This window comes from Geomonas diazotrophica (assembly GCF_018919385.1).
GTDB classification, from domain to species: Bacteria; Desulfobacterota; Desulfuromonadia; order Geobacterales; family Geobacteraceae; genus Geomonas; species Geomonas diazotrophica.
In genome coordinates, this window is record NZ_JAHLMF010000022.1 from 1 (window position 1) to 48,367 (window position 48,367).

A 48,367-nucleotide genomic window follows, 5' to 3' on the forward strand; every position below is an offset into this window, starting at 1 on the left:
CCTTCCGAAATGGGAGGATTGAAGAAAGAGGACATCAACAGCGATTACATCAACGTCAAATGCTCCTTCGTTCTCGGCCAGGACAAGCAAACCCTGAAGACTGCATTCAGGAAGCGTCAAATCTTCATTACCAAGGCGCTGAGACAACGCCTCGACGTAATCCTGAACCGCTCCGAATCTCCTTACGTCTTCACTATGGAGAACGGCGCACGATTCAACAGCTCTCGGTTCTGCAAAGTATGGAAAAAGGCCGTTGACGCTGCCGGGATCACCTATGTCACTTCCTACTCGGCGCGACACTCCTTCGCAGCATGGAGCCTCCTGGTCGGGATCAACCCGCTAAGACTCGTCAAGCTAATGGGCCATGCTTCGAAACAGATGGTCTATGAGGTGTATGGGAATTACGTGGAAGGACTGGAAGAGGACGGGGAGAGAATCTTCGACTACCTGGGCCGCGACTTAGTGATACCCCAGAAAAGCAAATCCCCGATTCCGTTTGGGGACAGAACCGGGGACAGTTTCGAAAGGTTCACTCTAACTACCTGAACCTATTGTTGTTAAATGGAGCGGGAAACGGGATTCGAATCCACCCCACCCGTCCCGCCCCGGGACTCAGCCGATCCAGCAAACCGTATTGATTTTAACCACTTAAACTCAACCTTTCGGTCGTTTTTCGTTTGCAAACGTTCAGCCGGTGACAGCATCTACCAATGTTTTGGTCAAAGTTTAGTCAAAGATTTTCGAGAAGAAATATTTGATACAGGAAACACTTAGCGCGCTGTTTTTTTCAGGAGCGTCATCACCTGTTATGGTTACGGCATACGCAGGTCGGTGGGCTCCGCCTGATCCGATATGAGTGCTAGCGTTTTACGCGCCTCCTTCAGCATGCGCTGAGTGACTCTCTTTTGCAAGTGTACAAGCTGGCTTGCGGCCTCTGCTTCGAGAATAACGGGTTTTAGTAGTTCGTTCGCGGACTCGATGAATTCATCGCCTACCACATCTAATTGCCTGAAATATGATTCTCGAGCCTCATTGAACTGATCCCGAAGCACATTTTGGAATTCCTCCCTCTTATGCAGAATTTCCGTACCTTTTCTCCCGTCGCTGTCATAGAACCATTTGAATATCCCCGCGACAAGCATCGCCCCACCAACGTAAGGCGCAACAGGAATAATCAAAGGAAGAACAGCTGCCGTCCCGAGGCCATACACTGCAGCCCCGGATGCGATGGTAATTATCGTTCCAGTCGCCAATGTGGTGGTCGCGATGTTGTCACTGGTGTTCAACACCTGTGTCATGACTCGCATAGAGGGCATGAGCTTCGCAAAGTATGTATGGTGTTGGCGCTCAAGAATTGACGCGTTAACGATCTTCATATCCTGTCGAAAAAGTCGCAGGTCCTCTTTCATCAAAGACAGCCGCTTTTCGTGAGGCTGGACGAGACGATTGACGCGGCGCTCCAGCTCTTTTGCAAAGGTCGATTTGGCAATTTGTTTCCATGCGTCTGAAGCTTTCCAGTTATCTGTTTTCAGCCGGTTTGTCACTTCCAGTTCAAATTCGTTGCCGGCATCATGAATAACCTCTTCTAAGCTGTCGTTAAACATTTCCTTTTCCTGCTCGATGCGAGCAGCCACGAGCGCCAACCGCTGTGCAACCTGGCCATACAGCTCATCCGCCGTCTCAATGTATTTTTTTGCTACATGCTCAAGGGCTGCCGCGTCCAACATCCGCTGTTCAAACTGGCCCAACTGACGTGCCGTTTCCGCGCTCAACAACGATACCCGCGATTGGACGTCGCTCTGCTCAATCTTACCGTCAAGAAACCCAGAAACCATCCTAAATAATTCCGAATCACCAGTGAGGCGGAGACAGTTGTCAGTTGTGCTCAAAAATTTGGTGTCGCGCACCTTCCGAGCCGTTCTTGACAAGAGTGTCGAGAGCGATGTCCGGGATGCGCCATGATCCAGGTCGCTTATCTGGTGAGGAGTCAACTTGAGATTAATGGCCTTTGCCAGGTCTTGAGCAAGTGGCTTGCTTTTGTCACCCTGGAGCAGAAGGATCGGCAACGCAGTATCAAAAAGCACCTGGGGCAAATCCGGGAAGGCCTTAGCGGCATCTCCAAGCCTAGCAAAGGCAACTTTCGGATCGATACGGTTTTCAAGGTGGGTATAAACGATATGGGCGGACAAGGCCGGCCGCACGCTCTGGCCCGCTATCTGATTTAGTGCATCGTATTCTGCGAGGTTCACGGTCCCATCTGCAGTGGCTATAGCCGCGAGAGCGCGCAGGAGAGCTTCCTGTAAGCTGTTGCTGTTGTAAACATGGTTCTTAAGATTAGGCCGTGATGGAACCAATTCGTACTTTGTCCCTTGACTCTTGGTCTTTTTTCCGAACATTCGCCCTCCGCTCTCAGAATTAAAGAGTCAGTGTTTAAACTTCTTGGCCGTTACGACATCCCCCATGCAGTTTTGCTGATTGGAGAGGAGATTGGCTTTGCCGCCCTGCATCCTCCCTACTGGAAACGTACCCGGGACAAAGTGCAATCTTCTGTCTCGGTCGTGCGACCGCGTGCCTTAGGAATGGGCCCTCTCGTGTGTGTCAACCAACTCTATCGAAGACTCCATCCGTCACCGATTTCCTGGCGTCCTCAACCTAGTTCTCTTAACGTGCAGACTGGAGTCCACCTTCTAACCTGCTATCGCCATGCACCCAACAAGGGACACCGTAGCCAAATGTCGAACCTGCGCCCAAAACTCTCCGAGTCTCATCCCAGCCTACCCACCATGTCCCTTTGACCATTGTTTGTTTTGGGCGTCCGGATTATCCGATTACCCCTTCTTCTCGTTGCTGCTAACTGAAATAGAGAATGGTTTTCGGCTTATTCTGAATAAGTTTTTGGGAAACTTTAAAACTATGTCAACCTTTAAAAATATCTACCTTCGTCTCTAGGCATTTCCTCAGGCTTAAATCGTTGGATCCGATCTCAAACCAACTTCCGGGCTTCTGATAGAAATCCAGCCCACGACCGATTTTGATGACCCAGCCATTATCCAGGCGGATTTCACGGTCATGCAGGTTGGGGTTGAACTTCACCTCCAGCACAACGTCCATTTCCAGGAGACTCTGCTGCAGCTCTCCCAGTTTATCCTGGGTTTCATCCTGCTGAGCTTTGTTTTCGGAAGTCGTCACCAAGGTAATCTTTTTGACGGTTGGAGCCTTCAGAAGGGTCTCGCATAACCTTACGAGGTTCTGGATTTGGTGGATCACCCTGATATACGGATCCTCAATAACAACCTCTTTCACTCCCCTTAAATATTGCCCGATGATGGATTCATAACTATATCCAGTATCACCGTACAGGATGGTGAAATGCTGCTCCTTAAGGACTAATTCAGATGCCGGCGGCATTAGCGTTGTTTCTGGATTTACTGCATCTTCAGAAGGAGTTGTCCCGGAAAGGTTAGAAACGTCTTTGGCAGGCAGGTCTTTGATAATCGGCCCCTGCACCGCACCGGAGGCGTCAATGGCCCTGCGAGCCGGATGCTGGGTCGCAGGCGCGCTTTTCGATTCGGGACAGAAGACGACGATCTCTTCGCCCTTGCTGTTGATATACGAGAGATTGATCATCGCAAACTCGTCGTCGGTTTTTCGCTTGTTCATTTGCTCCTTGACGCGTCGACGGCACTCGACAGCATACGCCACATACTCTTCAAACTCCTCGTCGGATGGAAAATTAGACGGGTGCAGTATTTTCAGGAACGCACAGACTGTCTTTTTGATCCCTTTTTCATCGCGTCCTTCGATGGATTTCCCAAGCCGGATCCGCTTGGTAACCTCCTCATACCTGTTTGTGTGCTTGAAAATATAGTGAAAAGCTTCTGCGAGGTAATCGGTAATGAATCCATAACGACCGGTAAGAAATTCACTGCTGTTTTTCGGCATCTCCCACCCAGGAAGATAACAGGCAAACCGGTCCATCACAGCGAGGTCGAATCCCGGCGGCAAGGGTTGAAAGAGATCATAAACAGAGGAGTTGACAATTTGGTCGATGGAAAGGTCTATATTCCCGACAAAAGCGAGGCTGGCATCGGCAATGACTTCAACCCCCCGGGAGAAGCGACCGTTTGCCATGAAGTCCTTCATGATCTGGACAGTGTCAGGATCTTTGATTTTTATTCCACCGACTTCGTCAAATGCTACGGTATCCCAGAAGCCAACCAAGCCGACCTTGCCCCTGGCGTTATTGTAAAAAAGTGTTGATTTGGTCGCCTGGCCGCCACTGATCAGGGTTGAATACGGAGAAAACTCGCTGTAGAAATAGGATTTCCCTGTCCCGCGTGGTCCCAGTTCGATGAAATTGAAATTGGGCTCAACCAAGGAGGCCAAACGCGCAATGAAATGGAGCTTCACCCTCTTGCTGAGCTTTGCCGGCTCAAGCCCCACCGAGCGCAGAATGATATCCAACCACTCGTCGCGACTGAATTGGTTACGGCCCTCGCCGTAGCGGGTGTAGTCAAAGCGGCTTAGCTGGATCGGACGCAGGTCTTCCACATAAAACGCGTAGTCGTCATCTTCGATATCATTGTGGGCGATAACAACTTCTGCCCAGATGCCGCCCTCCAGAAGCCGGTCGTTATCCTTGTAATACTGCTGGCTGATTGCGATTCGCTGAGAATTGAAATTCTCAAGCGATGCCCAATGTCGCTTCTCTTTCTCTACGTAACGGACATGAACCTTATCGATGAAACGGTGCTTCCCCTTGGTGGCCACCCTTGATTGGGCCGCATTCGCCTCATCGGGGCGGACATAGTTGTCCTGGAGTGTTGAAAGCACGGCGTCCATGCCAGCATCTATTTCAGCCTGGTCATTACTGGCACAGTAGCGAGCCAGCAGAAATTCCAATACGAATGTCGGGACGTTAGTTCCCTTCTTGATCCGGTGCAATAGATCCTTACGGACAACCTTTCCGTCAAATATAGCGTTTAATTTCTGATCGAGAGTATCCATGTCGTCACACCGCATAGTCAGTTTCGAGTATCAAGTCGCTGTACGACTTGAGTGTTGAGGGATCAAGCGCTTTGACCGTGAACTTGCCCTCGAACCCATCAAGCATGCACAGCGTAATGGACTCCCGCTTGCCAGGTTTCAGGGTGATGGTTCGGGTTGCGGGGTTGACCGCACCTCCTGGCTTGGCTTCACCCACGACATTCCCCTTGACGTCCTGAGCTTCCAGTAATATTTCGAAATCAGAGTCCAGAGAGAAAAGCCCCTCGGCCAACGGGATAACTTCGACAACCGGTCGCAATGTCGTAATTCTCTTCGCGCCACCTTTATACGACAGCTCCACGCTGAATTGCCGTGCATTCTGCTTAGATGTGCTTTCCAGCTTCACCACCAGCACCGGAACAACTGCTTCAGCTAACGAGACACCCCCATGGAAATACAATAGCCCGCTCCGATAAGGGGCCATACTCCGAGGGGTAGCAAAACTTTTATAATCACCTCGAATGCCCGCTTTTTCGCATGGCAGAATAAGGCTGTTGCTGTCGCTGCCCCCTTGCCCCAGCATCGACCTGTAGTTGCTTACCGACCAACTTCCACCCGGCCTGGAACAGACATCTCCCGCTTCCGCCTGGGCATTGAGATAAAAACCGTGATCCGTGGCGATGACCACTTCATGAAATCCCTTATCGCGGAGCTTGTGTAAGGTAGCCCTGATCCGGCTGATGGTGTCGGGAATCAGCTTCAAGGTACTTTCCGGATTTGTCTCAAGAAAATCATCTATTTCCACGCTGCGGAGCACCAGCAAATCAACCGTAGAGGCGATATCGACTTTTTTGCTCCGGACGAAATCGTCAAGCCGCATCTCTGCAAATCGGTCACCAAGCCTGCTGCGAAGGAATCCCATGCGTTGAGAAACGGAACCGACTGGAGCCCCGTCAATCATCGGAACCAGGCTGTCACCTTCCTGGCAAAGGGCAAGCCCCACCGCAGCATTGGGTAGAAGACTCGCCATACCGACAATCGTCACGGTAGGAAGTTGAGCATACGCCGAATGCAGTTCCACTGGTCCGTCTTCCGAAAGCCGATTCTCCAAGGCAACGCCTAGTTCGTAGCGAAGAGCATCAACCATGAGATACGCTATCTTCCGCCCACGCTCCTGCAGTCGGGGAGCAATAAAACGATCAAACACTTCAGCGTTGCTCACACGCCCAGCAGGCGGCCATCCCTGGGTCTCCAGGTGCTTTATGAAAACCGTCTGTACCTTCTCACTCAGTTTTCTATAGCAAGATCGAGCGTAATGAACCACTTCCGATAGAGTGTCATCAAAGTCATGAAATGCGCTGATCACCTGCTCAAACTCACGCTGCTTGCGGTCAACATCACGCAAACTGCCGGCATAAAAATCCAGCAGCTCACTTTGTGAACGAACATGTTCCCCTAATTGCCGGTCGTAATCGCTGCAGACACCGACCAAACTGAGGGCCGCATCAACCAAGCCCCACTGGCTCTGGCTTTCGCCCTTCCCCAGCCAGACCGAGTTCTTTCTTCGCACAAGGATAGTGCGGACGCGATCCAAATCATCATTCATCAGAGAGGTAATGGCCTGCTTGAGAAGAGTCCTCTCCTCAAAAGGAAAGGTGTCCCGCTCTCCAAGATCCTCGATAGATGAGCAGGACGCAGGCAATTCCAAATCCCGCTCAATCTGCTCCGCCCGGTCAATATAGTACGACTGAGTGCGCAAATCGCTCCGCAACCGCTCGCAGATATATTCAACCATCGGTTCAGCAGCCTCGGCAGCACGGGGTACCGGCGCAAGGGATGCCGGCAACGCACCCGGCAGATCAAAGACAAACTCACTGAACAGGAGGAAACGCCAGACCTCTTCTGCAATGGCTGTCCATGACTTCGCACGAGTTTTCAATTCCAATCCCAAAGTTAACCGCAGAAAATCACGGGCTTCCTGGACCCAGGTGTCATCCCCCTTCAGAGAGTTCTCCTGGCTGCTGCTTGGTGCGAGCAGGGCAAAGAGAATATCGTTGGCTGAATCGACTTTCAAAAGAGCCCGCAGGTTCGGCCAGTTGACTCCGCCAGCGATGGCATCTATGACAGCGAACGAGGGGTTCGGGTTTTCTGTGAATACCCTTCGAATTTCTGTAGAATGGTCCGGCTTTGCTCGCAGACATATCTGCTCATACTCATCTCCTGCGCCGTCGGGAAATAATCCACCACACGCAGAGTAGAGGGCGAAAGGATCATGCTGTTTCTCCTCGTCAGTAATCGGCGCATGCACCGGGACATATACCAGCACACCTTCTTTTGTCGTGTTCGGGTTTCCGAATGACCGTAATTCGAGAAGCGCGGCACTCCGGCTTACCAATCCGCTTTCAGTGGCGTCAATTACCGTGAGTGTCTCTTTTGCCATTTCGAGACAAATGTCCCGATAGCGCAGATCAGGATCGTAGACAACCAGACACCCCTTCTGCCGCAAACGGGGAAGGAAAATATATGACTTGAGGAACTCACTAATACTCATAAGCTCGCCTCGATGGCTTCTGGTTGACCCTGATTCGCTGTTCTCTCATCCCTTCTCCATTGGAGTTATCGCTCATATTATAATGTCCGGTGTCCGCTTTTAAATTGCTCCGGCACCCTCCCGCAGTGATGTCAAGAATATCATAACAACCTATCCAGCCCCTCTGATTACAAATCACTCTCCTCATCTTCAATTACTGTCGCCTTCTTGCTCCGCTTTTTACTGGCTGAGGCGGGCGGTTCCACATACAGATCTTCAAGGTCATGGGCAATGGCGAGGGACTTGTCGGTCACGCACTTCTTCTTAACCCGGTCAGGCCAAATGCTATAGGCTAAATGTGCCCAGTCGTATTCCCCATTTTCCAGCTTTTCCCAGGTTTCCTTGAGGGTCTTCTTCCACTTGGGAAGCTGGAACAGCTTCCAGAGCGGCGCTGCGGTGATCTGCACACCGTCATTCTGGTTTGGCTTCCAGGGAAGTCTGGCGAGGCGGAGGAGCTCATCGCGGAATTCCTGCAATTCCATCTCAAGGTCCTGCAGCTTCTCCAGTCGCTTCTCCTCATCACGGCTGCGGCCGCTCCCTTTTTGCCGTACGCTGGCAAGCTCGGCGGCAACATCGGCAAGTTTCGGCTCGACGAATTCATTGACGCAGATATAGAGGGTTTGGTCGTTAAGGCGGTGATAGTAGAGCCAAAGTGTATAGGATCCGGATGGTGTGGAGAGAGGCCAATAGATCGGTGCTTGGCGGCGGCTTTTTGAGTAGCGCTTCAGGTGATCGGCAAAGAAGCCTGATGGTTTGGAAAAGTAATCACGAAGTGAGCGGACACCTAGGATTTCGCATGCCTCGTGTTCAATATCACCGGCCGTCTCTTTCCAGATGACCTCGATGGCTTCCCGAATGCGATTAGCGATATCCTCCATGTATCCTTCGTCATCCACCAAGATACCTGGCCAGGAAATACGAAGTGGGTAATCTACAGGTACATCCTGCGGCTCGGCAGGAAGACCTTGAGTGTTTTGAAGCATTCCAGAAGATACTGAAGGGAGTGATTCGAATGGATCAGGTTGCATGGGAAGGGATTTGATATCCGTTGCTAATAAAATATTCCATCGGCCAAAAATTGCGCCACAAACATAGGATAAAATGCGCTCTGCAGCACCGATTATTGTCTCTAATTCATCACCGATGGAGATATCATGATCTGAAGTATGAACATTTTCGCTATTGTAGTCTATGTTTCCAAAATTATATAAATTTGAAATGGCTATAGTAGCGATTTTTGACTTATTCCTTATATTCAGATTTGATTCATCGATTTCTAGCCTTAACAATTCACTACCGTTCTTAATACTTTCTCTAAATGCATGATGTATATGTGCGGTATAATAAATACATTCTTCATTATTTGAGTATAAATTAAGCTTTGCCTTAGTAGCTGTTATGCTAAAATCACATACTTTTTCCAGTGTTTCACAGTCGGGCTCGATCCAAGGTATTGACTTAACAATGCTTGGCATATATTGGTTAAAATTTGATTGCTGCTGAACAAATACACGAATAGGTTCTGAATTAAGCAATCCTGCAAGGTAATAGAGTGAAACATTTCCTGTAGCCTGTATAACAGGCCCTTTTATAGAAAATACAGATCCTGCAGGAAAGTGCCTAACGTTGAATCCCCTTGCACTTCTAATTGTATAGATCAATCCTGGAATATAGTAGCGGCTATAAGATTGCCGACTTTGTGCAATCTGTCCATTTGCGTTTTCGTTTACAGCAGCTAACTCTTTGCCGTTATCTGCTCTTTTTATGACAAGATGAATATTATCAAAAAATGTTTCATATTCACCACCTTTGCTAAAAAATTCCCAGCGCTTTTGTTGGCCTATAGAGGTTGGATGTACTTCCCACCAGCATCGCAAAAAACGAAAATTGTCAAATGTGTTAAGACCTGCTCTTACTATAGCTACATCTGGTTCAAGGACTTTTTTTGAGTCAACAGTAAAGCCATCTGACTTGTACAGAAATTGATGTTTGGCAAATGACGGTATTTTGGACTTCAATAAAAAATATGTCCGTTTATTATTCAAATCCAAATTATTACTATCAGTACAAGCCAGCAAATTATTGCACTTGCCTAATGCATCTTGAAGGTCAAAAAATTGAATGTATTTATTGTTAAAATCAGTAAAAACACTAGCCGCTACTTCTACCATAGCATTATCAAGCACATTCGATCCAAGATCTGCTATTATTGCACTATAACTAACTATTTTGTCGCGAAATTCTTGTAGAGTAACGGCATTCAAGAAAGAACGGGATGTTATTGCACCAATGATTCCTTTTGGACAATAAACTACTGCCTGTTCGATAAACGCGCAGTACATATCGATAAAACTAGCTGGGAACTCTTTTTTTAAAGCCTCAAAAGTTCGGTCTGTAGCCCTTCCAAACGGAGGGTTCATTAGGACAATATCATAGCGTTTTCTACAAACATCAATAAAAGCAAAGCCTCTCGCCGCATCCTCTGCAAACATTCTCCGTTGATACCCATGCTCCCCGGCTACCTCGGCATACTCCTGCAGCGCCCAATAAAGCTTTTCCTCTGCTCCATCCCAAAATCGCTCATCTGTGATGCCAGTAAAATCCAGCGGCAAGTCCACCTGCTCTGGCTTTGCGGGTGCTTCGCCAAACAACCCCATCTGTGTCAGCTTTGGCCCTGCCTTCCACTGCCTTTTGGCCTCAGCGATGATGTCGCGAATCTCTTCGTCAATCTTCAGAAGCGATCCAGCTTCGCCGGCAAGCTGCATCTTGTCAAAGACCTGCTCCACCAGATAGCCGAGGGCCGGCACCTCCAGGCTGGCAGTGAATTCCCTGAGCAGTTCCTTTTCCCCGGGCATCGGTTCGGCACAGACGATATTAGAGCGGGAAATTCGAGGACGGGCTGCTGGCTTAACCCCCTGGTTGTGCCAACTGCGTTGAGCGCGGAGCCAGAGAGACAGACCGGCGATCTGCGCGGCACGGGGATCGATATCGATGCCATGGATATTGTGCTCGATGATCAGGCGTGGAACATCCTGGAGAAACGATTCCTTGTCCTGATAAGACTCAGTAATCGGTTTAAGGCCATTCTCGCGCACAAAAGCCCCAGTTCCCAACCCAACTTCCCATCCCCATGCTTCAGCGTATATCTGTTCGTACAGGTCGAAGGCATACAGACCGAAATGCATGGAGCCGCAGGCCGGGTCAAGCATCCGCAGAGTGCGTGGGTCTTTCAGAGGACGGAACTGGATATGAGCCGGCTGTTTGAGTAGCTCTTCCTGGGACAGGTTTTGATCGCCGCCAGGCTGTTCGGGTGCCTTTTCACCGGCTTTGAGGAAAATCTCGGTAGGTCGCCGAACCAGATACCGGCATGACTCCTTCAGATCGGTTTTCCCTTGGGTCATCTCATACCAGATTCGCCCAAGGGTATTGTCGGTGAGAAACTCCACCACATAACGTGGCGTAAAGAACTGATTGCGGACGGCCAGTTCGCGGCTATTGCGGGGGGCTGCCGACTCGTCTCGCATTTTCTTCCGCTCTTCCTTGGAGTTGAAATATTGGTACACCCAGCCGATGGTTTCATCCTCGGCCCACAGGTGCGCCAACTCCTGGTCATTAAGCAGATTTAGAAGCTCCAGTAGAGCGGCTTCACGTGGGAAAAGACGCCCCTGGGGGGAGAAGCGGTCAAAGAGGACTTTCAGATCAAGAGCAAATTCATCGAAGATACTGAACACATAACAACGGTAAGTATCCCCGGTCTCACCCAGGCCCGGTCCGGCCAGTCGTTCGTACAGTTGGAACCCTTTGGACTGGTAGCCGTTGCCGACTGACTCGATCAGTATGCCCCGGGATTCGGCCATCCGTAATGCTGCCAGTCGGTTAAGGACAGTAAACGCCTGTTCACGGACGATCCGATCCAGCGCTTCCTTATTGCCGCCCGACGGGCTGGAGGCCATATAGTGGGCCAAGGTCTCACGCAGGATACGGGCGGTCTCCCGGCGGGAATCATCCAGATCTCCCAAGTTTTCCAAAGGAGTTACAGCTCCGGAATGGGGATCGAGGCCGTAGTCGTTCTGCAACTGGCGGGTAAACTCTTCGCTCAACAGCCCACGGGCATCACTGACGAATTTCTGCAGGCGGTTTCTGGTGGATTGATCAAAGGCCATGGCGGCTAGTTTCCTTTAAGGGTGATGGTGACCTCGATCTCCTGATAGAGCGGCATCTGCTCCTGCAGTTCTTTGAGCTGGCGGATCAGGTCGTTTAGCTGGTCGGTAGTTGTGACCATGGCAGGAAAATCAAGAGCCTTCTGAAGCTTGGTGGCCCCCTTCGGTTTTTCGCCTTCCAGGCGTTTCAGTTTCCGCTCCTGCCCTTCGCGCTGAATCCGCTCCCTCAGGCTCCCTACGGTGGTGGAGATTTCATAATCGCGACTCAGCAGCTGTTTGAGGCCGGCCATATCCAATGTTGCTGCCAGCGCCATATTCTCGATCTGGGCAATGACATTCTGCTGTTCTTCCTGAGTAAATTCTGACCATTCCGGCAGGCGCTGCAAATCTTCAACCCCACTGCGAATTCGTTCTTGCTGGGTGGTTGCCATCTGGCTGGCAGTATCGGCAACCCGGGAGCGGATGCCTGTCAGCGTTGTGGCAAGGTCAGCCGCATGTTTATGAAAATCATCCCGCCCCAGTCGTTGGCTGATCTGCTCTAGTTCATCCTTCAGGTCGTTGCGAAGTTCGCCGGGGATGCCATTGGCCGGCAGAGTGCGGATTTCGCGGCTATGATACTGGAGGTCACGGACCGTGTCTTCAAGCCCTTGCTCCAGAATCCGTTTCACTTCTCCTGCCCATTTAAGGTTGTCGAAAAGCACCGATTCCTCCCCCCCCAATCTTTGCGGAGCATCGGAAGCATCGGTGAAGATGAGGTCGGCGATATCCTTGGTGATGCTGCGCAGGCGGTCAGCGCCGGCAACACCCAGGGCGCTGAGTTTCTCGGCCAAAGGGGCATAGTCGCTCTGGAAACGGGGGAAGTGCTTGACGGCAGCCTTGCTGATCTCCTGCTCCAGCGGGATGATCGGCTCACCCAGCAGTTCGGCCAGGCGTTCGGCAGCCCTGGCCAGCATCTCGATCGGTGGCCGCTCATCACGCAGCGAAACACCGATCGGTTTGAAGCTGTTGTTGGTTTTGAGCGCTTCTATGGCGTGTTGGCCGGCTGCGGTAACCTCCCGACCTGAAACCTTGAGCTTGATTTCGCCGGCCACCAGCATGGCGGCGCAGACGTAGCGCAAGGTGTCCTGTGACCAGCCGAACGGCGCTTCGCTGAACCTATCCAGCAGCCGTCTCCCTTCGACAGAGCCGTTATGGTTGATGTAGTCGCGAATGCTGATCAGAGCCTTGTGCGAGGTGTTGATGGTCAGTGAACCTGCCACCGTCTGCACCAGGCCGAGCGGGTCAATCTGAGCAGTCACGCTGTTGAGGTTGGTACCGGCGGCCCGCAGGAATTTCTCGGCAATGGTTGTCTCTACCCGGACCGGAGCTTCGCCGTAGCGATCGAACACTTGTCCCGCAACATCCGCCATCATTTTTTTGGCAGCTTCAAGCACATCCTGGTCGAGACTGGACACGGCCGTTGCCTGGCCCCGGAATACAAACGAGCCAGGAGCAAGATTCCTCTTCACCTGCTGTTGCAGTTGCTGACTCAAGGTTGCAGCACGGTCAACCTGGCTGGCGCAGTAGTCTTTTACCTCCTGATCAGGATCGGTGCGATGGAGTTCCACGATCCGTTGGCAGCGATAAATCTCTGTAACCAGCGCATCGGTATCATGGCTCGTTCTGCCAAGCAGGAAGATGCTGTTTTGTCCCGGGCGTAGCCGAGATTCTTCCAGGAGCCTGGTGCTGGCAGTATCGAAATCAGCAGTATCGACCATCTCAACCAGGGTCTGTATGGTTTCCCGCTCTCCGGCGAGGCTCGACTCCAGTGAACCACTGCGCACCTTCAACCCCGAGGTGGCCGCCAGAGTGGTCATGACCCGGGCCGAAGGGAGAGGATTGAAGGTTTCCCGTAATGCTTCGTTGAAGATGCGGCGCGCTTCTATCGATCGGATCGGGATATTCCCCCGTTCCTGTTCGATGTCCCGCAGTTTCTCGCTCAAAAAACAAAGATGACCGTCTTTGCTCCCCAAGGGGACAATCGGGTCATTCAGCAGTTCATCTACAGCTTTCCGCACCTCTTCCGCCCGGGAGGAGGCATTGACAGCAGGATGAATCAGGCTGGTTAGGTTCTGCAGGGTGACCGGCATGTTGCCCAGAATCTGGAGGATTGCTACCGATTTTGCGATGTCCTGATGCAGCGGAGAGTCGGGAAAGCGGATGAATGCCTTTTGCGCGGCCTGCTGAATTGAGGGAAAGGCCCGGCGAATATCCTTGTCGAGGGCGTCGTACAAGGTAACTGTCGTCGCCAGCCAACCGACCGGTTGATCGGCAACCGGATTCTTGCCGTCTCCGCCTTCTACAAGGATATCTTGGATAACCTTGATGGCCGAACGCAGGCCGATGCCACCGGTGGATTTAGCAAGTGCACCAAGGAGATGCAGCAGGATGTCGAAATGGGCGGGAAGGAATGGGTAGAGGTTGATAAAGGTCTCTTTGCTGAAGTCGGCGTCGTAGTATTTAGCGTCCTGCAGCTTGGTGTTGTGGCGGAGCGCCTGGCCATGGGTGTCAAAAAGTTTACCCAGCTCATCGGCCCCGGCAGGCGATTTGCCGAGAAGACGGCGATAACAGATTTCTCGGATATCGCTAGATTCCAGATCGACCTGGATCGGGAAGCGGTCTTTGAGCTTGAAGAGTTGCGGCGAGTTGAGCGATGCACGGGGATCGTCCTCGGTAAGGGTCTGCTGTGCCGTGGCAATGATCCAGACCTTTCCGTCGCCAATACGCTTAAGGTTCTTTGCCAGGCCATCAAGATTGAGGATTAGGTTGTCCCGTGACGCCACATACTGGCCTACTTCGTCAACGATAAAAAGAACATGCTCTTTGCCGCTCTTCAGTCGAACGATATCCAGCATCTCTTTGACCCGCTGATCCTCGAACTGGAAAAAACCGTCGGTACTGGACGTGAAAGAGCTGGCAGAGGGGAAGAGCGCCGGATACATCTCGTGGGCTATTTGGGGGATGAGACCATCAACGGCAAGCGGGTCGTTTTGCAGATCTTTCCACGGCACTCCCGGCAACATCGCTGCAAGCTTGCCGATGAATTCATCCCCGCGGCCGTCGGATTCGATTCTGCGCTCCAGGGCGGCAACTTTCAGATTGCGGGAATAACCTGCCCACTGAAGCACCTTGTAATAGAGAACTGTCGAGACATCTTCCATGGTAGCGCCGGCGAGCATCTCGCTGGCAAGATCCAGCAATACAACGGCAGCCGGAAAGCGTTTGGATACCGATGTTAATAATGCCTTCACTTCCACGTTGTGCAGGCGGTCCTGGAGGTGCCTGATGAACGGGATACCGTCGATGATGGTAGCTCCGTCGAAAGACAACCCTAGGTACTTCGTAAAGGAACTTTTACCTGAGCCATAAAAGCCGGAAACCCAGACCCCGATCTCATTCTCTCCCCCGGCTTCCATGGCATGCTGCATTTTGTCGAGCAGCTTGCGGAACTGGGCTTCGATACTGTCAGTTACGACATACTCACTGATTTCAGATTTCAGGCGGTGCTCTTGCGATGCCCCGTAAGTAATGACTTTTTCGATGGTGCGGTGAATATTCTTACTTGGGTCGAACAGTGTGCGAATGGCCATGTCAGATTCCCCCAGAGGTAATGTTCATTTCAGCCGCCAACGTGGACGGAACGATAGTTCCCATCTTCCGGGTAGAACCCCAGGAACTTAAGACGGGTTTTGCCGGTACGGGTGCCAGGGTACAAAAAGACGGTCGGCACCTGAAATTTCCCCTGGAGATTGCTCTCAATTGCGCCAATGCGCATGTAGGGGTGCAGCGCTTCCAGGTCGGTCACCAGAAGCAGCCCGTTCTTGTTCCCTTCCATTGCCGAGAGCGCCTCTTCAAGCCGCTGCTGCAAAGCACCATTGGATATCAGGGCGTTGGCAAGCGACTGATTGGTCTTTGCCCAGTCATGGGGCGCCTTTTTGTCGGCAATGGCCCATAGCGGTCTGCGCGGATCGGAAGCCAAAATTTTTTCGATTTCTTCAGCAATAGAGAAGACCGCAACGTCCCAGCCTTCATTGTGGAGCTTTGCGACCCAAGCGGGTGTGTTCCGTTTCACCTCGACAATGTCAGAGGGATCGAAAATTAAATAATAGATCGGCTCGAAGCTGGCATGGCCCAATTCCCGGCCATGGCGAATTCGCTCCCTTAACTCATCGAAATCAGCCTTAAGCGAGGACATCGCACAGTTCCTCCATGGTCTTATGTTTCCAACTGATTCTGGTTACATCCCCTGCAGACTGCAGGATAAAATACCCTTTAAGCGCAAGGCGTTTGAACTCTTCCCGGACGTCATCAGCTTCAAGTCCGTATATCTGCCAGTCTTGGTGACTTAAGACAGCATTATCACCCATACCTGAGAAATGAAGTTCATGGGCCAAATAACAAGCCATGGGCAGAGATATCCGAAATGGGAGAATGCGACGAATCGTTTTCTGACCTCTTTCCAGGAGTCCATAGTCTGCACAACAACCTGTAAGATATCCCGCAACATTCTTGATCGTTTTCTCCGCCCAATGCTTTTGAACCTTGCCGTCAGCTATCGCTCGCCTTATGAAGCTCTCCGCATCAAGATTACTGATTTCAGTGTACCCGCTTCCATATCTCTCCCAATAGATCTGTCGAATGAAGTCATTCAGAATGGGGTTTGCACGACACGTGAAGAGCAGATAAAACTGAATGAGCTCGTTAGTCAGCAGGCGATTTTTAAGAATCTTCAAGTGGGTCGCTGGAATACCATCTCTAACCAAATAGCGAGGAGCAAAGCACCCATTCACTATATTCAATAACCGTCGAGCAGTGATTGACGGGAACCGGCCAGACAACAAAGCAGCCCCATGCAATGCAGAAGGACTCATCCCATGTTCCCAGAGGTCAAGCAAACTGCGGGTTTCTTCCAAAAGGCCAAGACCTGTCGAGAGCTGGATATTATACGCAGTTTCGTTTTTTTGGGTCATGAGACAAAGTAGGGATATGAGTATATGCCTTCGCTAAAAGCTGCGGCATAGCAACAGGAAATACTGCGAATTGCACCGGCAGTCATGATCTCCTGTGCATTGCCAAGTTTTACCGGGCCTTCGCTTGGGGGCGCATCTCCACCTGATATCTTTTCTAGTGCTGCCAAGGCAGAGTCTTTGTTTGCAAAAGACTCCAGCGGCAATGAATATCCACCATCACTGATGAGGGAATGTAAGTCATGCTCATATGCTTCGGGGAGACGAAAGAGGTGAAAAACGCTCCCTAACCCGATTCGCTCATCATGTAGCCGCCGAGCAGCCTCAAGGATCCCATGATATTGGGAGAGGAGAGTTGTTCTGGGGAACACTGGGGAAAGGAATAGACTCGAGGATGGTCCAATAAAGCTCGTTGGCCACCAATTATATTGGGATTTCTCACCGAGGAAGCCCACCAGCATCCTTACGGACAGAAGGTCTGGCACTGCACTATTTTTCAAGGGTCCTCCTGGCTACTAGGTTTAGGGGATGGCTATTGCAATGCGATATTGGTCATAATCCGCATCAGATAAAAACTCGTAATTACTAACAAAAATCGCTTGGAATTGCCATAGAAAAATCTTAACAATCTGCAGGGCACCTGAAGGTCAAGCGTCCTTGCAGGACGTGCATGCGTTTATGCGTTTATGCATTTCTTGTGTTCGCTGAGTTAGGAATCGGGTGAACTGACGCCCCCTCGTCCTCATAGATATCGCCTCGAACCAGCGGGGTCGCCCCCTCCGCTATCACACTGCAGAGCGTGGATCCGGCAAATCTATACACCAAGCTACAGATCGACCAGTTCAAATTCCGGCAGCCGGTTGAGATAACGTTTCATCGGGGATTATGCCTGGTCCTCCCTTGATGTTGAAGATATCCGCAGGGTCTGCCTGCAACCGGGTGTCGATTTCGAATTCGCCGTATTCTGTCAAAACTTCGAAAGGATTTTTCAGTATGAAAGATTCCCACTCATACTCAGGCTGTCCATTATCGAGTAGTCCAATCAAGTAGAACTTATCTTTCGCCTTCCCTGCCTCAATCAGCTCCTTGTTGGTCACTGAAATGTATCCGTTTTTGGCAAAGGTCTTGACCTCGACCATTACTTCAACGTCATCTTTCAAGCATAGAAAGTCAAATCCGCACCGATCAAGCCTGGTGTCTTTCTTAAGGACGAATCCTTCCCAACCTCCGTCTTCAACCATGCGGCGCTTCAGCTCAATTTCTCCCCTTAGCCCGCGCTGTTGTTGTTCCTGACTCACTTTATGTTCGGTGTTAGCAGCCGGTGCTCCTTGTTTATTAGAGCCTCCGTCCGACAGGCCGCTCCCCAAGACCTGATTCATTAGGTGACCGATTTTCTCTGCTGTTCCATTTTGATGTTTATTTTTAATACTTTCTGCGGCTGCATTGGAATCGATATTTGACTTGGCTTCGGGAATTATGACCTTTGCTTTCGGTGCTGGAGGAAGGGCCACAGCCTGCTCAGGCACGTAATCGCCAGACAGAAGCCCATTGACGGTATCCTGACTTTCCGCAGGGATTCCCAATTGGAGATGGAGATAATCCTGCATCGGCTTTAAATCTCCTTTGTTTCGACATTGCTGGAAACGAGAGGCTATCCTTGGGAAAAACCCGAGTGCTTCATCAGTAACCCTATCCATGAACACCTGAACCAGAACTTCACCCAAGGCATCCGCGTCTAAATCCTGGAAGGAGAGGTTCTCGCCACCCTCTACGATGAGACTGTAATGGTATTCTTCAGCAGCACCTGAAAGTTGCACCACCGACTTTTCAAGGTAATAATTCCGATAAGGTATAACACCGCCCAAGGATGGGTCACTCTTGAGGGTTACCGACACGGCCAAAACTTCTGAGGCTAGTACCTCAAATCTTTCATTCAGTCTGCGGATAAATCTATCAACGTCTTTTTCGCTTTTGTCGTAGTTTACTGCCAGGAGATAAGGAGCAAGATCGTTTACTATGATTTCCCGCAACCCCGGGGCCGGTCTGCAGGAGGCACGATCGACGAGTTCTTCAATAACGGTTTCTCCTGCGATCAGTGGGGTGACCGACAGCTTTTCGAAAAGATCCTTGTGTGGCCTGTCCACATCGATTAGTGGTAGTATCCCTACAAAAGCCTGTTCAGTCGCAGAACCGGGCTTGGCGTAATATACTCTCCCACACGCAAAGGAAGTGCCAGTGTTTGATTTGACAGCAACCTTCAGTTGGTCGGGCACTTGATAGCTGGCATCACTCTGGTTTAATCTGCGGTAGATCTCCTGGATGGCACCCCTGAGCAACCGCCAGAGCCCTTTCTCCGCAACGACCTCCCGCCCCCAATCCGAATCGAGCTTCTCGCCGATTTCCGCCAGTGCCTTGACGAGCGTTTCGGGGGCAACACTATCGACATTATAGAGAGCTTTGATCCCAAACTGCTCTAGTTTCGCCATTTCTGAGTAGGTGGAGGCGATTACATATGGAAATATGGCATCGCCGAGTTCCATACTTGTCTTGCCTTTGGAGATCAGCCTCGTCTCCGGAAACCGTGCGAAGCATTGGGAGGTGACCCGCGGCCCGGTGGACGAAGGGAGCCAGGGAACTGTGTCCATTTGCATCTTGATGTAATCCAATAAGGGAAAATCGTGGCTCGCTTTCTGTGCGGAAACGCCGCAATAGCCCTTGTCGGGCGCAGTAGTTACATGTGCATCCAGACCATCGACCAGTGATCTGAGACGACTGCTCCATGTCTCGTCGTCGGCCTCATATTCGCGGGCAGCCGTACGGCAGCACGACGTAAAACTCTCCAACAAGGTGAGTTGATGCAAGCTTTTAGCACCTGAGTGTGCCGAACAAATGTTGGAATGTTGTACATAGCTGTCCCAGAGCCCGTCCAACTTCAAGGTGGAAATAACGGCCAGGTTTTCGTCCTTTTGGCGATCTCCACAAAACGCTACCCGCCCAAACTTGGTCAACCCATTTGGAGCAAGGGGTATAGCCTCCTCGGTCACCCCCTTCGAATATCTTAGGTGCTTGGGAAGAGACGAGACACCCAGCTTTTCGAAGAAAGGTACCCAATTGGGCACGTTTTGACCTGATACACTCTCGAGTACCTCGAGAAAATCCTTTGCCACGCGCCTTACCCCCTCTACACCGTCGAGACAGGGGTTCTTTCCGGCAAAGCCCTCAGGCCAGTAGATAAGAAAGGCAGGAACCATCAGGTGCGAGGGAATAGGCTGATCTTTCTGCGGAATCGACATCGGCAGCGGCAGTCTCCCAACGACTTTCCAGTAGTCGTCTGAGGTGAATTCCCTGCGCGCTATATCGCTTATTTCCTTAAGAAAGGCCCATAGTTTAGCAAGGTGAGTAGCTGTAACAGGCAGGCTGCCGTCAAACAAGCTGTCGACAATGCTCCGAATCGCCCTCGGAATCAGATCATTAGCCTCGAACTTGGCGATGTTCAACCGGTCCGTGACCCACCTTTCCGTTGACTCGCGGCCTTCGGTAATTTTCTTAGACAAATCCATGTCCAGAAAAATTAGGACCTCTGAAAGACACTCGGGGACTTGTATGTTTTTTGCTGCCGTCGATGGGGGAAAGCATAAGACTGCCCCCGAGTCCCGCTGGACCTCCACGATGCCGCCGCTGTTGGCTTGGACCAGTTTTCTACCGAGAAATGAATCACTGGTGACTGCCGAAAAAGCTCCATGATTGGCGATGTAATCAAAAAGCCCGTACCACCAGGAAGGCGACTTTTGCGCATCAGGGACCAACTCTATCAAGTCCAAAAGTAATTTGGGTGCCATCTCAACTAGGCCGGCAAGCCGAAGGAATTTCCTAGTCTCAGCAGTGTCAACGAATGAGGACACGAAAAACCTTTGCGGGACTGCTTCTGGCAAATACGGGGTGAACAGGTCCTCCAGAAAAGCACCGCAATCCTCTGCGGGAGCCAGAAGTGCCTCCTCGGGCAAGGCCTTACCGGCAACATGGGGGATATACGCGGAGCGTCTTTTCTTGAGGGCCTCGGACAACTTATTGGTAAAGATCGCGGTGCTTCCACCGCTTGCCCCGGTTGGTGCCAGGGCGGAAAATACGTTCTTCGGGGAAAAATTCTTCAGAAGGTCAGTGAGGAAGTCCCCAGCAGCTTTCTGTGCGGCAAATCCAAGCAACCATTCATTGTACTTGCCATCCATTAGTCTTTTGCGGTCCGGGGTGACGTAAAAGTCCCCGTGAACCACAAAGCCAAAGCCAGTGTCCTCTTCCGTCGGGAAGTAAACATGGAACTTCGAATTGGAAGACGCTACTGGTTGACCGTTATCAACAAGGACGGACAACGTAACCGTCGCCTCCTTCATTACTTTGACTGCTTGGGGAGTCCCCGGAGCTAAGGCAACTTCCGTAGGTATGGGAGAGTTGAACCTGAGTTGATGAAAAAATGCGTCCGTGACCCGCCCCTCGTTTTGGCATTTGATAGCAAGATTGCCGACGACACAGGATTCAGGTTTTTTCTTGCATATTGATACCAGTTTAGCCTTATCTTCACATAGGGATACGGATAAGATGTTGCGCAGAAACGGAATCAACATGCTGACATCCGAAACTAAGAATCTTACTAATTCATGTTGCTCCTTTGATCCTGAAACAACTGGCATAGGGCCAAGTTCCTCTAAAACCCTTCTTTCTATTTCATCAGTTGCCGGGAACCAGAACATTGTAGTGAAATTTTCGCCATAATCACCCCTGATTATGCGATCGTAAATTACGGATCCAGCGCCGAGATTATTTTTTTTTGCCAGGCCGGGAATAAACATTATAGGACATATATTTTGCTGGGATTTTTTCCACTTTTCGTAATCTTCCCTGCATTCGGGTTTGCGCTTAAGAGTTTCCATTATGTGCCCCTGGTTCAGGCCCCAAGAAAACTTGACCGCAAAAAAACCTTTTGGATCAACCCTCACCAGATAGGGCGATGGTGTTATATCGAGAACAGACCTGAATCCCAAACCCTTGTGGCCAATACATTCATTTGGATCCTTATCGCTCCAACCGTCAGCAAGACTTATGAAGTTGTCGCCGGTGAACCATTTGCCGTCGTGAACGAAAGCCATCCCCTCCTTGCACAGAATGTACGCCGCGTGCTTTGCTCCTGCGTCGTCGGCATTTTGCAAGAGTTCGTAGGGGGCTCTTCCACGATAAGACTCACGCAGGTTCCGCTCGTTAACTGCCTTTTCACGAAAACGCTTCAAAGCGTCCTTCGTATGTCCAGGAGAATATTCCTCTTCTTTGATCTTTTCGAACAGTGGTAGGTCCAGAAGTTGGAACTGCTTTTGAAGAGATTTCAAGTTATCCGCAAAATTGTTCATACCAAATTCTCCGTCGACAAACGCCGGACTGTGTGCAGGATAAATCTGATGTCCCGCAGAGTTTAAGGGATGGGAAATTCCTGCTGCCACCTGCCATAGAGGGCAAAGTCACTCGGCCAATGGCCGTTAACGGAGAATTTCCCCCTCCTCTTGCCAGCTTGGTGAAATATCTCCCAGTCTAATTTGCACTTCGCACAATGGGCCTTGAACGATTTATCGGCTCTGGGTTTAAAATTGGCCTCCTCCCCACAGTACCGGCAGGTTGCGGTCAGGTTCACATCCCGGACACATTGCAAAAATTCCTGGCAGAGATCCATGTCCACTTGAAACCGGCTCAGCAGTTTTTCGACCTTATCCATTTCGACCGCAGGCACTGGAGCAACAACCGAGACCCTGTTCCCCCGCACCTCAAACATCCTCATTGGCTCCAACACTTGAAGAACCGGCGTCGGCATCATAAAAATGTCCCTGGCGTAATTGCCAAGAAGGGATTGCCACGTCCACGCGGTGAGAAGAGAGATGACCTTCTCCTGGATCAGTATATCAAGCGGTGAAAGGACCAAAGGGCGCCCACTGTCTCCGCCCCAGAGCAAAGGTGCCGGATCGCAGCTGGAGCGGTCACCTGTAAGAACAACGGGAATCCGGAGCTCGGTGCCCCGCCTCACCACGGCCGAGTTGTTTCCAAGGTATTCCAGTAACGGAACAAAGACCAAGCTGTCACCGTCTCTTTTGGAGACACGCCAGTTCCTTCCTTCGTTCACCAGCCTGATGCCGGCAGTTCCCTGGGGCGAGGCATCAACCTGCTGCAAGGAGCGCTCTAAAACGAGGCCGACGTAGTCGACATACGAGTTGAAAAGCTCACCAACTCCTTTCAGGTGTTGTTCGGGCTTTTCCTGGACCTCGATAGACTCTTCGCGATGTTGCTCCCAGAGCCGGACCAAGTGGCGATAGTGCTGATCGTGAGTCAATATGTTGGTAAGGTGAATCTGGTTGGGAACTTGCGCCGACCGCGGTATGGCCCGATAGAGGCCGCTTTGTTTAAGAACACGAACGCCCTGCAGAAGCTGGCGGAGCATTTCAACCGTCTTCTTGCTCAAATCGATTTGCGCGCTCGTCTGTTCCTCGTTGAATGTCTCCCCCCACATTGTGAACACGTCATGTGATAGACGGAAATGGGTCTCGGGCGCAGTCTGAAATTTTTGGGCCTCCAAAAAATTGTCCAACAACAGCTGCACATTCGCGAGACGCCTTACCAGGAAATATTCGAGGCGGTCCACCAATCGTGCAAACAGCTTGTTTTCATAGATACTGTAGTCATCCTCGCTGAAAAGGCCCAGGATCGCTTTCGGAACGATCCCGGCGATGGTCCTTTGCTGCCAGCAGGAGGTATCTGAGGCAAGGTGTCTTATGGCAGCAGGGGCGATACGCCGCGCGCGGCTAACAGGGGTGATGTCCTCTTGGTAAAGCATATCGAGCCTGGGTCTCCGAGCCAGCTCCATCAGATGCCCCTTGTCGAAAGTCTCGGAAAGCGTTTTTTCCAGTGGCCGCAGTTCCGATATGTTGGCAACTGCCTGTGGTAACAATGGCGATGGGAGCTTTCCCTTATTAGACTTACGGATTGCGGAAATACTCATGACTGCTTTGGAAACGAGCCCCAGGTTGGCCTCCGCTTCGGGATCGGGTTCCGTGGCAAAGAAGATCGCTTTGTGCTCATCGATGCGGCAGTCGGACGTCCCGTCCGAGAGGAGGACGTCACCCGCTTCGAGAAGTGAGTGACCGTTAAACACCGCACTCGTCGAAAGCTCGTAGCGGCCTGGCGCCACGACGCCCGGCAAGGCGACCAGTTGGCCGGTCAGTCTATCCCAGACCCTCACGCTCTCCGTCCCTTGCGTTTTTTGTCGCTTTCGAGCAGTTCCAAACACCGGGCCGGCTTTCCACCGATGTCTGACCAGAAAGCATTCAAAGCCCGCTCAACCTCAGTCAGATGGTTTGACTCAATGTCATAGCGGCCAGTAACCTTGCCAGAGCTGAACACCCTGGTAGCTAACAGGTGGTCAAAGGCCAGCCCCAGGGAACCTCCTGATGCGGCAACAACCGGGACAAAGCTCCGGGCCTGTTTGGCGAAGCGGTTCCCCCACTTGACATCAAAAACCGACCTCAGTGTGTTGGTAAGCTCGCACTTGGGCGAGTGCAACTTGGTCAGCACCTCTTCGACCTCCTGCCGGTGGGCGCTGCTCGCCTCCCTAAAGCGCTTCACCAGCGAATCATACGAGTAGATGCACGCCTGCTCCACCGGAGTCACCTCGAATTTCGGGCACTCCCGCAATTCCATGATGTGGGCCCGATCCTGGGTCTTCAGGGCGAATTCGTTGGTGGTCTCGTCGTGGTTTGCGGTTCCCATGAACCAGACGTTTTTAGGGACGCGGACTTTGCGCCCGTCGACCAGGCCCACCGGAGTTTCCGGAAGCTGTTCCTCGCGCAACTCGATCAGGCGTTCCTTTTCGTCGTTTTTTTCCAGCGCCGAGAGGAACTCCGCAAAGTACTGCTCCGGGCGGGAGAGATTCATCTCATCCAAGAGGACTATGTTGATGCGGTCCGCATAATTGGGGGTCTGGGCCTGATAGATGGCCTGCAGGCATTCCTTTTCGTAATACTTTTTCTCGAAAGAATTGTAGTGCCCGATCAAGTCGAACCTGTCCCGCCATCCGGCCTGCACGGCTATGTCGGCACAGTGTCCGCCGACCACCTTGGCGAGTGCCTTAACAATGCTCGTTTTCCCTGTGCCGCTCATTCCCTGCAGGATGTGCAGCTGGCTCATCGCCATCCCACCGATAAGGATGCGGATGTCGTCCATTTCGTAGTAGAGCGGAATACCGTCATAGGCCCCTGCGACGCGCATCCTGACTTCAGAGGCGAATTCCTTCAGATTGGGAACACGTTTGGTCTCAAACTTCGTCTGGCAGACAGGGTCGCTGTCCAGCTTGGCCAACTGGGGGAAGACGCGGGCAGAGTGCTGTGCGTTAGTCAGGGCGGTGACACGAGACTCGAGATCCTTAAGGTGAGCGGTCAACAGCTCCTTATGCCTGACCAGGGCGCGCTTCTCGCCTTCAAGACGCTCTTTGTCGAGGACGCTAACGCGGCTGGTATGCAGTTCCGCAAGTGCCTGCACACTGCTCATTTCAAGAGAGGCGACCTTCTCCCTGAGGGCATCCCGCTCGATACGCAGCCGCTCGTTTTCGGCTGCGAAATCAGTTTCCCCCAAGGTATCCAATTGTCGTTTCAGGTCTCGGCGTTCCTGCTTCAGATGGTCCAGTTCCTCGAGGAATTCGTCCACCGTCTTGCCGCAGAGGGCGCGCCTTAAATCCTCCAACTCTGCCAGCTCCTTATCACGGCCTGACAGTTCCTGGTACGCCCTGTCACGCTGTCCCTGAAATGTTGAGAGCTTCACCTGCAGTTTCTCAATCTCCGCCTGGAACTCGGACTCCAGCTCTCTTCTCACCTGTTCCTTTTCCTCGACAAGTTCCCGCCACCCCGTTTCTAGCCGCGACTTGTCGCGTCCGAGCTTCCGCTCTTTAATTTCGGACTCGGCCAGCCTCGCATTCAGCTCTTCTTCCCAAATTCGTAGTTCTTCGCGCCTTTTAGTTTGTTCCTCATTCAGTTTGGCCATCGCCTGGCTGCGCATCTCTTCCAACTCTGCACCAACTTGGAGTCGCCGCTCATCCAGTTTCGCAATCTGTTCCCGCCGTTCCTCAAGCGCTTCTTCATTTTGCCTAGCGAAGTTCTCCCGGGCGTTAAGCTCGCGGGCCTCCATGTCACGTTCCTTCTCCGTGACTTCCTTATCCCTATTGGCAAGGGCTCCCTGCTGCCGGGCCAGATCCTTCAGGTCCTTATCGAGCTCCTCCCGAATCTTTGCAACTTCATCCTGTTGGGTTTCATATTTTTTGCGAGCAGCGTCCCGCTTCCGGCCGGCCTCTTCGACACCTCTTACGAAGCTTTGCAGCTGGGACATGTAGTTCTGTAACGCCTCCACATCAGCGGGGCCAACCACAGCCAGCGGGTGAATAGATGCGGTTGGCAGTTCCGGAGCCTCTTCACCGAGGCTAACAGAAGCGTTAAGCACTGCTTCTTCGATCTTGGGGAAAAGGTTGGGGCTCTCTTTAACGACCTTGGGACTGTTCTGGCCGTTGCCATTGCCGCCATTGCCGTTATGGTTCTTATTCCTGTTTTTTTTCGCCATGGTCTAGTACAGCTCCTTGAATTTTAGTACCCATTCCATAATGAAATCCGACTGCGAAAGAGCTTCCTCCTTTAAAAGACGTCTTCCGGATGCATGCTGAGCCTTGTTTCGGACATTGGCCAACTCGATCAATCGTTCCAAATCGCGAATCTCTACCTCGACCAAATTCAGGGGGAACTCCACGTGTTCACTGCTCGACAGTAAGGCAGCGGCCATAAGTGCCTTCAGTGATTCACTGCCGGAGTTCCTGGCTTTTCTAATGTTATAAACCTGTTGCCCCGCCAAGCCGTCCGCGACCTTATTATTCACCATCGGAAGGTCAAGCGACATAAAGGTGGCCATCGCCTCGTCGCGCTTCCAGGAATCCTTCGGAAGGCGGTGTTTGGAGAAGACCGGCCCCTGGCCAATCATCCATTTAAAAGTGCCTTCTCCCAGTTTTTGGGCCTCTGACACCAGAGTGTCGAGCTGTTCTTCACTGGGCCTCTCCCTCATTGCCACCAGATTTTGGGCACGAAGGAAGGAGGGGAGGTAACGTGCCAGGGAAGGAACCCGGGGGGCCCAGGGATAATTGGAGAGAACTTCCCACATGACTTTCTCCTCCATCTCATCCAGAGTTTCTAGAGTAATCTCCTGAGCGGAGTCGGCACCGAGGACACGCGCCACCTTTTTGGCTAGCGGGGGAAGTTTGGGGGCAAGGTTTCTTACTCGCTCGCGCATCCAAGGCGCGGCCTTGCGCAACCCAAAGGGGTCACTTACCAGCCACGGTTTCTCTCCCCCCTTTTCCTTGTACAGCAAGCTCCAGAGGTACATCGGCACTGGGTTCTGGTCAATCAGCTCGATCCCGTGAATCTTGACCCGTTCAGCGGTTACCACATCCTCATCCGAGATCGCCCTCGAGTTGTCGTAGTCCCTTCGGTAGCGTTCGTAGGCATCGAAGAACTGTTTTTCTGAAAGTTTGGCCCTGGCGGCAGCCACCGCCGGAACATTGTAGGGGCAGTCGGTTTCCCCCTTGCCGCGATCCAGAAGGAAAACCGGGAACCCGCCTTTTTCGCCGCAAGGCTCGATCTCCGGAAGGGAGGAGGAAAACCTGGGGAGAAGCTCCCCAGTGATGGCATCCTGGAAGGCATATCCCACTAGTTGCTTGGCCTTTTCGAACTCGAGTGTATCCAGGACGTCAAGCCCCTTCGTTGTGATGCAGCCACGTCCATCCATGACCCCTTGAGGCATCAGTTGGGTTGCAACGATGAACGCTACCAGCTCCGGCGCCAGCCCAAGGAGTGCTCCCACCTCCTCCCGATCCGTGGTCCTCGCACGTGCCAGGCCAAGGATTGCCTTTTGAAAGAGGTTCAAACTGTTACGCGACGGCTCAGGGTAAAGGACCCGCCATACGTGGACTGGCCACAGTATGGAGTCGCCAAATCCGTGCGCCCCCCCACCGTATTCCGGAAAACGAAGGTACCGGTCAGCAAACACTGCCATAAGGACCTCGACAAAGGTTAAGAAATGCGCTCAGGGCTGGCACGGCTTCTTGCGCATCGGATCCGTCGGCCATCGCGATATCCCCTACGGCGACCAGCAACCGGCGCTGTCGGCTCATTGCCACGTTCATCCGGTTCGCAAGGCGCAGGAACCCGAAGCGGTTGTTCCAGGATGCTTCGGATCCTGGTGAAGTTACAGAAGGCTTACTCGATCGCACTATCGACAGGAGGACCACGTCAAACTCCTTGCCCTGGAAGGCGTCCACGGTTCCGATCCTTAGCTTCTCCGAACCGTCTTCGCTGTTGGCCAGCTCGGGTTTGATCCTGATCCCCTCGGATGATTCCTCAGTTAGCTCGTAGGATAGGAATTCGTGCATAAGGAGGTCACGTTGAGCGCTGTAAAAGGTAATCACACCGATGCTGAGGTCGGGTGCGGCCGCCATGAGACGCTTGACTTCTTTCCCGATTTTGCGCGCTTCGGCTTTGCGGCGCCTGCTTCCTCCGCTGCGTTCCTCACCTCCGTCGTCATGAGGCACATTCAGCCAAGCGCAGACCTTTCCTTCGTAACCAGGCAGGGAGTGAGCGAAATCTTCGGCAGGCCGGCCCGGGAGAAGGGGGGGTTCGTGCACCTTCTCATAGAAGTTTTGGCTGACGAATTGCCCCAGCACGGGATGCATGCGGTATTGGGTATCCAGCATCACCACGCGTGTCTTGCCATCGACCTCCTTCATGGAGCGAAGTTGAGTCACAAGGCGCTCGAAGAGGCTTTGCTTCATCGCGTCTTTTTGAGCTTTCTGCAAGTTGAGCCTCTCCCCAAGTTCCCCCTCGATTTCGGGGTCGAGCAAATGCGGTAACTGGAGATGGTCCCCGACCAGGATGATCCGTTTGCGGGCCATCGCCATCGGGATGATCAGATCCAGCGGGTTGGCTCGAGCAGCCTCGTCAATGATCACTGTGTCGAACTCAACCGAAGTGGCGCCGTCGGTCTTGGAAAGCTCCTTAAGAGACGCCATCTTGTCCGAGGCCGATTGCTGGCAGGTGGCCCCGACGATGCTGCAATACTCCCGGGCTGCATTCCTGACCTTGTCCGGCTCATGAACCAGGGCGTCACGGAAATCTGCAAGCACCGATGCAACACCCCGTCGCGAATTTCTGATCGGCTCTTCCAATGCGGTCACGATATCGTTTAGGACCCCGGCGAGTTCCTCGTCGATGAAACTCTTTATGGCCGGCGGACGATAATCCGGGAGTAGTGCGTCAAGCAGCGACTCCTTGAGACGGCGTAGGGCCTCCAGGGAATCGCTACCAGGAGCATCCGTCGTTTCCGATACAGCCTCCAGCAGCGACCACTGGTCCACGTCCAGGCTTATCCCGCGGCGCCTGAGCTCCTGAAGGCAGCGCCAGGCTCTGTCCGAGCCGTCATCAGCGAACCCCGAAGCGGTGGCCCTGAGGCTCCTTACAGCAAGCATCAGGGGGGCGGGAATAACCCTGTAGTTTCGTGTCTGGTCTCGCAGCACGTCAGCCCTTTGGAGATAGGCCTCCCACCTCTCCCGCAGGGGTATCGACAGCCTTAGCCCATATGGGCTCAGCCTCGCAAGTAACTCCGAGACTCTCGAGAGCCTTTCTGCCCGTTCAGACGGGGATAGATGGCTGACCCGCAGAATGGCAATTTCACGGTTCAATGTTCGCAAAATCGGCACGTGCGGTTCATCTGCCTCGATTTTCTGCAAGATTTCGCCCACATAGGTACTCTTTCGCGAGCACCACCCTTCGACCGGATCGTTAGCGTCCTCTGCCCGCCGGCCACGCTCCCCTACTTTGTAAGGAGGCAGCCCGAAAACCTCAGTTCGGGCCAGGGCGTTTTCCACCGCGTCATGTTGGAAACTGCTGATCAGCACCTCGTGTTGTAGTGACTGCCCCCGGAGTTCCTGGGCAAGTCGGCGCTGGATGGCAGCTATCACCTGGGTCTTGCCCGTCCCTGGAGGACCGACGATGATGGCAATATCAGGAGTATTCATGGCAACCGACACGGCCTCGTTCTGCTTTTCTGTCGGAGGACCGCGGAAGATTTCCCGTGCGTATTGGGTGATACCCGCGAACTTACGGCGAGGGAAGCCATCAACGACGACGGGAAAGGCGATCCCCTCAAGGATGTAGCGCAACTGCGGCAGCCGCTTGCCGCGGTCGATTTCCTGTTTAGCTCGCTCTCGGCGCTGCTGGACAGTCAGATGGCCCGTCAGTGACGCGTACAGGACCCCTTTTGCCGGCGGTGATGCCTGCCGGAATCTCTCGTCGACCCTGAGGACCACCGAATCGCGATCCAGCCGGACCTTGCCATGGATGCTTTTGGTGCGTGTTTTCATGTCGAGTGGGTCGACGTTGAGGTCGGGGGCCACCAACCAGGGAGGCGCCACCTCGCCGACCTCGAGTTCGAAATCATCGGTGGCTTCAAGCCCCCCCCACCGCTCCCGAAACGAGATCAACTCCTCCCTGGATTTGGGCGTGAAGCGCCATTCGAAATACTCATCTCCGGCTTGCTGTACCTCGCGGTACCGGAAGGTGCCCAAGCTGCGGGCCGACTTGAGCGCTTTTTGCCACTCCGTGCGGCCGTACTCCTTCCAAAGCTCCAGATAGCCGCCGTTGTTTTCGCGTAGGGCGCGTTCCAGTGCATGATGTGCAACCGGATCGAGCAGGAGTTTCGCATCGCTGGCATCGATGAATGCCAACTCCCCTTCCAGCAGACAGGGCACCATCCGCTGCCCTGTCTGCCGCGTGAGCTTGACCAGGCGGGGCGGAGCATCTTTGCGACGGGAGATTCTGCCACACCACTGGCGTCCCAGGATCTGAAAGTCGCCTTCGCCACTGCCATAGTGGCATGCGAAAATGCGTGGTGTTCCATCCACTCCGGCCGAGATAAATTCATCCGTCAGCCACTGCAGTGTGCGGTCCATGTCAACCGCAGGGATCTCATTTTTCAAACGGAGCAGTTCGACGACTCCCTCATCTACCCCGATCTTGAACTCGAGCTGGATCCGTGCCCCTACTTCCACGGCCTGCAGGTCGAATGTCCCTGACTTGTGCCGCCGGAGCACCCACTGTGTGTTGCCTCGGGTGACCATCCCCCTGATTCGTTCGGAACTGCTGTCATCCGGGCTGACGGGGCACACCTTCTTACCATGGTGCAGATAGTACCCTGTGCTGCTGAACGTGAGGGATACCTCGTTGACGTCGGCCCAAACCAGGTGAGACTGCAGGGCACCGTCAAGCGACCGGAAGGTGTAAAGGTCCGGGGCTAAGAAACGAAATTCGTTGAGATGCATTACTCACCTACCATTTAAAAGTCCAGGTCGGATGGCCGGAATCACGGCCGCCCAGGTGCAGTACCCACCGGCCCCCCCGCCTCGACTCGCTCTTCAACCTTTGAGGTCGCGTTATGGCAAAGGGGTCCCCACCGTCGACGCGGTTGATGGATACTTCGCACCCATCGCACGGAGTGACCTTAAGGCCGGTCCGAGTAAGTTCAATGCTCAGCAACGGATCGGACTGGGAGTAGAGGGAGGTCCCGACCGGAGAGCGTCTGAGCTCCAGTGGAGAGTCCAGGGAAAGAACGACGTAGTCGCCCGTCTTCACCCATACCCCCGGATCAAGCTCCTCATCGGGATCACGCAGTTCCGGCGCATAAAGCCTGTGCGTCAGAATGAGGTGGTTTTCGGGGGAGTTCCGGTGGTCACAAAACGGGCACTGTAGGGACTTCTCTGCGAAGAAGTGGTTGCCGCAGTCGGAAGCCTCGCACAAGACAGTCAGTGCGGATGCGGCCTCGAAGGCGGCTGCCCATGCTGCCATGCTCGGTCTTGCCCCTGGGGAGGCGAGACCTTCGCCGAAGCATTCGCTAAAAAGACTCCTCAGCCGGTCCGTCAGCACTATTTCACGAGGCAGCCCTGTACTCATCTCGTTACGGCGATCAGTCGGGTGATCTACCCATGGAAGCTCCCCCCGCAATGCAGCCTCCTCGACTTCCGGCCCCCCGTCGTTGACCATGTCACCCTTCAGGGGATGCGAAAGCGCCAGGAGGCGGAATGCGATGACGGCAAAGCTCCAGATATCGGTCAGGGTGTTCACACCGGATTCTTTGCGCAATATTTCCGGCGCTCCGTAGTCGGGAGTTATCATGGAATCCTTGACTGCTCGACTGCAGAAGCACAGATTGTCGCAATCGATCAGCCAGACCTCGGCGTGTTCACGAGCCTGAGAGACGAAAACATTGCTTGGAGCGAGATCCCCGAAGGCCAAGCCTCTGCCGTGAAGGTCGGCCAGCAACCGTGCCAGGCGCCCGAGCAAGGCTACCCGACGCTTGAGTCCTCCAGTCTCCAGGAAACCGGAGAGTTTTTCCGCCGGGTCCGCCCCTCCCAACATGCTGCATTCCGACAGATCGAGCAGCGCCGAAAGTGGTAGCAGCCCGTCCATAAGCTCCATGACATAGCCTGGCCTCGGCCGTTCCACGATCGCCACAGGCCGGGCGATGGACAGACCTTCGAGCGGCAGCCTCATGATCCAACGGATGTGGTTGATCCACTCGGCTCTCTGTGCCTCGGAAGTATGGGTGCTGATTTTCACCAAGACGTTGGTGCTCGTGGTTTTGTACACGACTCCTTGTCCGCCTTGGCCCAACTTTCCGGTCAACCGGTAAGGATGACCATGGCCGTCATGTACGATGAGATCCCTTGGTTTTTCATTTGTCGCAATATCAGAAACGGTATCAGTCATCTTCGTTTTCCCAAAAAACAGCTGCTATGGATTTGTCGTCTGAATGCCCGGGTGTTGGCCACTCGTGTAATTGGTGTGTCAGCCAGCGGCCCATTGCAGGGCTCCTTCGGCTAAAGGTTTGATTCCTAATTTCCTCAAAGAACTCCTCCAGCCTTCTGTGATCGATGTCCTCGCTGATGCCGTCGGTCATCATTATGATGCCGTCGCCAGGCTCCTCTAATGCGCACCGGTGCACCAGCCACTCCCCTCCAGTGAAAACTCCTGAAAGTGCAAGTGTCTGATTCGAGAAACCGCTGCGTTCCGGCGTGAGGTTAGTGAACCGGCCTTGTGAACGGCACAGTATCAAGCCGTCACCCAGTTGAGCCACGGTGGCGTTCCCTCCAGCGTCTACGTAGGAAAAAAGACACGTGGTCGCTGCCGCTTCGGCAGATTCTGCGGTTACCCTCCGGACCCAGTTGCGATGAACCGTTTCGCAAAGGGCGTCGTCACGCGGCGGGGGGCTCGTCGTGAAAGCCGCTTTTACCGCGCAGCATGCCTGACGCGCGCCGTTGGCGCTTTCGGACCGCGACCCCAACCCGTCACAGACCACCAGGAGCAATCCTGAAGCAAGTCGACGCACCATCGCAGCGTCTTGCTTGGGCACCCCACGGGTCCTGTTGTCTGGACCTGCCACGCTGGCACAGCAGGTCCTCATGCGATATCAAAATCCTGGTCGAAGTCGTCGTCAGGGGGGGGAGGTATGAATAGCGGTGCGGTTTCGTCTGGATTCTGCCGCTGAGAACGGGAGGAGATACTCATGGAGACTGCGCGGAAGAAGCGGTGAATATCGCGGGCTCGATGAGCCCTGAAAACAGGAGCTTCCTTGTCATTGATAAAATTATTGAGCATACCCTCGTCAGCGTCCCCCCCAATGGCCATTGCGAATCGGGTGGCCTTTTGGGAGCGCTCCGATGCGCAGAAGTCCTCGAATGCAGATTCCCAGGCATCGGTCGGGTAACCGTCAGAAACCAGTATTATTGCAGGCCGGCAAGACCTCGAAGGGATCAGGTCCTTATCCTCTACCATTTGACAGGCCAGGGTAAGTGCGGCTCCCATAGGCGTACCGCCGTCAGCCACAAAATCGCCGACGGGGGGGAGTTCGTGCACTGGCGTCAGGGGAAGGTGCACCCTTGCGTCTCCCCCAAAGGTGACGATGGCGACCTGGATTTCCGCCCGCAGACGGCTTTCCTTGGAGAACGTCTCCAGCATATCCCGCACGGCTGCGTTTAGAGCCGTGATCTTGCCTTCTTCCGCCATACTTCCACTGACATCCGCCAGCAGGATAACCGGTAACGGCTTCGGCTTTGCGAGTGCGAAATCTTTTAATGCCATTTCCTTTTAACTCCTTCAGTTGAAATTATTACGGTTGTATTACTGGAGCCAGTTCCGGATGGTCCGTTCGCTTACGGTGCAGATACTCTCTACCGGTACTCCGCGCGATTTCGCGATACGTCTGATTTCAGTAGCCAGGTATCTCCTCAGCTCGCCCTCGACCTCACCGCAGTCCAGCCTTTTCGACATTTCTATGCATTTGTCCAGTGGTTCCTGATTGGCGAAGGAGCGGGCAACCCCGATGGCGGGTGTTCCGGCGCTCCCTAGTGGCAACGCAGACCCGTTGATGGCAGCGAGCGCTTCTACAACGCACTCATCCATAGAAAGGCCATTCTCCACATCGCACCTGGCGGCCAGGAAATGGTAGGCAACTTGGTAAAGAGTGCGAAGGTTCCCCGGTAGAGGGTGTTCCTGCAAATGCTTCACGATGCGTTCGTGGTATTGCTTCCCGAGAGCGGCCATCCGATGGGGAATTCCCGCGCGTCTGGACGCATTATCGTAAACCTGTTCCCATATCCACGGAATGTCCTCTTTCAGCTGGCGTAAAGGCGGGAAACAAAGAACGAAAGTGCTGATACGGTCTAGAAAGTCGGGGTCCAGGCGGGTAACGAGAAGATCCCAAGAGAGATTTGTGGCGGTCAGCAGCCTGAAGTTGCTTTCCACCGGTTTGTTCTCCCCCAAAGGGTAGTAACGTTTTTCCTCGATCGCCTTTATCAACAGCCGCTGCACCTCACTGGAGACGTCACCGACTTCGTCAAGAAACAGTGTGTCGTTATTTGCCTTGGACAGCAGCCCTTCCTTCCCGAACTTGGCATCGGTAAAAGCTCCTTTTGCATGTCCAAACAATTCGGAACGCATCGTTTCAGGAGTGTACTGTCCGCACGCAACGGCCGGCCACTCCCCACCTTTCCCCGCATGGAAACTGCTATGGATTCTTATCCAACTGGCCAGCGTCGTTTTCCCCGTTCCGCGCTCCCCCAAGATGAGGATTGGCACATTCAGCTTCGCAAACCGCGCTGCCTTGTTGTAAAGGTCGATAAGGGGCCGTGAGCGGAACAGTCGCCTGTCCCACAGAATCCTCGATTCGGAAAACTCAACGTCAAGCGGTGCCTCCGAGACATATTTCTTGTAGAACGTCTCGATGCCAATCTCGACGTCGCAGATTATCCTCCCATCCTTCCGCTCCCCTGGCCGATAGCTCTTGACCAACCTGAACGGTTGTGGGATGAAGCCCGTTTCCGCCATGAGAACCCACACCGTGTGCATTGAAGGAGTGCCTGGGCTGATATGGATAATCAACTCTCTCCCGAGGAACTCCCGCCGCAAATCCGGCATTGTCTTTTCCAGAAACTTGAAGATGCTTTTATGGTCCGTCGGATCATCGGAATGCCAACAGCAGAATTGAACGCGAATACTTTGATCACGCTTTCTTATCTCATGTGCCGTTTCCTCTGCGGTACGTCTTTCGGCATCCCCACCGGTCGCACTCTGTCGGTACAGTAGCACTACATCGGTAACCGCACCACGTAAGGGCGACTTTTCGTCGTGCAGGAGCGTGAGTGTGGGGCCTGCAACTGCTTTCCCGTCAACCAGGCGATATGCCCTCGTCTCTCTCACCCTCTCGAAAGGGTCGTTGTTGAAGGCTATCCACGATATGAGAACTGCGTTTTTACGGTTCACTACTTCCTCTTACCAATTGTGAATGCTCGACTATGCCGCAAGGAGATATCCGGACCTTCGGAGCGCACAGGCCCTACTTTCCCACGGCTTCCGCGCCTTGGGCTTCAGCCCTCTCAGGTCATGGTTACGATAAACAGTGATGACTGTTTCGTCATGCGAGCACACAACGTGAATTCCATCACAGTTATCGATCCTGATACCACGCCCCCGCTGGTATTTAATCTCTCTCGTCCCAACTACATATATGACCGCCCCTCGAATCTCGACTCGACGGCCATATACAATGACGTTGTTTATGTCATTGGAGGAAATATGGCGGTTTCCCATTCGCTCCCTTGCGTGGTTGGTAAAGGAAAGGCGTTCAAAGTCAGTCGGCATAATGTCAGTCAGCATAAATCCTCCTAGTAATATGAATTACTAGAGTTATTGCCAACGACATGCCAGGCTTGATACAAAAACGGTAAACACCTAGTCTCATTGATTTTATAAGCTTTTAGAACTCCCTACCAGCAGGACTGCCCTAAAAAAACGGCAATTATCTTCCGAACCACCAGCACGAAATTTCCGAATTGTAAGTAGGGATTCCTCTGCATGAACCTTACGCCCCTATGAACTGGATTTGAATTGATTTTTCTACAAGACGGAGATCTTGGCTTTGCTACCTATACCAGCAAATCCCCCCCAGCCATTGTCCTACACCCGGCATACTTTCGTAGTGCAAACTGCATCTCATCCACAATTTTTCCCCTTAGCCACGCCGGTTCCAGAACCTCCACCTCGGAGCCGTGGCGCAGGATCTCCATCATGATCTCTGTGCTATGAGAGGCTTGTAGGGTCCTCTTCAGTGATCCGTCCTCCAACAATTCCTCAACCTGCCCTTCATGCCAGATTTCCCCTCGGACCCACCGTGTACGCTCAGGGGTGAACCGAAGCACAACATCAAAAGCATCATTGTTTTGGAAGATGCCGAAGGTATTCTCAAGGTGCGGCTGCCACTCCTGCCGTGGGCGCGGGTAAAACCCTTCCGCTGCAACACTGCACAGCGTCATCCTCCCAAATACGAAGTCGCGCCACTCCCTCCGCAATTGACAAAAGGCGATCAAATGCCAGTTACCCATGTAGTTCACCATGTGGTACGGTTCAACGGTGCGCATGGTACAGGCACCTGAAGTGGGCGAGTAGTAGCAGAAGGTGAAGAGTTTCCCTTGCAGTAGGCCGAAGTGACCAGTTGAAAGACCAGCGGATCGGTAGGGCTGATCCCTTCAAGCGAAAGGAAAAAGCCTCGTCAGGCTTGGTGCGGCCGGGTAGGTTGGCGGCCAGAAGTGATCCGAGACGGCGAGAAACCGTTTCGAGTTCCTGAGCTAAAGAGCCGGCCGATGATGCCTCTGTTATCAACTTGCGGGAAATGAGCAGGGCTAGGAGCTCCCCTTCCGACATGCGGGTCATTGGCAGTTGGAAACTGGAGTCGGCATATCGGTACCCCTTGTGGGAAAGCAGGTATTCAAGTGGGGCCTGCAGGCGGTCACGGAAATAATCTATTGAGCGCTGAGCGGTCTTGGTGCTGATTTCGAATTGGGCTGCAAGCTTGAATGCGTTGGGGTAACGACCGTGCCTGGTCTCGTTATCAAACCAGACAAACCGCTCCAAGAACAGTTGTTCGCCCACCTCGCCCCCATTACTTCATTAAAATTAAAATGTGCCAAATATACACGCAAAAATCTAGGACGTCAAATAGTGAATAGAAAAGGGCTGGTCTACGCGGAGCAAGTGAGGCAAAGCGGTTACGTCTCTCACAGATCGTTGCTCAAAAAGGTCGCAGCACTCGTAGCTTTCTAAAGGGAGCCATCACCATACATAACACTAATTATGTATACTAATCCCGACCACAGACCGCTCAGCATCAGACGGCTACCGTTCCCATGCACGCAATGTTGCTCACAGCACAGGTCTAACACCTGTTGCTGCACGTGGTCGCCCCTCTCTACAGCCAACCTCAGAATGTCATTTCTTCGTACCCACGAGATAGAGGAAGGATGCCAAGGCATGAATGGTCACCATAGCAATTCCTACTGTCACGGCTAATCTTGTCATATGCAGTGACACCAGCAGGTTGACAGCAATCCCTGACATAAATTCTGCACCTCTGACAATAGTTGTATACGACAACTCACTCTTCCCCATACGCCTCCCGTCTCTACCGTCAATCCCAAAAGACAATTATTAATTACCAGCGAGTTACCTAAAAGTCAACTTAAAACTGTCGCTAAGACAATTAATGTTGACGAAAAGATCATCTCCAGTGTATTTAAAGGAGGATGGGAGGGAATCAGATGGCTGAACTAGAAGAACAGATTGGGGAAAGGATCCGCAGAAGTCGTGAGGCTTTGGGTCTAACCCAGCGGCAATTAGCAGATTTAGTGGGCAGCAGCCCCCCAAATATAAATTATTATGAAAAGGGCTCGAGGTCTGCGCCGCTTAGTATGGTCATCAAGCTTGCTAGCGTCTTGGGGATTTCAACGGATTTTTTGTTACTGGGGACGGGCCCACAAATGTTCATCGACGATCAACTCTCAGAATTGTTTAAAGACTTTTCCACCCTTAAACCACGAGATAGAAAGATCGTAACGCAAGTAATCAAGTTCATGAAGGAACAGGCAAAAGAATAGCCTTGCCCTTTGAAAAACGACCGCTGCATCGTAAGTAATGAAATGCAACGGCCATTCTTTGCTTGCCGTCCCGAAACGTGTGGTGGCTGCCGTCGCCCATGGATCCCATTGGCGACGATTGAAGACTAAGATCATGGCCCCCCTCTCTACTCTCTCGCCAGCGACATAAGTACATTTTTGATGCACCTCTCTGCACACTTAGCTTCAAATAGCGTTAAATACAGTTCGCTGCTCCCCATTGCTAAGAGGAGATTTCGGCCGTTCTTCTGCTTAGTCTCCCCGCGGACTGTCAAATATCCCTGAATTTCAAAGGTCACTGGCGATTTAAGGTCATTGCATATGTAGCAATCAAGCAGAATCAACAACTTATTGCAGTCATTCAAGTCGCAGTAAAGGTCCCGTTTACTGCCATCTTGTGACACCTTGCTGGTGATGAGTTCCTCGCCAAACAACATGACCGAACCTTCTTTATGGTTTCGATAATACGGTCGTCCGTCATCGTGCGAATACTGGACCCTTTTTGAAACTACGAGAGCATCATTAAGGTTCAACAGATTGATCTTGCTCTTTATTTCGTATCTCATTTAGTTTCCTCCGGATTGTCTCGTGGGAGACGGTTATGTTGCGATTTTTGAGGTAATCTACCATGTCACGCAGGGAGTAGCCGGACTCCTTAAACTTGACAAGTTCAGGCAAGTACAAATCCAGTCCAGCACTCTTTCGTGGCTTGGCCCGTTGCAACATCGCTGCCTTGCTACGCGCTTCGTGTACTTCTTCAATCGATGCTACATCGTCACATTTTCGATGGATTGCAACAGTGTCTAGATGCCGGTACTCCTTTATCGCCCGCACAAATCCACAGTACTGAAGCATTACCCTGTTGAGTTTCTTGTGGCTATTCCGGGTGTCGTAATAGAAGTTGTCTGCCTTTCTGAACGCCTTGATCACCAGTTCATCTGTCAACTTAGCAGTATACTTCAGCAGTGTGGCCCTCTGTGAAGCCGAGGTTGCAGTCAAGCGGTCAATCTCTTTGATAGCTCCAGGAATATCAAGTTTCATAGGATCACCTCCGCCCTGAGTATGAAATGCGAAACACGTCACCTCTTCTATGGCTGCACCGCCTTGAGGTTTCAATTTCCGCAGAAGTTGTTGATTTACCTGACAAAATCGCCTCTTTGAAGAATCGCTGAGCAAAGCAGTGCTTAATGCCGTGAGGGCCACGCTTTGGATGATATTGGCCTGTCTCTTTCGCTGCTTTGTTGATACTCTGTAAATAGCTCCGGTAGTCTCCGCAAAGGCTGCCATGGGCTGCAATAAAGGCCTCAAGTTCCATGTAGGTATCAACAGAGACATAGTGTGATGATTCGTACCCGCCCTTTTCTTTCGTCCGGATTTCTCCGACCTCCCGATCCAGAAAATATGGATCTTGGATGATACCGAACATGTTGTGGACATCCAACTTTGACTTCGAGAACTTAGACCGAGCAAACCCTACACCCTCCCCACGACAGCCGGATTCTAGCTGGATTTTCGCTGCCAACTGGTGCATAGGATCTAGAATTGCTGCAATCAGAGCTTCTGGGTCCTCGAAAGCCCGCCCATAGCCTCCCCATCTGATGTAGCTGTGCCTCGCACGGCATGCATCAAGTATTTTCTCTGAACAAAAATCTCGAAACGAGTTCATCTGTGCCTCCGTTTTCTCCCACCCTGCTCGGCCTTGTAGTAGTGCAACGCGGACAGGAATTTGGATAAAGCTGCTGAATATGTGCGAACTGTTGCAGGTGCTAGCCCCCGCGAGACTTGAAGCTCCAACCACTCAACCATGTGGCATGGTCGAATCTCTAAAATCTGCGAAATGCCGTACGTTGCCAACGCGTATCCCGCGACCGCATGCCATACCCTAAGATAAACAGAACGCGTGTTGTCAGAGTGAACTAAGACGTCGGGCATCCTCGCGCTTTTCAGTTTATGGCGGCTCACGCGTATTCCGGACACGAAATGGAAGAGCCCCTCCACTTGGCCATGAGGATTCCCGCGCATACATAGGGTCTTTTGTACTGAATTGTCCTGTTCCATACCTCACTCCTTTGTTTGGCGTTTTTGGAAGACCTAATTACTTCTAAGAGTTGAACAACTACCACTTCCTCTGCATCCGAGGTAGGCCAGGTGTCTGCCTTCTAACGGCTCCCGCAGCTAGCGGTGCCAATGCAGGACCTCCGTCGCGTTGTACGGAGTTTCTCTGCAACATTTTGCTACAGGGGAAGGTTTTCCCTCAGTAGCTGGCACCGCGGATTCCGTTACGCGGATTCTCACTAGGCGCCGACGCATGTGTGCGAAAGTTATTTGGGCAATGACTGCTTGGGCAGATAAAAAAACCAGTTTTTGGCGCACCAAAGCAAGTATCAGCACAAGATGCTGATTTTGTTGAATAATATTTTTTCAGCAATCCCCCAAATAAACAGATCAGAGTGATGTCTGAAAAGAGAGAAATACTATTCACGTTTCAGTAGCAAACCCACCTAACTCTGCACAATCCCCTGTAATCTAAAGCCTCTGCTGTCATGCGGCCTATTTTTCAAGCCAGAAGAACTACCTAAATGATGACCAGAAGCTGTGACTTCCGAATTCTTCTGGACCGGTCTCTGCAACAGAAGCAACTGCTTGCCAGGACGTAATAGAGATCTGAGTTTTGCCCTCCTTGGGATTGCTATTCTTCTTTCTTGTACTGTTTATGTCTCGGCAGTCCAACCAGACATCCTTTCGCATTTTCAGCTAGTTAGGTAAAAAACCCTACTCCACCTGAGCCGGCAGAATTTGCCATTGCTTGACAGCTCAACTCGACAATTCCTTCCATAGCAATTCAATTCACACCGCTCGCACCAGTGGTTCTTGGCCAAGACCGGCGTCGGCAGCAGAAGCAACTGCTTGCCAGGGCGTAATGGGGGATCTGAGTTTTGCCCTCTTAGGGATTGCTATCCATTCTTTCTTGTACTGTTTATGTCTCGGCAGTCCAACCAGATACCCTTGCGCACTTTCAACTAGTTAGGTTCAAAATCCTACTCCACCTGAGCCGGCAGAATTTGCCATTGCTTGACAGCTCAACTCGATAACTTCTGCCATAGCACTTCAATTCACACCGCTCACACCAGTTGTTCTCAACCGGGCATTCCTTTCAAGCGCGATGTTGCACTCGGTTTAATTTCTATGGTGGTGATGAAAACGATTTCTCCTTCGCGTTCTCCCCTTGGCTCCCCTTGGCTCCCCTTGGCTCCCCTTGGCTTCGGCAGGTGCTCCGGCTTGGGTGCTCCGGCTTGGGTGCTCCGGCTTGGGTGCTCCGGCTTGGGTGCTCCGTCTGGCGTGCTCCTGCTGGTCGCTCTGGCTGGGGTGCTTCTCCGGCTATCCGGTTGCAGGCTTGGGCTGCAGGTCGGACTGTGGGCTCGGGTTCTGGACGCAGGAATTGGACGCAGGAATTGGACGCAGGAATTGGACGCCGGATCTAGACGCCGGAACTGGACGCTGGAACTGGACGCTGGAACTGGACGCTGGAACTGGACGCTGGAACTGGACGCTGGAACTGGACGCTGGAACTGGACGCCGGAACTGGACGCCGGAACTGGACGCCGGAACTGGACGCCGGAATTGGACGCCGGAATTGGACGCCGGAATTGGACGCCGGAATTGGACGCCGGAATTGGACGCCGGAATTGGACGCCGGAATTGGACGCCGGAATTGGACGCCGGAATTGGACGCCGGAATTGGACGCCTGAACTGGACTCAGAAACTGGACGCAGAAACTGGACGCAGAAACTAGACGCCGGAATTGGACGCCGGAAGCGTACGACGCCAAAGTAAAAAAGGCCGCTATTTCAACAGCATTCAGTCTTTTGTTCGGGATAATTGGCGAATGCTTTCGAATTGGTGAGAGTTTTGTCTTACTCGAGGGGCATCCACCTCACATATCTTGTGAAGGTGGGTGCATTGTGAATATTGAGACAACTGAGATGATAGGAATTGCGGAATTCGCAAGACGGTTGAAAGTCTGTCCAAACACTGTCCGCAACTGGATCCGTAGAGGGGTGCTACTACCAGGAACGCACTACCTTCACACTGGCCGGATAATTCGATTCGCATGGTCCGACGCTAAAGTAAGGGATTTGATGGCGCATCTCCAGCCACAACCGTCCCCCAAAAGACCACAATTAAAGAGCAAATCCAAATGCCATCTCAAACTTAAAGCTTGAAATCGCTCCCAAGAGGATTATCCTAATCGGCGCAAACGAAAATCGACCGAACAGGAGGGGCGACCATGAGAGGAACATGACATGAAGAGAAAGAAGGACATAGTACAGGAAACAATGGTGAGACCTTCATTTGGCAGCATCTACCGGGTGAAAGGCTCGAAGTACCTGTACCTGAATTTCTATTATTTTGGGCAGCGGCTACGCTTCCCTACTGACCGCGAGGATACCGACAGAAATAGGGATGAACTTACAGAGTTCATGAATACCGTCGGGGAAAAGATCCGCAAGAGAACTCTGAACTTTGCTAAGACGTTCTACTGGCTAGACGAGAAGACAAAAGCATATTTTTCAGAACTGGAAGGACGCGAAGTACACCCTGAGCCGGAGCATGTGTTATTCGGAGAGTATGCTCTGCAGTGGATGGCTCGAAAGATCCCGACATTTGCATCAGTGTCGAAGCAGAGGGACTATCGCGAGGCGCTGAACTCCAGGGTCCTCCCGTATTTCGGAGCCATGCCTTTTGCCAGCATCACGGCGACGGTGATAGAGACGTTCATTGACAACCTGAAGCGTAGTGTCCGCACGAACGTACCAGGGAGGGCAAAGGGTGCTCGGAATGGGAAACCCCTCTCAGTGAAGAGGATCAAGAGCATCATAGCGCCCATGTCCAAAGTCTGGACGGCCGCGTGCAACGACCACAACTGGAACCTCCGGGACCCGTTCTCCGGCATGACTGAGAAGTATAAAGAACTGATGGATCGGTCTCTACAGGAGAAGGAACGGCTTGCGGTGCTGCTGGGCGACGAAGAAGAGGAAACATCAAGGCGAGAGGTCTTCCTCTGCGCGGAGTGGAAACGACTCCTCCTTTTCGTAGATCCCCACTACCACCTGGTGATGAACCTGCTTTTGATGGGTTTGATCGGGTCCGAACTTGAAGGTTTGCAGAAGCAACATGTGGGCGAAAACTCAGTGCAGATACGCTGTGCGGTAGTCCGGGACAAGAACGGAAAGGTCTATCTAAAGTTCAAGCCCAAAAACTGGTACAGAAAACGCGAGATCCCGATGACGCGCAATCTCCGGTGGCTTATCGACGGCGCGATGGAAGCATCGCGCAGCACCGAATCCGTCGAATTCGCAAACGGCATCACGCTGCCAGCCAACCAGTTCGTACTGACAATGAAGGATGGCAACCCATTTAACTATGCTTGTTTTGTCAAGACCGTTTGGAACCGAGCTATGAAAAATGCAGGCTTCGACTGGAGGATCCCATACGCATCACGACATACGCTCGTGCAGTGGTCACTCCTCATCGGCGTTACCAAAACGCGACTGGTGGACCTTATGGGTCACAGCAACAAAGGCATGATCGACCGGGTCTACGGTAGATATAGGCAGGGACTTGTGGATGAGCGGGAGGCAATCCTTGAATACCTGGGGGAGGACTTCCTGGCGCTTGAGGAACTGAAGATAACTTTTCCGGAGCGATACCACAGAAAAATGGGTATGCAGGCGCTCGAAAAACCGAGAGCCCTTAATCTGACCACCACTTTTGGTCAAAGTTTTGGTCAAAGTCAAGGGCTCTATGCTGATAACTACCTGAGGTAGCTGGGTATTTCTTGGAGCGGGAAACGGGATTCGAAGGCCTCAATAGCGATCCAAGTAAACGGCACAAACACCTACATTTACTACACAATTACAGGCGGCGCCCCTACCCTTCAGTGTGTTTCAGTCCAATTGAGTAAGGGTAAATTCAGAGCAATTCGTTACAAATCGCGACACCTTAGAGACAGTTTGCTTTGTTCATCGTTCCCCAGTGCTAGACAAGTCCGGGCACTGACAAGAGGATATTTTACTGTGACGACTGGAAGTTGACCTGGCGAATGCCCCACCCCGGTCAAACTGCCTTGTTGGTATCTTTTGCTACACAAATTTCCAAAACTCGAACATGCCCCCTCTGCCCCTATCAACGATGCCGCCTACGGATTAAGTGCGGCTTGGTACGAGAGAGTTTATTGCAGCCATCTTGGACAAATTTGATAAAATCCCGAGCGTCAGAAAAATAGTTTTTGAAAGCGAGCCGTACCTCATCACTTGTGTCTGCCTGGACCAGAACTATATCGTGGTCCGGATGCTGCTGTTCTAGTTCAAATAGAGCTCGCAACGCATCAGGAGAGTCTCGAAACGTCTTTATAAGCAATTCACCTGATGGAGAAATTATAAGAATTGAATTTCGCTTTTTAGAGAAAGCTTTATCTGTCGCGTTAAGTCCACGTAAGGTTTTAAGTAATTTTAACTCCTTATCAAGGGCTAAGAAGTCATCAACTACTTGTTGATCTGTGAGTTCTGGAAATGGACCAAGTGACTGTTCATAACTCCTTGCCAAAATTTCACTGGCAAGTGCCATAGCTTTTTGATACCTCTGGTCCCCCTTCTGGAATTTTGGTTGACTTTCAGTAATAAACCCTATCACCTCTACAGCTGTTGCCCATGCGTGTTGAACCAAAGTACGATACTGGATCTCGACGAACAAGCCTCTTAGGTTTCGCCCCGTTGTGGAGTTCACATCATATTCATATACATCATGGATTCCACGATATCCTGTTGATTTTGGATTTTTAATGTAATCATACTTGTCAACCTCATTTCTGCGCTTGTGGTTGAACTTTGCTTTATGGAACTCAGACCGAAACGCATTTAGCTCATCGATGGTTGGGAAAATGAGTCGACATCCTGCAATGTCGTCCATTCGAGAAAGTTCCATCTTTGGAAAACGATTCAACTTATCGAAAATAGTACGTTTTCGCTTGTGTCTCTGAGCTACAGATATCTTTATGCCAAGCTTTGTGCGTCTAATCCGGTTCCTTAATATTCCTTGAAAAGTATTTAGCACTGCACGATGGGCTGCTCGCCAATAATCTATCGTACTAAGATCCTCCGACGTTGCTGTTCCTGCCCGAACCTTCGCTCCAGCGTTGTTTACCTTTGATTTTGATCCCCCTGGGAAATCACCGTTCTTTTTATTACACATAAACTTCTCCGATGTTTTTAACCGCGTCTAATTCAACGAGCAACGGCCCGGGTGGTGAGCTGAATTCACTGCTAACCGGCCTGATTTAGCGCTACGTCAATCCGAAAAACAGGCCTCTTTCCCTAAAGCTATGAGCCGATAACAGTCCATGAGATCGTCGAGTGCCAAGTGGTACCCGAATTAGTAACCACCGTACAAATTCCCGCCAGACGAAGCCGGGGCATCGTCCTCTTGAACATTAGTAGTATCGAATTTTGTTCTGCATTTTGGGCATTTAACCGTACCGGCATACAACTCCTGCAGAATCTGAATCTGCTTTTCAACCATACAAACAGGGCAAGCAAAATGTACAGGTTCATTCTTAAAGCGGTAGACAATAGCATTTCCTTCAGTCTTCACCAGCTCGTAGAGGCTCGACTTGCCCTCCCACGTCTCTTTGTCTCTAATTTTTTCTATTAAATGATGGTTTTCCTCTTGAAGTCTAAGCAGATCCTCACGAACCTGAAAAAGATCATCTTGAACCTTTCCGATCTTGTCCATAGCTTCTAAAATCTTTTCATTGACCGTCTGATCAATCTTTTGGTCCAAAGTGAACTTCAAAGCCTCCTTGGTGAACTTCAATGCAGTATATGCTGCAGGAAAATCAATCATATTGTCCTCCACCTTGTATTAATAGGCTATCGGCTAACGGGTTGGGCGTGAGCAAGATTCACCGCTCCACCAGCCTCGTTGGCGTTCACAGTATGGTAGTTCCGACCCGCAAAGGGGTTGTGGGGACTGGGCGAACCATTCATTCCTTAGTCTTCAAGCCACGGTAGTTCTTCATTCGGTCCATATATATAGCCTCCTTGAATGTAAAATTTGCCACTTTTCTTGGGGCCATAGATGTATCCACCCTGGATATAATATTTCCCGCTATTTTTGGGGCCATATATGTAATTATTTTGGATGTAAAATTGACCCGACATTTTAGGTCCGTAGATATAATTGCCTTGAATGTAATATTTCCCTGAACTCATCCTCCCCCCTTTAGTCCCTGCCTACTCCTTATTGAGCTGTTCACGCCCGCTCATGAATGCCCCCCCCCAAAGGGAACATTTACCCTGAGCCCAAAAAGCAATCTGCTTTGTGTCACCGCTCATTTCCCAGGTTTAGGAAGACGGGGACTTGTATACACCCGAAGATTCCTATATCATCTCTCACAACCTAAGAAAAGAATAATCTGGAGCCGTCATGTTAGCCGTCCCAAAATGGGCAGAGGGCAAACCATTTCTCATAGCCCTTCTTGCTCCCCAATTTGCGTCTTCAGCAAGGGACATACACTTAGCTTTCCGCCACATTAGAGAGCGGCGAATCGTCAACCATCAATACCCCATGCCAGCACTGCCAGGCTGGTTTGCCATGTACCGTTCTCACAGCAAACCCATTCAGTTCATACGAGCATTTTGTTCCGGCTTTTCACAGTTTGGTGCTGAAGGGATCGAACTTGGTGAAATGTTTTTAGAAGCGACTCGATTGATAAGTAGAGGCAAGCTTAAACCAGCTGAACTCACTCCCAACTCTGAAGGCATTAAACATATACTTCCTCTGTTGCAATCCACCCTTTCCGCATCTTTCCAGGACATAGAGGAAGACTTTTCCGATCCCCCTCTTGATCCGTCGGTAAAGGATTCAGCCCAGCAACTGCTCAGAGACATGGAATTGGAAAGCAGCTTTTTCATTCTTGTGCTCGCCCCCTGTTGGCTCCTTTATCGGGAGCACCCAACCCGTCTATATCGCAAGGCGAGGCTTGGCCATCTCGATGCGCTGGAAAAGCTTCTCCGCCTTGATCCGTTATTGCTGCATGACCATTCAATCGGGAGACAAATTCAGTCTTTTCGTTTAAACAACAAAACATCAGCATATCAAACTCTGATAGAAGCTACCCTGAAACGCCCAAAGGCCCGGATCACCCGCAAAAAAATGAAATATGCCACGGCGGGATTAATTTCAGCACTTTCCAACCTCATGAAAAAACCGCTTTCTGAACCAGAAATCCGCGCCCTCTTTGATGCCGTCGCGCAAGATGCTGACAACTCTCCTATAGACACCGACCTTGCCGAGAGTCCTGAAGCATTCGCCAAGGCCATTAACAGGGATCGCAGCTTCTGGCTGCAAACGCTGCTACCGGACAAAAAAATGTAGAAGTACTGTCCGGGTACTTTTGTGATCATCAGCATAAAACCACCTCCTAAGAACATCATTTGCTTAGGAGGTTTCATGGACACACAAAGTACTAACAATTTCCCCAAAGCCAACGCTGACGCGGCCTGCCGTGGGGGCAGGGCCACGAGCAGCGAGGCCAGCATGGCGGAACCTGTAACACGCCATGCGCTAATGCCACCTGCACAGGATTTCCAGTATCTCCTGTGCGGTTTCGACTCCATGGACATCGGCCTTTTCGTCGAATGGGGAGCAGACTGGCCGGTGGTTCTCCGCACCCTCCAACAACTCAAAGACCACGCAAAAAAGCTCGGTGAGGTTGTCGAAGAAACCACACTGGGGAGAAACTACGTCCTTTTCCCCAATGGCAAAGGCGATAACTACGCCTTTCATCTCCAATTCCCTGAGTATCATCTCTACATTGCCAAGTCAGAAAAATTCACGTCCTCTCCGAACGTCTATCTTTCCATCAACGCAAGAACCATGTGGGGGAAAGGCATAGCCTACGCCCTTGACCTGGCTGCAAAGGACGTCAAGTACTTCGGTGGGAAAATTGTCGAA

Annotated in this window: 30 protein-coding genes and 1 pseudogene; 5 read left to right on the forward strand and 26 right to left on the reverse strand. The window is 52.0% G+C overall.

Translation table 11 applies throughout. The features are described 5' to 3' along the window. Positions 1–546 (forward strand): tyrosine-type recombinase/integrase (locus KOM00_RS19045; protein WP_216500603.1); only part of this gene is annotated, 546 nt, incomplete at its 5' end. A gap of 266 nt (positions 547–812) precedes the next feature. On the opposite strand, the gene KOM00_RS19050 is transcribed toward KOM00_RS19045, so the two are convergent. From KOM00_RS19050 to KOM00_RS19150, 21 genes are all read right to left on the reverse strand, one after another. Further along, positions 813–2,396 (reverse strand): hypothetical protein, encoded by a 1,584-nt coding sequence (locus KOM00_RS19050; protein ID WP_216500604.1) that lies wholly within the window; start codon positions 2,394–2,396, stop codon positions 813–815. Between the two features lie 520 nt (positions 2,397–2,916). Continuing rightward, entirely contained in the window at positions 2,917–5,007 is a 2,091-nt protein-coding gene (gene brxL / locus KOM00_RS19055; RefSeq protein WP_216500605.1) for a BREX system Lon protease-like protein BrxL, read from the reverse strand. Positions 5,008–5,011: 4 nt separating this feature from the next. Further along, positions 5,012–7,537 carry a PglZ domain-containing protein gene (locus tag KOM00_RS19060; protein WP_216500606.1) on the reverse strand — a complete coding sequence of 842 codons (2,526 nt, stop codon included), beginning with the start codon at positions 7,535–7,537 and terminating at the stop codon, positions 5,012–5,014. A gap of 167 nt (positions 7,538–7,704) precedes the next feature. Next, on the reverse strand, positions 7,705–11,739 hold the full coding sequence (gene pglX / locus KOM00_RS19065) for a BREX-1 system adenine-specific DNA-methyltransferase PglX (protein ID WP_216500607.1): 4,035 nt from the start codon (positions 11,737–11,739) through the stop codon (positions 7,705–7,707). Positions 11,740–11,744: 5 nt separating this feature from the next. Then, positions 11,745–15,365: a BREX system P-loop protein BrxC gene (gene brxC, locus KOM00_RS19070; protein WP_216500608.1), complete on the reverse strand. Its 3,621-nt coding sequence runs from the start codon at positions 15,363–15,365 to the stop codon at positions 11,745–11,747. A 29-nt stretch (positions 15,366–15,394) separates the two neighbouring features. Further along, positions 15,395–15,970 carry a BREX protein BrxB domain-containing protein gene (locus tag KOM00_RS19075; RefSeq protein ID WP_216500609.1) on the reverse strand — a complete coding sequence of 192 codons (576 nt, stop codon included), beginning with the start codon at positions 15,968–15,970 and terminating at the stop codon, positions 15,395–15,397. Further along, positions 15,957–16,745, reverse strand: coding sequence for a BrxA family protein (locus tag KOM00_RS19080; RefSeq protein ID WP_268899018.1), 789 nt, complete (start codon positions 16,743–16,745; stop codon positions 15,957–15,959). Before KOM00_RS19080 ends, KOM00_RS19075 begins: the two co-directional genes overlap by 14 nt. Then, entirely contained in the window at positions 16,742–17,242 is a 501-nt protein-coding gene (locus KOM00_RS19085) for a BrxE family protein (RefSeq protein ID WP_216500611.1), read from the reverse strand. The genes KOM00_RS19080 and KOM00_RS19085 overlap by 4 nt, the downstream gene beginning before the upstream one ends. 342 nt (positions 17,243–17,584) lie before the next feature. After that, positions 17,585–22,138, reverse strand: a complete 4,554-nt coding sequence (locus KOM00_RS19090) for a sacsin N-terminal ATP-binding-like domain-containing protein (protein WP_216500612.1) — start codon at positions 22,136–22,138, stop codon at positions 17,585–17,587. 62 nt (positions 22,139–22,200) lie between these two features. Further along, on the reverse strand, positions 22,201–24,012 hold the full coding sequence (locus tag KOM00_RS19095; protein WP_216500613.1) for a hypothetical protein: 1,812 nt from the start codon (positions 24,010–24,012) through the stop codon (positions 22,201–22,203). After that, positions 24,009–26,375 (reverse strand): AAA family ATPase, encoded by a 2,367-nt coding sequence (locus tag KOM00_RS19100; protein ID WP_216500614.1) that lies wholly within the window; start codon positions 26,373–26,375, stop codon positions 24,009–24,011. The genes KOM00_RS19095 and KOM00_RS19100 overlap by 4 nt, the downstream gene beginning before the upstream one ends. Before the next feature lie 3 nt (positions 26,376–26,378). Next, positions 26,379–27,854 carry a hypothetical protein gene (locus tag KOM00_RS19105; RefSeq protein ID WP_216500615.1) on the reverse strand — a complete coding sequence of 492 codons (1,476 nt, stop codon included), beginning with the start codon at positions 27,852–27,854 and terminating at the stop codon, positions 26,379–26,381. Next, positions 27,838–31,173, reverse strand: a complete 3,336-nt coding sequence (locus KOM00_RS19110; protein ID WP_216500616.1) for a DEAD/DEAH box helicase — start codon at positions 31,171–31,173, stop codon at positions 27,838–27,840. The genes KOM00_RS19105 and KOM00_RS19110 overlap by 17 nt, the downstream gene beginning before the upstream one ends. 7 nt (positions 31,174–31,180) lie before the next feature. Then, complete coding sequence (locus KOM00_RS19115) at positions 31,181–32,617, reverse strand: serine/threonine protein kinase (protein WP_216500617.1); 1,437 nt, start codon at positions 32,615–32,617, stop codon at positions 31,181–31,183. Further along, on the reverse strand, positions 32,610–33,311 hold the full coding sequence (locus KOM00_RS19120; protein ID WP_268899019.1) for a protein phosphatase 2C domain-containing protein: 702 nt from the start codon (positions 33,309–33,311) through the stop codon (positions 32,610–32,612). Before KOM00_RS19120 ends, KOM00_RS19115 begins: the two co-directional genes overlap by 8 nt. After that, positions 33,308–33,988, reverse strand: coding sequence for a vWA domain-containing protein (locus KOM00_RS19125; RefSeq protein WP_216500619.1), 681 nt, complete (start codon positions 33,986–33,988; stop codon positions 33,308–33,310). Before KOM00_RS19125 ends, KOM00_RS19120 begins: the two co-directional genes overlap by 4 nt. A gap of 39 nt (positions 33,989–34,027) precedes the next feature. Further along, a complete protein-coding gene (locus tag KOM00_RS19130; RefSeq protein WP_216500620.1) occupies positions 34,028–35,668 on the reverse strand; it encodes a sigma-54-dependent transcriptional regulator in 1,641 nt (546 codons plus the stop codon). A gap of 30 nt (positions 35,669–35,698) precedes the next feature. Next, a complete protein-coding gene (locus tag KOM00_RS21095; protein ID WP_216500621.1) occupies positions 35,699–36,061 on the reverse strand; it encodes a DUF4258 domain-containing protein in 363 nt (120 codons plus the stop codon). 269 nt (positions 36,062–36,330) lie between these two features. Next, entirely contained in the window at positions 36,331–36,822 is a 492-nt protein-coding gene (locus KOM00_RS19140) for a WYL domain-containing protein (protein WP_236027086.1), read from the reverse strand. Then, positions 36,809–37,333, reverse strand: a complete 525-nt coding sequence (locus KOM00_RS19145; protein ID WP_216500622.1) for a hypothetical protein — start codon at positions 37,331–37,333, stop codon at positions 36,809–36,811. Before KOM00_RS19145 ends, KOM00_RS19140 begins: the two co-directional genes overlap by 14 nt. Before the next feature lie 336 nt (positions 37,334–37,669). Then, a complete protein-coding gene (locus tag KOM00_RS19150; RefSeq protein ID WP_216500623.1) occupies positions 37,670–37,849 on the reverse strand; it encodes a hypothetical protein in 180 nt (59 codons plus the stop codon). Positions 37,850–37,998: 149 nt separating this feature from the next. On the opposite strand from KOM00_RS19150, the gene KOM00_RS19155 reads away from it, so the two are divergent. Next, the gene (locus tag KOM00_RS19155; protein ID WP_216500624.1) at positions 37,999–38,334 is read left to right on the forward strand and encodes a helix-turn-helix domain-containing protein; all 336 of its coding nucleotides are present in this window, start codon (positions 37,999–38,001) and stop codon (positions 38,332–38,334) included. 146 nt (positions 38,335–38,480) lie between these two features. Here KOM00_RS19155 and KOM00_RS19160 read toward each other — a convergent pair whose 3' ends face one another. From KOM00_RS19160 to KOM00_RS19170, 3 genes are read right to left on the reverse strand one after another with little or no spacing between them, the layout of a single operon-like run. Beyond that, positions 38,481–38,918 carry a hypothetical protein gene (locus KOM00_RS19160; RefSeq protein ID WP_216500625.1) on the reverse strand — a complete coding sequence of 146 codons (438 nt, stop codon included), beginning with the start codon at positions 38,916–38,918 and terminating at the stop codon, positions 38,481–38,483. Further along, complete coding sequence (locus KOM00_RS19165; RefSeq protein ID WP_216500626.1) at positions 38,875–39,393, reverse strand: hypothetical protein; 519 nt, start codon at positions 39,391–39,393, stop codon at positions 38,875–38,877. Before KOM00_RS19165 ends, KOM00_RS19160 begins: the two co-directional genes overlap by 44 nt. A 4-nt stretch (positions 39,394–39,397) precedes the next feature. Then, positions 39,398–40,018, reverse strand: a complete 621-nt coding sequence (locus KOM00_RS19170; RefSeq protein WP_216500627.1) for a hypothetical protein — start codon at positions 40,016–40,018, stop codon at positions 39,398–39,400. A gap of 2,639 nt (positions 40,019–42,657) precedes the next feature. On the opposite strand from KOM00_RS19170, the gene KOM00_RS19175 reads away from it, so the two are divergent. Beyond that, positions 42,658–44,181, forward strand: a complete 1,524-nt coding sequence (locus KOM00_RS19175; RefSeq protein WP_216500628.1) for an Arm DNA-binding domain-containing protein — start codon at positions 42,658–42,660, stop codon at positions 44,179–44,181. Between the two features lie 358 nt (positions 44,182–44,539). On the opposite strand, the gene KOM00_RS19180 is transcribed toward KOM00_RS19175, so the two are convergent. Further along, entirely contained in the window at positions 44,540–45,604 is a 1,065-nt protein-coding gene (locus KOM00_RS19180; protein WP_216500629.1) for a RelA/SpoT domain-containing protein, read from the reverse strand. Between the two features lie 180 nt (positions 45,605–45,784). Beyond that, complete coding sequence (locus tag KOM00_RS19185; RefSeq protein ID WP_216500630.1) at positions 45,785–46,255, reverse strand: hypothetical protein; 471 nt, start codon at positions 46,253–46,255, stop codon at positions 45,785–45,787. Positions 46,256–46,837: 582 nt separating this feature from the next. Between KOM00_RS19185 and KOM00_RS19190 the strand changes: the two genes are divergently transcribed. After that, a complete protein-coding gene (locus tag KOM00_RS19190) occupies positions 46,838–47,788 on the forward strand; it encodes a hypothetical protein (protein ID WP_216500631.1) in 951 nt (316 codons plus the stop codon). Between the two features lie 75 nt (positions 47,789–47,863). After that, a pseudogene (locus tag KOM00_RS19195) lies at positions 47,864–48,367 on the forward strand (hypothetical protein); the annotation flags it as partial.

Bases quoted from the DNA above. Each gene is read 5' to 3' on its own strand.
- KOM00_RS19050 (WP_216500604.1), bottom strand. From the start codon at position 2,396: ATGTTCGGAAAAAAGACCAAGAGTCAAGGGACAAAGTACGAATTGGTT.
- brxL (WP_216500605.1), bottom strand. From the start codon at position 5,007: ATGGATACTCTCGATCAGAAATTAAACGCTATATTTGACGGAAAGGTT.
- KOM00_RS19060 (WP_216500606.1), bottom strand. From the start codon at position 7,537: ATGAGTATTAGTGAGTTCCTCAAGTCATATATTTTCCTTCCCCGTTTG.
- pglX (WP_216500607.1), bottom strand. From the start codon at position 11,739: ATGGCCTTTGATCAATCCACCAGAAACCGCCTGCAGAAATTCGTCAGT.
- brxC (WP_216500608.1), bottom strand. From the start codon at position 15,365: ATGGCCATTCGCACACTGTTCGACCCAAGTAAGAATATTCACCGCACC.
- KOM00_RS19075 (WP_216500609.1), bottom strand. From the start codon at position 15,970: ATGTCCTCGCTTAAGGCTGATTTCGATGAGTTAAGGGAGCGAATTCGC.
- KOM00_RS19080 (WP_268899018.1), bottom strand. From the start codon at position 16,745: ATGACCCAAAAAAACGAAACTGCGTATAATATCCAGCTCTCGACAGGT.
- KOM00_RS19090 (WP_216500612.1), bottom strand. From the start codon at position 22,138: ATGAACAATTTTGCGGATAACTTGAAATCTCTTCAAAAGCAGTTCCAA.
- KOM00_RS19100 (WP_216500614.1), bottom strand. From the start codon at position 26,375: ATGGCGAAAAAAAACAGGAATAAGAACCATAACGGCAATGGCGGCAAT.
- KOM00_RS19105 (WP_216500615.1), bottom strand. From the start codon at position 27,854: ATGGCAGTGTTTGCTGACCGGTACCTTCGTTTTCCGGAATACGGTGGG.
- KOM00_RS19110 (WP_216500616.1), bottom strand. From the start codon at position 31,173: ATGCATCTCAACGAATTTCGTTTCTTAGCCCCGGACCTTTACACCTTC.
- KOM00_RS19115 (WP_216500617.1), bottom strand. From the start codon at position 32,617: ATGACTGATACCGTTTCTGATATTGCGACAAATGAAAAACCAAGGGAT.
- KOM00_RS19120 (WP_268899019.1), bottom strand. From the start codon at position 33,311: ATGAGGACCTGCTGTGCCAGCGTGGCAGGTCCAGACAACAGGACCCGT.
- KOM00_RS19125 (WP_216500619.1), bottom strand. From the start codon at position 33,988: ATGGCATTAAAAGATTTCGCACTCGCAAAGCCGAAGCCGTTACCGGTT.
- KOM00_RS21095 (WP_216500621.1), bottom strand. From the start codon at position 36,061: ATGCTGACTGACATTATGCCGACTGACTTTGAACGCCTTTCCTTTACC.
- KOM00_RS19140 (WP_236027086.1), bottom strand. From the start codon at position 36,822: ATGCGCACCGTTGAACCGTACCACATGGTGAACTACATGGGTAACTGG.
- KOM00_RS19150 (WP_216500623.1), bottom strand. From the start codon at position 37,849: ATGGGGAAGAGTGAGTTGTCGTATACAACTATTGTCAGAGGTGCAGAA.
- KOM00_RS19155 (WP_216500624.1), top strand. From the start codon at position 37,999: ATGGCTGAACTAGAAGAACAGATTGGGGAAAGGATCCGCAGAAGTCGT.
- KOM00_RS19160 (WP_216500625.1), bottom strand. From the start codon at position 38,918: ATGAGATACGAAATAAAGAGCAAGATCAATCTGTTGAACCTTAATGAT.
- KOM00_RS19165 (WP_216500626.1), bottom strand. From the start codon at position 39,393: ATGAAACTTGATATTCCTGGAGCTATCAAAGAGATTGACCGCTTGACT.
- KOM00_RS19170 (WP_216500627.1), bottom strand. From the start codon at position 40,018: ATGAACTCGTTTCGAGATTTTTGTTCAGAGAAAATACTTGATGCATGC.
- KOM00_RS19175 (WP_216500628.1), top strand. From the start codon at position 42,658: ATGAAGAGAAAGAAGGACATAGTACAGGAAACAATGGTGAGACCTTCA.
- KOM00_RS19180 (WP_216500629.1), bottom strand. From the start codon at position 45,604: ATGTGTAATAAAAAGAACGGTGATTTCCCAGGGGGATCAAAATCAAAG.
- KOM00_RS19185 (WP_216500630.1), bottom strand. From the start codon at position 46,255: ATGATTGATTTTCCTGCAGCATATACTGCATTGAAGTTCACCAAGGAG.
- KOM00_RS19190 (WP_216500631.1), top strand. From the start codon at position 46,838: ATGTTAGCCGTCCCAAAATGGGCAGAGGGCAAACCATTTCTCATAGCC.